Source organism: Blautia sp. DFI.6.71 (assembly GCF_020593585.1).
GTDB classification, from domain to species: Bacteria; Bacillota; Clostridia; order Lachnospirales; family Lachnospiraceae; genus Blautia_A; species Blautia_A wexlerae.
In genome coordinates this window covers 1-43,293 of sequence record NZ_JAJDMJ010000033.1, presented here as the reverse complement: position 1 = coordinate 43,293, position 43,293 = coordinate 1, and the positions used below count along the sequence as shown (strand labels likewise).

Sequence of the window (43,293 nt, the reverse complement as noted above, 5' to 3'; positions counted from 1 at the left end):
AGTTTTTTGCACTTAGGACCATTTCACTTCAGTTCTTCTGGTACCTGTGCTAATCCCACTCCAAATAAAAAACAGGAGTTGAATTTTTATGCCTAAAAGAAATCCAAGACGTACAGATAAAGAATGGCTGGATCTGATCCAGGAATGCCGGTCCAGTGGCCTTTCTGATAAATGCTGGTGCCAGGAACATCATATCCATATAAGCAACTTTTATTATCAGATACGAAGAAAATGAAAGGAGAGGCTATGCACATCACACGTGCATAGCCTCAATCCATTCTTTCTCCCTGAATCCGGTAAGTACAAAGTCATCCCCGATCACCAGTGGTCGTTTCACCAGCATTCCGTCTGTGGCAAGAAGCTTCAGCTGTTCATCTTCAGACATATCTTTTAATTTATCTTTCAATCCCATTTCCTTATAGAGCATCCCACTTGTATTAAAGAATTTCTTCAGTGGAAGACCACTTTTGGTGTACCATTCTTTTAATTCTTCATAGGTAGGATTTTCTTCTTTAATAGCCCGTTCTTCATAACTGATATTGTGTTCATCCAGCCATTTCAGAGCTTTCATGCAGGTACTGCATTTGCGGTAAACTAAAACTTTCATAGATATTCTCCTCGTATAGATTTATCGTAACTATTTACAGGTAATTATTTCCTCTATTATTGTTCCAGATAGATATATCATAAATTGTAAAGGGCGATTTTGCAAGAGAATGTTATGGAAGAATTGTAAGGTTCAGGTTTTCATGTTAATATGTCCATATACAAAAGAAAAACAGTCTCAGTTCCCCGGAGAGGAGAAATCATGCGTGATGAGACGAAGATGGACGTATATACGTCCGGAGTGACTGGCGCGGAGTATGATGCAGGAATGAAACAACTTATGAGCAATAAGGAGATTATCATTCCCATTTTGCAGATGACAGTGCCGGAGTTTAAAACGTGCTCACAGGAAGAAATTCTACAGTGCTTAGACATTTCTTCTATTACAAAAGATGATTTCGTAAGTGATATACCAAATGTAGAAAAGGATCTGAGATTAACAAAAGAAGACAGTGAACTCTCATCTCTTGTGGAGAAACTGGTGAGGTTTGATATTCGGTTTAAAATAATAAATCCAAAGTTATCTACAGAGAAAATAAGAGTGAATTTACATATTGATATGGAAGCGCAGAAAAGCTACCGTCCAAGTAATCCGTCATACCCTATATTAAAACGTGCAGTATATTATGTGGCCAGAGACCTTTCATCTCAGTTAAGTACTATTACGCAGACTACAGATTATTCAAAGTTGGAAAAATGTTATTCCATATGGATCTGTGCGGAGGATGTGCCAAAGAAACTGCAGAATACATTGACGGAATACTCTTTTTCGAAGAAGGATATTATAGGGGTAGCAGATGAACCTGAGGAGGATTATGATCTCTTAACAGTAATTATAATCCGACTGGGAAAAGAAACAGAAGAAAAAGGAATATTTGATTATCTGAAAGGGCTTTTTACTGGTGATATAAAGAGAATACAAAGATATTCACATATAGAATGGTCAGAACCATTTCAGGAGGAGGCGAGCAAAATGACAGGATTTGGAGATATGATTTATGAAAGAGGAATACAGCAAGGCCGTCATGAGGGAATGATTCTGGGGGCTCTCATGAGTGGAAAAACTCCAGAAGAAGTTTCGAAGATGTTGAACTTGCCTCTGGAAGAAATAAAAAAAGTTCAGGAACAGCAGATGACTGTGAACAAGTAGTGAAAGTAAATTACAGATATAAAATTAATTGGGAACTGGGAGCATTAATCAAGCTAATCATAAAAGAGGCTATGCACATTATACGTGCATAGCTCCTTTTGCGTTGGTATTTATGTATTGTGAATATCTGCTGAAATCAATTTTCTGATTTTAATGCGTCTTCCAGAAATTTCACCGCATCTCTGACACAGTCATCACAGGAGCGGATTACCTTTCCGGTTTCCACACCCTTTAAGTCTTTACATATTACAGTTCCGTTCTGCTGTTTAAACTGATTCATGACAGAGCGGACAGTCTGAGAGGTTCCGGCTTTATCCTGGTTAACAAGTCCGGCTATGACTGCAGCACCGGAGATTGCTCCGCATGTACCGGCCATGGTGCCAAGACCTGCACCGAATCCCTGTGTGATCTTTTTGAGTGTATCCTCATCCATAGATGCCTCTTTACAGAAAGAACAGGCCACAGCCTGTGCACAGTTATAGCCGTTATGTTTCTTTTCTATTGCTTTTTCACATCTTAAATTTTCCATATATAAAATCCTCCTGTGTATAAATTTTAACCGAATCAAGTAAGTCCCCTGCTTGACTTGCGAAAAGCAATAAGCAGTGGGTGGGGACTTGAAGATATAGTTTATGATAGCACCTTGAACCTGTTTTTACAACCTTCACAAAAATTTTCAATTTACAAAGATTTTACTTTAGCGTGGTTTTACATTTAACTTTGGATTTCTATAATAGCACTTGTAAATGAGGCAACAAGTTATAAAACATAAAGATATTAAAAAGGAAATGAGCCTTTCACTTTATATTAAAAACATGGCTCATGGGAAGAGGAGAAAATTATCATGAAGAAAAAAATCGCAACAATCCTTACAGCAGCAGTTATCGGAGCAACAGCTTTCACAACAATCGTAAGTGCAGCAAGCGGAGACATCACAGTTGTATCCCGTGAGGATGGTTCCGGTACACGTGGAGCATTCGTAGAACTGTTTGGAATTGAAGAAGAAAAAGACGGTGAGAAAGTAGATATGACTACAGATGAAGCAAGTGTAACAAACAGCACATCTGTTATGATGACAACTGTTGCAGGTGATGAAAATGCAATCGGTTATATCTCACTTGGTTCTCTGGATGATACAGTAAAGGCAGTTAAGATCGACGGCGTAGAAGCTACTGTAGATAATGTTTCCAATGATTCTTACAAGATCGCACGTCCATTCAACATCCTTACATCTGATAAAGAAAGCGATGCAGCAAAGGATTTCGTAAACTACATTATGAGCTCTGACGGACAGAAGATCGTAGAGGACAACGGATATATCAAAGAAGCAGCAGATGCTAAGGCTTATGAAGCAGCAGACGGAGTTTCCGGTAAAGTAGTAGTTGCAGGTTCTTCTTCAGTAACACCGGTTATGGAGAAACTTGCAGAAGGCTATGAAGCAGTAAACAAAGACGTAACTGTAGAAGTTCAGCAGAGTGATTCCACAACAGGTGTAAACATGGCAGCAGAAGGAACAGCAGATATTGGTATGGCATCCCGTGACCTGAAGGATGAAGAGAAAGACCTTGGTCTTACAGCTACAGTTATCGCAAGAGATGGTATCGCAGTTATCGTAAACAAAGACAATGATGTTGATGAACTTACAAGCGATCAGGTAAAGGCTGTATACACAGGCGAGACTACTACATGGGAAGACCTTGCTAAATAATGTAACAGATTTAGTTTCAGAGCAGTTCGCCTGTGAATGAAATAATACAGCAGGCGGGCTGTTTGCATGTTGAAAATCATATTCTGAGAATTATTGCAAAAGTGACAGGTTATGATTTTTGATACAGGGAAAGAAAGGTGTAATGAATGAACCACTTTAAAGAAAAAGCAATGAAATGTGTATTTCTGATCGCAGCCTGTACTTCAGTGCTGGCAGTATTTCTGATCTGTGCATTTCTGTTTGCAAATGGTGTCCCGGCTATCGGGAAAATCGGTCCGCTGAAGTTCCTGCTGGGAACAAAGTGGAAGCCGTCAAATGATATTTTTGGAATCCTTCCAATGATCGTAGCAAGTGTCTATGTAACTGCAGGTGCCATTCTTCTGGGTGTGCCGATTGCGTTGTTTACTTCTGTTTTTATGGCACGTTACTGCCCGAAGAAAATTTACAGACCATTGAAATCAGGAATTGAACTGATGGCAGGTGTACCTTCTATTGTATATGGTTTCTTTGGACTGATTCTTATTGTTCCTCTGATCAGACAACTTTTCGGCGGAACAGGAACCAGTATGCTGGCAGCCTGTGTTCTGCTTGGAATGATGATCCTGCCGACTATCATCGGAGTTACGGAATCTGCGATCCGCAGCGTGCCTGAGAGCTATTATGAAGGTTCTCTTGCACTGGGAGCAACCAAGGAGAGAAGTATCTTCTGTGTAATGCTTCCGGCAGCAAAGTCAGGTATTCTGGCAGCTGTAGTGCTTGGAATCGGTCGTGCGATTGGTGAGACAATGGCAGTTGTAATGGTTGCAGGTAACCAGCCGAGAATGCCACAGGGAATCCTGAAAGGTGTCCGTACAATGACTGCAAATATCGTCACTGAGATGGGTTATGCAACAGGTCTTCACAGAGAAGCTCTGATTGCAACAGCAGTTGTGTTATTTATCTTTATCCTTATCATTAACCTGAGTCTTTCTTTACTGAACAGGAGGGCAGAACATGCAAATTGATACAGCAGCGGCAATTGATTTGTCCAAAGAAAAAAAGCAGAATGAGTCTTCTTTCTCAGATCAGATGAAGGCATATATTAAGCATCCGGGATCAGGTATTCTTGCATTGCTTACCCTTTTAGGTGCGGTCCTGACATTTGCATTACTGTTCTTCCTGATCGGATATATTCTGGTCAAGGGCGTACCGTATCTGTCAACAGACTTGTTCAGTTTAACTTATAATTCAGAGAATCTTTCCTTACTTCCTTCTCTGATCAACACATTCATCCTGACGGTTGTTTCACTTGTAATCGCAGCACCGCTGGGAATCTTTGCAGCCATCTATCTGGTAGAATATGCGAAAAAAGGAAGTAAGCTTGTAAATGTGATCCGTATTACAGCAGAAACACTTTCAGGAATTCCTTCTATTGTATATGGCCTTTTCGGTATGCTGTTTTTCGTAACAGCACTGCATTGGGGACTTTCTCTTCTGTCCGGTGCTTTCACACTGGTAATCATGATTCTTCCTCTGATCATGCGTACTGCGGAAGAAGCCCTGAAATCTGTTCCTGATTCTTATCGTGAAGCCAGCTTTGGACTGGGAGCAGGGAAACTTCGTACCATCTTCACCATTGTTCTGCCATCAGCAGTACCTGGTATTCTGGCAGGTGTGATCCTGGCCATCGGACGTGTGATCGGCGAAACAGCAGCCCTGATTTATACAGCAGGTACAGTTGCAGAGGTACCGAAGAACCTGATGGGTTCCGGACGTACTCTGGCACTTCATATGTATGTGCTGTCAGGTGAGGGCCTTCATATGAATCAGGCATCTGCGACAGCAGTTGTTATTCTGGCATTTGTTCTTGTAATTAATTTCCTGTCCGGAGCAGTTGCCAAACGAATTGCGAAAGGATAAGAAAAATGAGTGGGAATGAAAAAATAACAGTTGAAAATATGAACTTGCATTACGGAAAATTCCATGCGCTAAAGAATATAAACATGGCAATTCCGGAGAAAGAAATCACAGCTTTTATCGGACCGAGTGGCTGCGGTAAATCTACACTTCTGAAATCTTTAAACCGTATGAATGACCTTGTTGAGGGATGTGTGATCACCGGTAAGGTACAGCTTGACGGTGAAGATATTTACGGAGATATGGATGTGAATCTCCTGAGAAAAAGAGTGGGAATGGTATTCCAGAAGCCTAATCCTTTCCCTATGAGCATTTATGATAACATTGCATATGGACCGAGAACCCATGGAATCCGTTCCAAGTCTAAGCTGGACGATATTGTAGAAAAATCTCTCCGCGATGCGGCAATCTGGGATGAAGTAAAAGACAGATTAAAGAAAAGCGCACTGGGTATGTCCGGTGGTCAGCAACAGAGACTTTGCATTGCCAGAGCACTGGCAGTTCAGCCGGAGGTACTTCTGATGGATGAGCCTACATCCGCACTTGACCCTATCTCAACTTCCAAGATTGAGGAGCTGGCGATGGAGTTAAAGAAGGATTATACCATTGTTATGGTAACTCATAATATGCAGCAGGCTACACGTATTTCTGATAAAACAGCTTTCTTCCTTCTGGGAGAAGTAGTTGAGTTTGATGATACTGATAAACTGTTCTCTATGCCTTCTGACAAGCGTACAGAGGATTACATTACAGGAAGGTTTGGTTGATTATGTCAAAGTATTTCGAAAGACAACTGGAGGAACTGCACGTTCAGCTTATCACACTGGGAAGCTATTGTGAGAAAGCAATTTCATTCTCTGCAAAAGCAATCCAGAAGGTACAGAATGAAGAGATTGCCCGCCAGGTTTTTGAGACGGACAGAGATATTGATGCCAAAGAAAGAGAGATTGAGAATCTGTGCCTGAGTCTTCTGCTTCATCAGCACCCGGTTGCAAGAGATTTAAGAGAGATATCTGCAGCATTGAAGATGGTTTCTGATATGGAACGTATCGGTGACCAGGCAGCAGATATTGCAGATCTGTCTTTATATGTTGCAAAGAATACCACTGCGATCCCGGAGACTATCACACAGATGGCGGAAGATACTGTGCGTATGGTAACTGAGAGCGTGGATGCTTTTGTAAAGAGTGATCTGGAGCTGTGCAGAAATGTCATTGACAGAGATGATGTGGTGGATGATGCGTTTAACGAGATTAAAGAGAAGCTTGCAGATATGATCTACGGAGGAAATCTGGATGCCAAGACCGGACTGGATCTTCTTATGACTGCCAAGTATTTTGAACGTATCGGAGATCATGCAGTGAATATTGCTGAATGGGTAGAATATTCCATCACAGGACAGCACAGAAATAATGAGCATCAGGATTATCTGAATAATTAATTGAATAGAGAAAGTCTCTGATTTTGAATATAATTATTTGGAAGCAGGGCTTTTTATATCCGCAGGCGGGAACCGTTTGCGGATATTTGAGTTATTATATATCTCAATCGGAGACCGATATCTGCCTGAGGTATTAAATAAAAAGGGGAAGTGAAGAGAAGTGACAAAAAAAATCTTTAAATCTATAATGTTTGTATGTGCATTGGTTCTGACTGTGGGACTGGCTGCTGTAATGGGAATCCTTTACAGCAATTTTGACGGACAGATGCGCAAAGAGCTGTCTAAGGAAGCTGCTTATCTGGCATATGGTGTGGAGCAGCAGGGAACAGATTATCTGAAGAATGTAAAGGATAAGAGCTCAAGGATTACTTATATTAATAAGGATGGAACTGTGCTTTTTGATAATAAGGCTGATGCAGATGAAATGCAAAATCATAAGAACAGAACTGAATTTCAGAAAGCAGAGAAATATGGTGCAGGAGAATGTTCCAGGTATTCGGATACACTTTCTGAGAAAACAATTTATTATGCACTGCGTCTGAAGGATGGAACTGTGCTGAGAGTTTCAGGCACTCAGGATTCTGTGCTGGCACTGGTTGAAAATCTTCTTCTTCCCTTATGTGGACTCTTATTTCTGATGCTGATTCTATCAGGAATCATGGCATCTGTGATATCAAAAAGGATCGTAAAACCTGTGAATGAGCTGGATCTGGAGCATCCGGAGGAGAATAAGATTTACGAGGAGCTTTCTCCGCTTTTAGGTAAAATCCATAAACAGAACCGGCAAATCCAGAAGCAGCTGGAACTGGCAAAACAGCAGCAGGAAGAATTCTCTCTTATTACAGAAAATATGCAGGAAGGTCTGATCGTGATTGATAGGTATACCATGATTCTTTCTGCCAATTCCAGTGCATGGAATCTGTTCCGGGTAGATAAAGTATGTCAGGGAGAAAGTGTTTACTGTCTGGATCGTGCGGAAGATTTCAGACATGCGATCGAGCAGGTTCTCAGCGGAGAACATGCGGAACTGATATTGAAATTAAATGGAAGCGATATCCAGTTGATTGCCAATCCTGTGGTACGTGGACAAAAAACAGAAGGTGCTGTGATCCTGCTTGTGAATGTGACAGAGAAGCTTGAGAGGGAGAATCTGCGGAGAGAGTTTTCGGCAAATGTCTCTCATGAGCTGAAGACTCCTCTGACTTCTATTTCAGGATTTGCGGAGATCATGCAGGGCGGTCTGGTGAAATGTGAGGATATTCCCAAGTTTGCAGGGCGTATTTATAAGGAATCCCAGAGACTGCTTCAGCTGGTTGAGGATGTGATCCAGATTTCCCAGCTTGACGAGGAAAAAACATCCTACACCTGGGAACTGGTGGATGTTTATCAGGTTTGTAAGAATGCCTTTGAAAGTCTGAAGGAGAAAGCACAGAGCATGAATGTGCATCTTTATATCTGTGGGGACAGTATGAAGATGGAAGCAGTTCGGACACTTCTGGAAGAGGCAGTTTATAATGTCTGCGATAATGCCATTAAGTATAACCGAAATGATGGAAGTGTAAGCATTTTTCTGACTCAGACTGCACATGAGATACAGATTGTAGTCAAGGATACAGGTGTGGGAATTCCAAAGGAAGATCAGGATAGAGTTTTTGAGAGATTTTACAGAGTGGATAAAAGTCATTCCAAAGAGATTGGAGGTACCGGACTGGGACTTTCTATTGTGAAGCATGCGGTCAGCACTTTGAATGGAAGTATTGTGCTGAGAAGTGAAGAAGGAAGTGGAACGGAAATTACTATGAAATTTCTGAAAGTGCATAAGGAATAAAATAGAATAGATACAGAGGGGATGTCAGTTTGACAGCCCCTCTAAATTATACCGTAGAAAGAACCTTTTTATTTTTTTCGATATTCATTGGGGGTGCAGCCGACCACATCTTTAAACAGTTTGGAAAAGTAGGAATAATTTCCATAGCCGACTTTCAAAGCAACTGTTCCAACCGGGATGTCAGGGTTGAGCAGAAGCTCTTTTGCTTTTTCTAACCGATAGGTGGTGATGTAATTGATGATAGAGGTCTGCGTTTGTTTTTTGAAAAGTCGTGCCAGATAATCTGGATTGAGATAAACCATATCAGCCAGCATGGTACGTGAGATATCTTCGGAGTAGTGCTGATGGATATAGTTGAGTACAATATCAACGACGGAGTCTTTTTCGTTGACGAAGCTATTGTATTCTACGGCGCGTTGTATCAGATAGCGCAGATAATTAAACATATATGGTACAGCGTCCAGAGATTTTGTGATCAGTTCGTCTCTTTCTTCTGAAGAAAATAGAGTGTGTGCTTCGATTCCGTTTTTATGTAGATAGGAAAAAACAATTTGTTCGATATCAAGTCTCAGATGCAGAAGAAAATTTTTGGTGATACCACTGGCCTGAATGTATTTGGACAGGTAATTTTCGATATTCTGTAAAGCTGCGTCTGCCTGTTTTTGTTCCAGAAAAGTATTGATTACTTCCAGTGATGGAGGGATGTAGGAAGTTGTGCTGGGAACAAAATCTTGCAGAAAAAGTGGTTTATTTACGGAGTTAAGGTTGGATTCTCTCATTTCACGTAGTCTGGTAAGAGTTTCAGGCAGTTCTGTCAGGGAAACCTCTGGTGCAATGCCGCATGCAATTTCACAGTGCAGAAAACTCTGAAGATTTTTGAACAGTGTTAGTAGATTTTCTGTAAATGGCTGACGGATTTGTTCCAGTTGCAATCCAGAAAGTATGACAACGTATTCAAAGGTGTTCAGTATCACTATAGACTCATAGAGAATGCAGGATTTCTGAAAGGTTTCGGCTGTAATATTCTGGAAAGAAAAATCTACCATGGAAGACTCCATGGGCATTATCTGGCCGGAGAGTGGATAAAGCCGGAACAAAACAGGAATGAAGAGGTCATCTGCTGTATAGGAAAGATCTTTTTTTCTTAATTCTGTTTCAAGAAGAGAAGGTTCACGAAACAGAGTGGTGGCAAAAAGTTCTTTCCAGAATAAATCTACAATATAGCGGTAATTATCTTTCCATTTCTGACTGTCTGCTTTTGTCTGGGTGAGCGCAGCATTCTTTCTGACTTTAGAAACTGCTTTTTCCAGAATATGGGATAAAGTATCAAAGTCTATAGGTTTTAGCTGGTAATCGAGGGAGGACAGTTCGATAGCTTTTTTTGCGTAATCAAAATCCGCATAGCTGGTCAGGAAAATAAATTGTATTTCTTTTCCTGATTCCCGGACCCAGGAAAGAAGATCAAGACCAGAACCGCCGGGCATTTCGATATCGCAAACACAGATATCGATGGAGTTTTTTTCTATGATTTTCTGAGCTTGACGGATATTGAAAGCAGTGAGTACTTCTGTGACTGTTAGTTGCTCCCAGTTTATTTTTTTCTCAAGGGCCGCTACAACAAAGCGGTCATCATCAACTAATAATACGTTCATAAAACTTTCCTTTCATAAATTAGGCAGAGAATTGGATCAGACTGCAGGGAGAAGGATGGTTACGCAGGCACCCCCAGATGGGAGGTTTGAGAAAGTAATGACCGCTTCTCCCTGACCGTACAGCAGATTCAGACGTTGGATGGCATTGGTAATTCCAATACGGTGACCATTTTGAGGTTCCAGAGGAATAGCAGAATTTAGGGATTGCAGGATGTCTTCCGAGAATCCGCATCCAGTGTCCATGACCTGAATCTGAATATTTTCATGTGAATTTCCGCCGGCAGTCATCCAGGCGATGTCTGTGCGTATGATTATGGGTTCATCAAAAGTATTGGAGTGTTTGATGGCGTTTTCTATAAAGGTCTGGATCAGAATTGGTGGGATTCGTATGTTTTCTGTACCTTCTTCTGCGTGAATTTCATAGGAGAACGTATCTCCGTAACGCATCTTTTGGATTTCCATATAATTTTTTATATGTTCCAGTTCATTTTTTACAGGAACAAGATCCTGGGTGTTCTGGAAAATATATCGAAAATAGTTGGAAGTAATCATAGACATTTTCATGATCTCTTCGTAAAGCTGCGTCTGTGCCATACTGTAAATGGTATTCAGACAGTTCAGAAAAAAGTGAGGACGTATCTGTAGCTGAAGATAATTCATCATTGTTTTTTGTTTTTCCAGTTCTTTTTCGTAAATGTCAATTTTCAGTTTTTTGATCTGGCGCATCAGATTTTTGAACTGGGAGTTCGCCTGCTCAAGTTCGAGAAGATTGGTGTCTTTTAAATTGATGGTTTCTGCAGAATCATCCAGATGTGCCAGATTTTCTAAAAAGAGTTTGATCGGAGTCAGAACGTGTTTCTTCATATAGAAAATGGAAGTAAACAGGATAACTGCGACCAGAAGGACTGCCAGTGCAAGAATAAACTGAAGCAGGATTATTTTTTCATAAGCCCTGAATTTGCTGAGAATAATCTGAGGATAAAAAGCACCCATAATCAGAGCACCGCTGATAATCAGATTATTTCCCTTATTATAGGTCTCGTAAGAATCGGAATTGCTTTTTCTTGAAAATTCAATATGGTGTTGCTTCAGCAGTTCTTTATTAGTAAGTACGGTTCCGTTTTGCGAGGTAAGAGAAATGAAACCGTCTTTTTCTTTAATTATGTTTTTTAGTGGCTGAATGATATTGTCAGCAGGAATAAAACAGCAGGCGTAGTGGGAGCCTGTATGAAAGGATTTGTAAAAATATACGTTCTTTCCGAGCATTAGTACTTCCCAGGCATCCGTGTAGAAACTTGTTTTGGGCGCAGTTATTTTTTGGATCAGATGCTTGTTCAGCAGTACGAGCTGATTCTGAGTAAGTGTCTGAAAAATTTCTGTAGGACGATACATCCGTTCATTCTCTGAATTATATAGAAAAATCTGATATCCCTTTTCAAAAGATTCCAGAAAAATATCAATATTATTATGAACTCGTTCTGCGGATGAAATGAATTCCAGTTTGTCCTGTGTTTCCAACAGAGTATCTGCATCGTCATTTTCAGTCAGGAGCCGGATTAAATAGCGATTGATGGAAATATGTGCGGTGTCGATTTGCGAAGCATAAAGGGATGTTGTATCTTGCAGGGACTGAATACTTTGGGAACGCATGGAAAAAATGACAAAACAGCTGATCATGATATCCAGGATTACAACCGGAACCAGCAGAAAAAACAAAAATTTTATGACATGATCAATGGAGTATCCGGCAACACGATGTCTGGAATACATATAAATACCTCCTGAAATATTATAAAATCATTATGATGAAAACAATTATAACAAAAATCCGATAAAAAGATAACAATATTCCGACCTTTTGATACAACAAAAGAGACAAGCTATGAAAAAAGAAATCGGATTTCGGAAAGTGTGAGGTCGTTATTTTACTATTAAAATACTGGAAAATCTGTATAATGAGAAACATCAGACAGAGAGATGTATACATCAAAAAAAATTAAAAAGGAAAAGAATTGAGGTAAAAGGATGAATAAGAAAGTGATTGCAGCGGGAATGGCTATGGTACTGGCTTCTATGGGGCTGACTGCCTGTGGTGATTCCGGTTCAAAAGAGGCTAAAGATTCTTCTGATGAGACTTATACAGTTACAATGGCTTATATTGGAGATAAGGAGGAAGATACAGATCGCATCGAGAAGAAAATCAATGAGATTATGAAGAAAGATATCAATATGGAACTCGATATCGAACCGATCAGCTGGGGTGCCTATGCGGAAACAATGAAGCTGATTCTATCCGGTGGAGAAAAGATGGACATTGTACCAATCCTGGTGGAACAGGTTAATTCCATGGTGAATGCGAAGCAGGTTATTGACATGTCTGAATATATCGACAAATATGGCAATAATATTAAAGAACTGCTTGGTGATACTGCGAAAGCAGCAAATATCGGAAATTATGTATACGGTGTGACAACAGGACGCGAATGGTTCTGCCAGTCATCTGTTATTATGCGAAAAGATATTCTGGATGAGTGTGGAATTGATGTATCTTCTATCACAGATTATAAAGATTTGACTGACGTTTATGCAACTGTGAAAGAAAAATATCCAGATATGGTCATGATGGCAAGCAATAACAGTGCAACACCGGATACCAAATATGAAATGAATGATACACTTACTGATGGATTTGGTGTATTGATGGATCATGGTCAGGACACGACAGTTGTAGATTATTATGAGACAGATGAATATAAAGAGTTTGTAGAAACAATGTATGACTGGCAGCAAAAAGGTTATTTGTCCAAAGATGCTGCAACCACAACAGAGAGTGCGGAGAATCAGGTAAAAGCAGGTGCCGCTTTTTCTTACCTTGCACCAAACAAACCAGGATATGATACCCGTGCCGCTTTACTTTGCGGAACAGAGATGGAGATTGCTCCGATTTCCGAACCATGGGCTGGCACTGCACAAATTTCTTACCTGACTTATGGCATCAGTTCAAGTTCTGCTGATAAAGATAAAACAATGCAGTGTCTGGATTATTTATATGGAAATGCAGATATTCTGAACCTGTTGAACTGGGGGGAAGAAGGTGTTGATTACGAAGTTGTAGATGCTGAAAATAATATCATTAACTATCCGGATGGAAAAGATGACAGCAACACGTATCATCTGGCAGAAGGATGGCAGTTATTTGACCAGTTTAAAATGCATATCTGGGAGGGTGATTCACCAGATATCTGGGATGAAACAAAGGCACTGAATGAGAGTGCAATCAAATCAAAAGCATTCGGATTTACCTATGATTCTACAAGTGTTGCAAACGAACTGGCTGCACTGAGTAATGTAAAAGCAAAATATGCAGCTGCTCTTGGTTCTGGTACAGTAGATCCTGAAGAAACACTTCCGAAATTTATTGAGGAACTGAAGAAAGCAGGAATTGAGAAAGTGATCAGCACCAAACAGGAACAGCTGGACAAGTGGCTGGAAGAGAATAAATAACACAGACAGGGGATGCCGCTATGCATCCCCTGTTATATTCCAGATAATTGAAAGGAAAATTTATGAAAAAAGCAAAATTTAAAAGATGGGCACCGCTTTATCTGATGATGGCACCGGGGCTGATTTATCTTTTTATCAATAATTATATGCCGATGGCAGGACTTGTGGTTGCTTTCAAAAATTACAACGTGGTAGATGGAATCTTTGGCAGCCCATGGGCCGGTCTCAGCAATTTTACTTATCTGTTTAATGATGCGTGGACGATTACAAGAAATACGTTGCTTTATAATATTGTATTTATTATCATCAACCTGATTCTGGGAATTGCATTTGCCATCTTTATCTGTGATATTCGGAGCAAGGCATGCAAAACAATTTATCAAAGTGCAATTTTACTGCCGTTTCTTATGTCTATTGTAATTGTAAGTTATATCACTTTTGCCTTTTTCAGTGGGGACAATGGAATGCTGAATAAGACAATTCTTCCGTTTTTCGGGAAAGAAGCAATTAATTGGTATTCAGAATCCAAATATTGGCCTGTGATCCTGGTTATCGTAAATACATGGAAAGGTGTAGGATATGGATGCCTGATTTATATTTCCAGTATTTCCGGAATTGATCCTTCTTTTTATGAGGCTGCAGAACTGGATGGAGCTTCAAAGTGGAAACAGATCCGATACATTACACTTCCATCGATCATGCCGTCTGTAATCACTTTGACACTGTTAAACATTGGAAGAATTTTCTATTCTGATTTTGGATTATTCTATCAGGTTACACAAAATTCCGGTCAGCTTTATGATACCACCAATGTAATCGATACTTATGTATACAGGGCACTGCTTCAGTCCGGAAATATCGGAATGGCTTCAGCGGCAGGCTTTTATCAGTCCATTGTCGGATTTGCCTGTGTACTGCTGGCAAATGTGGTTGTGCGCAAATTAAGCCCTGAAAATGCAATGTTCTAGGAGGTAAAAAATGGTTAGAAGCAAAAGTGCAAAAAGATTTGAACGATTGGCACATACGGTCATGATACTGGTTACAATCTGTATTGTATTGCCGTTTATCTTGTTATTTATGTCATCTATTACCTCTGAAAGTGCTCTGGTTAGAGATGGATATTCCTTTTTTCCAAAAGAGTTCAGTATTCATGCCTATAAGTTTATCTGGGATAATGCTGCAAATGTATTCAGGGCATATGGAATTACAATACTGGTCACTGTAATAGGAACCAGTATTAATGTGGCAATGTCTGCATTGTTGGCGTATCCGCTTTCCCTGAAAAATCTTCCAGGAAAAAGAATCCTGAATTTCTACATATTTTTTACAATGTTATTTAATGGTGGACTGGTTCCTACATATCTCATGTATACAGGAATTTTCCATATCAATAACACACTGCTTGCATATATTGTGCCGGGACTTCTGATGAGTGCCATGAATGTTATGCTGATTCGTACATTCTTTGCAACCAGTATTCCGGATGCACTTTTTGAAGCAGCTCAGATTGACGGTGCAAGTCAATTCCAGATTTTTTTCAAAATTGTATTGCCACTGGGTAAACCCATTCTTATTGCCATGGGTCTGCTTTCCGGATTAGGATACTGGAATGACTGGACAAATGGTCTGTACTATATTAGAGATACGAAGTTATATGGCATTCAGAACCTTCTGAATAAGATGATTTCAGATTTGACAGCACTGACACAGAATGCTTCTGGTGCGTCAACTGTTGCAATTGCAGATATTCCATCTGCATCTGTCAGAATGGCAATAGCGTTTGTTGCAATGCTACCGATTTTATGCCTGTATCCGTTTTTACAGAGATATTTTACCAAAGGTATCGCGCTTGGTGCCGTAAAAGGCTGAAGATGTTTTGAAGGAAAGGTGGATTATTTTCCTGTAAATATTTAGTGTTTTCAGCAAAGATTTTTTCTGATAAGATGGGGAATAGAAAGTATTGGGGAAAAACGGTCGGAACGATCATTGCATCGCTTGAGAGATGTTGTTCTCAGAAAGAAAGGATAAAACATGAACGATTATAAATTGGATTTAGAGAAATATGCAACACTGGCGAGACAGGCAGCCGCAGAGGGATGTGTACTTCTGGAGAATGAGAAGCAGGCACTTCCTTTGAGAGAGGGAGAGAGTGTGGCTGTTTTTGGCCGCATGGCATTTCATTATTATAAAAGCGGACTTGGTTCCGGCGGTCTGGTGAATACGAGATATGTAGTGGGAATTCTGGATGCGCTGAAGGAGTGTAAAGAGATTCAACTGGATGAGAAACTGCTGGGTATTTATGCAAACTGGATTAAAGAGAATCCTTATGATGAAGGTCAGGGATGGGGTCGTGTTCCATGGTCTCAGAAAGAGATGGAAGTTACAGAGGAAATGCTGGACTGCGCACGTAGCAACGATGTTTCGCTTATTATTATAGGAAGAACTGCAGGTGAAGATCAGGATAATAATACGAATCCGGGAAGCTATTGTCTGACGGAGACGGAGGAGGATTTGATCTGCCGGGTCTGTGAGGTGAGTAAGTGCACAGTTGTGGTGCTGAATGTTGGAAATATTATTGATATGAGTTGGGTGGAGAAATATCATCCTCAGGCTGTGCTGTATGCATGGCAGGGTGGTCAGGAAGGTGGCAATGGTGTGGCTGATGTGCTGACCGGTAAAGTGTGTGCATGTGGGAAGCTGACAGATACCATTGCTGAGAGGATTGAGTATTATCCGTCTACGGAGAATTTTGGTGATCCATATAAGAATTATTATAAGGAAGATATTTATGTGGGTTATCGTTATTTTGAGACATTTGCGAAGGATAAGGTGCTGTATCCGTTTGGATATGGTTTGTCCTATACGAATTTTGAGACAAAGGCGGAGATTTTTAAGAATACTGAGGATGAACTCACAGTGGCTGCGACGGTTACCAATATCGGTGATGTGAGGGGCAAAGAGGTTGTACAGGTTTATGTAAAAGCACCGCAGGGTAAACTTGGAAATCCGGCAAGAAAGCTGATCGGATTTGCAAAAACCCGGGAACTGGCACCGGGTGAAAAAGAAGAACTTGTTATCATCATTCCCAAATATGATATGGCCTCTTATGATGACAGTGGAGTGACAGGACACAAATCCTGTTATGTTCTGGAAGAGGGAACTTATGAAATTTTTGCAGGCAGTGATGTAAGAAGTGCGAAATCAGCAGGAATTTACAAAGAAGAATTACGTGTAATAGAACAGTTACAGGAGGCATATGCACCGATTGAGAAATTCCGGAGAATGAAAGCCGTTCTGAGAGCGGATGGAACTTATCAGGCAGTAACAGAAGAGGTTCCTGTCCGCACAGCAGATCCACATAAACGCAGAGAGGAAAGAATGCCGAAGACTCTGGAGTATACGGGAGATAAAGGCTATAAGCTGGCAGATGTACTGGATAAAAAAGTTTCTATGGATGAGTTTGTGGCACAGATCAGTGAGGCGGATCTGATTGCCATGTTCCGCGGTGAAGGAATGTGCAGTCCAAAGGTCACTGCTGGAACTGCAGCTGCATTTGGCGGTGTGACAGAGTCTTTGAAGGCTCTTGGAATCCCGGTGGGATGCTGCGCGGATGGGCCGTCAGGGATTCGTATGGATTGCGGTACGAAAGCGTTTTCTCTGCCAAATGGAACTTTGCTGGGCTGTACTTTTAATACGGAGCTTGTGGGTGAGCTGTATGAAATGACAGGGAGGGAACTTCGACTAAATAAGATTGATTCCCTGCTGGGACCAGGTATGAATATTCACAGGAATCCACTGAATGGTCGAAATTTTGAATATATTTCTGAGGATCCGCTTCTCACAGGAAGAATTTGTGCGGCTCAGGTGAAGGCAATGGCTAAATCCGGAATTGGAAGTACGATTAAGCATTTCTGTGGAAATAATCAGGAAGTGGGACGAAGTACTTCTGATTCTGTTATGTCTGAGAGATGTCTGAGAGAAATCTATCTGAAGGGATTTGAGATTGCAGTAAAGGAGGGGGGTGCACGTTCTGTAATGACTACTTATGGAAGTGTAAATGGGCTCTGGACTGCAGGTAGCTATGATCTGTGTACAACCATTCTGAGAAAAGAGTGGGGATTTCAGGGTATTGTCATGACTGACTGGTGGGCGAAGTCCAATTATGAGGGTCATCAGGCAGAGGTAACTGCGAAAGCTCCTATGGTAGCTGCCCAGAATGATATTTATATGGTAGTGAGTGATGCGAAGTCCAATCCGGAGAATGACGATGTGGAGGAAATGCTTCATGCAGGAAAAATTACTGTGGGAGAATTGCAGAGGAATGCAGCCAATATCCTGGGATTTCTGTTAAAAAGTCCTTCTGTTTTATTGTTGACAGACAGAATATGTAAAGAAGAACTGGAGGCTATGAATACAAAGGAAGAGGACGATGTGGATGCCGGAAGTCTGGTAAGTATTGAAAGTGATTCGGTGACACAGAAAATTGTAATTGACGGTGCATTATTACATCCTGCAAAGGGAAAGGCAGATGTGATTGCTGTGACTAACGAGTTCATGGGTGATTTCACAATGAAGTTTACTTTGAAATCTGATCTTGGTGAGCTGGCTCAGCTTCCGGTTTCTGTATTTTTGGACAATATTCATAAGATGACTGTTTCAGTACAGGGAACCAATGGAAAATGGGTAGAAGAAAGCCGCATCCTGAATACGGGATTTGGTCATAATCACTATATCAAATTTTATTATGGTGCGGATAATCTTGAAATTAAAGAAATTGTGCTGATTCCGAATAGGTAAGACCAATTTTAGGAACGCTTGCAAAACTATATCCTTTATGGCATAATTATGAAAATACTCAGAACCTGCGAAAGATGAGTGATAATTGCTTTATAAAAGTGGTTATCTGTGGACTTTTTTAATGCGGAGCGGGCTGTTCAGAGGAAAAGTGTTACTGATGATTAGAACAGTGTTAAGAGTGATGAGGAAAAGATAATATGTCAGGTTTTACAAAGGAAATTATTGCAAAGACTTTTACAGAATTGCTGGATGAAAAGTCCATGTCTAAGATTACGGTGAAGGATATCGTGGAACGATGTGGTGTAAACAGAAATACTTTTTATTATCATTTTAAGGATATTCCGGATGTAGTGGAGTTTATTTTGAAAAAGAAGTGGGATGAGATTCTGGAACACCCACAGGACAGAGCCTCTATTCTGGAATGTATGGAAGAAATGGCAGATCTGGTGAGAAATAACAGAAAGGTTATGCTTAATGTTTACAGATCAGTGAAAAAAGATACGTTCCTTTTTTATATGAATGAGATTTCTAACTATATTATTATGGAATATTTTCGGAAAAATGCAGATCAGTTTGATCTTGATGAGGGAGAAATCCGGATTCTGATTCAATATTATAAGTGTCTGTTTATGGGATTTCTGATGGAGTGGCTGGATAATAATCTGAAATCTGATTTTGGAGAAGAAATGCGTCAGGCTTCCCGGCTTTTTGAAAAGCACCCGGAGCTACATGCGGTATTGAACAGATCAGAATAGAGTGAAAATACCTGTTGTTCCTGATATTTATTATAGCAATTCTCTTAAATGTATTATCTGAGAGAAGCGTTATAGGTAATTCCTTTAATTTTCATATTATACAAAATTAAGCTTATGTCTGTTTTTTGGACATGGGCTTTTTTTTGTCTATTTATTGTTAAAAAAATCACAGCTATAATAGCAGCCATAAAGAGATGAAAACAAGAGCCTGACAGTCACAGGTTCGGGTATATTTCAGAAGGGAGGAGCAATAGGATGGATGCACTGAAGCAGTTAAAATTAGCCAAGAATGGTTATATTATTATGTCTGTATTATTTATGGTTCTGGGTGCCTGTCTGATTATCTGGCCGGATTGTTCGATGGCAGTTTTCTGTACAGCAGTAGGGATTATGCTTATTGTATACGGATTGATAAAGATTCTGGGATATTTTTCCAGAGATATCTATTGTCTGGCATTTCAGTTTGATCTTGCCTTTGGAGTGCTGCTGGCAGCAGTAGGAATTATTATTATAGTACGCAGGAATGTAGTGGTGAATCTGATCTTTGGAATCTTTGGACTTCTGATCCTTGCGGATGCATTATTTAAAATTCAGATGTCGATAGATGCAAAGAAATTCGGGCTGAATCTCTGGTGGAGGATTCTCCTGGTAGCGATTCTGACAGGTGTTCTGGGATTTTTACTTTTGATAAGGCCGTTTGAGGCAGCAGAGATCATGATGATCCTGGTTGGTGTTTCGGTTCTGTTTGAGGGAATTCTGAATCTTTGTGTGGCGATTTACACTGTAAAAATTATTAAAAACCAGAAACAGGATATCATAGATATGGATGAATATTGATAAAATAATAAAAATATACCTGATACACAGGTGTTTATATATATCACATTACAACAAGGAGGAGCAATAACATGAAGTTAATGGACAAAGCAAAACAGGCTGCACTTGCAGCAGCAGTTAAAACAGGTCTGAGTTATCTGGAGAAGGACCCGGAAGTAAATATACCGAAACTGATGGAACTTGTAGATAAATTTGTACCGGATGGCTGGTATGAGTCACAGAGAAATGCAATCCGTAATGCGATTCAGGATAAGGACAGCAACTGGTATAAACTGATCCTGAGGATTTATGAGCTGGATCCGGGAGTACGTGAAGCATTCTTTACAAACTTTATTATCAATGCCAGCTTAAAGGGAAGTGCACTTCAGGAAGAAACAGCAGAAGAGAACAACTGTAATGTTCCATGGGCAATCCTTCTTGATCCTACAAGTGCCTGTAATCTGCACTGTACAGGATGCTGGGCAGCAGAGTATGGTCACAAACTGAATCTTGATTTTGACACCATCTGTTCTATTGTAGAGCAGGGCAGAAAAATGGGAACTTATATGTACATATATACAGGTGGTGAACCGCTGGTACGTAAGAAAGACCTGATGCGTATCTGCGAGAAATATCCGGACTGCGAGTTCCTTTCCTTTACAAATGGTACACTGATCGACGAAGAATTCTGCCAGGAAATGCTTCGTGTTAAGAACTTTGTTCCGGCAATCAGCCTGGAAGGTTCTGAGGAAGCAAACGACGGACGTCGTGGAGAAGGTGTATATCAGAAAGTTATGCATGCAATGGAACTTCTGAAAGCTCATAAACTTCCGTTTGGTGTATCTACCTGTTATACTTCTGCAAATGTGGACAGTGTAAGCAGCGAGGAATTTTTTGATCACATTATTGACTGTGGTGCATTATTTGTATGGTTTTTCCATTATATGCCGACAGGTAATGACGCTGTAGTAGAATTAATGCCGAATCCACAGCAGCGTGAGAAGATGTATCACAAGATCAGAGAGTACCGTTCTACAAAAGCTATTTTTGGAATGGATTTCCAGAATGATGCGCAGTATGTAGGAGGATGTATTGCAGGAGGAAGACGTTACCTTCATATCAATGCGAATGGTGATGTAGACCCATGTGTATTTATCCATTATTCTAATGCAAATATTTATGAAAATACTCTGCTGGAAGCATTGAAGAGTCCGATCTTCATGGCATATCATGACGGTCAGCCGTTTAATGAAAATATGCTTCGTCCATGCCCGATGCTTGAGAATCCGCAGAAGCTTCGTAAGATGGTTGAAGAATCCGGTGCGAAGTCTACAGATTTGCAATCACCGGAGTCTGTGGAGCATCTCTGTGCGAAGTGTGATGCTTATGCAGAGCATTGGGCACCGAAAGCAGAGGAATTATTTCCTGTAAAAAATAAGTAACTTAATAATAAGAAAAAATATTAACTCAAAATTTAGCCAAAGTTATCAGAGAAAGTTCCCTGTCCGGTCATCCCCTGTCCGGATGGGGAACTTTCTCGTCTTTGAAAGGGGACGCGCGAAGCCGCATCTCTCTTCGGGTTCAGTTCCGGGGGATAAGTAACTCTAAGGCTGGGAAAATCTGCTAAGGGCATGAAGAAAAATGCAAAACTCGCTCCGCCTCCGACTTCGCTCAGACAAGTTGCTATTTTTCTTCATAACGCAAATTTCCCCAGTCTAAGAGTTACTAATCCCCCTTCAAATTCACCCGAAGAGAGATGCGGCTTCGCGCTGTTGATTGGCTGTGAAAGGAAGTGTGTGAAGCATTTTATTGTTAAAAATAACTTGCCTGATAATTCAACATGTATTAAAGTTATATCAGATTTAGATGGGAGTTATATGTGGCGGAGATTTACAGGAGGAGTGAAATGTTAAAAACTTTTTTAGTAGAGGATGAAGTTGTGATCAGGGAGATGATTAAGAAGATGATTCCCTGGGAGCAGTATGGGTTTGAACTGGCAGGAGAAGCATCTGATGGGGAGATGGCACTGCCGTTGATATTAAAGAGCAAACCGGATCTTCTGATCACTGATATTAAGATGCCGTTTATGGATGGTCTGACATTATGTAAATTGGTGAAGAAGGAGTTGCCGGACATTAAGATTGTGATTCTTAGTGGCTATGATGACTTTAACTATGCGAAGCAGGCGATCAATATTGGTGTGGAGGATTATCTGCTGAAGCCAATTACTAAGAATGCATTTATTGAGCGTCTGGAGGAGATTCATAATCGTTATGAACATGAGAAGACGCAGAAGGAATATTATGAGAAATTCAAACTGGAGATGCAGGAGTATGAGAGGAATGCGAGCCGTGATTTCTTTGAATCTCTGGTGAGAGCGGACTTTGATCTGGAAGAGATTTATCGGAGAGCAGATCGTTTGAATCTTGATATTGTGGCAGAGGCTTATAATATTCTGATTTTTACACCGGATGCTTCAGACAGCAGTTATAATTCGTCGGAAGGATATTCAGACTGGGAGGCAGAAGTACATAAGAAGATTGAGAATTATTTCCTAAGTCATCCGGTTGCGATGCTTTTCAGACATCAGGTGTTCAGTTATGCGATTCTGGTCAAGGGGCAGCGAGATACGATAAAGAAGAATACATGCGAATGTGTGGAAGCAATTCAGAAGATCATGGAAGAAACCAGAGCAAATGTGGACTGGTTTGTGGCAGTCGGCGAGGAGGCAGACCGTCTGAGCAGAATTAAGCAGAGTTATCACACGGCTGCAAGAACTTATGCATTCCGTTATCTGTATGACGGGCATATCCTTTATTACAATATGCTTGAGCAGGTAAAGGAGAATTCAGCAGACACTTCAAAAACAGAAGCTGTTCAGCTTAAGAATGTGAATATCAATGCCCTGAATCCGGAAATCCTTCAGAAATTTTTAAGCAGTGGTCTGGAAGATGAAGTAGACAGTTTTGTCCATGATTATTTCCATGCTATTGGCAGGGAACCGATGGAATCACTGGTGTTCCGTAATTATGTGGTTTTGAATGTGCGTTTTTCTGTACTGTCATTTCTTAAGAAAATTGGATATGATGATACGGAATTGTCCAGAGAAGAGACAGATGATGTTGTGAAGAAGACAAGCCAGTCTACAGAAGCTTCTGTTGCATATGCAGAGGAAGTCCTGAAACGGGCCATTGCAATCCGTGATGAAAATGCAGGCAGTCAGAACAGAAGTGTGTTGAAGCAGGCAATAGATTTTATAGATGGACATTATATGGATGAAGAGATTTCTCTGAATAGAGTGGCGCATGTGGCGAATGTGAGTGCCAATCATTTCAGCGCGCTTTTCAGTCAGAATATGGGACAGACATTTATTGAGTATCTGACTTCGCTTCGCATGGACAAGGCAAAGGAGCTGCTTCGCTGTACTTCCAAACGTTCCAGTGAGATTGCAGGGGAAGTGGGATATAAGGATGCGCATTACTTCAGCTATCTTTTTAAGAAAACTCAGGGAATGACTCCGAGTGAGTATCGTAAGACGAGAGGAGAAGTCTGATTCATGAAGCAGAAACAGGAGAAGCTGGAAACAAAGATGAAGTGGATGCTTCTGAGCACTATGATCCCTATGACAATTCTGATCATAGTGCTTCTTGTTTTTTTCTGGCATTATACAAATGAATATAATCAGTTGTCTAATAATCTGGCGGTGAGTTCGGAATATAATGCAAACTATAGAAATTCCAATAATGATATGAGCTTTAAAGATGAAGTGGATATGGATATCTATTATGTGACTATCGGGCGAAAAGGTAAGGACGGGCTGCCGACAGAGCAGGTAGACAAGGCAATCAGTACTGTGGAGAGTCTGAAGAAAACCACATCAAAGAAGGAAAGCCTGCGTTCTCTGAAATATCTGACTAACTATCTGGAGAATCTTAAGAAACGGATGAATCAGCTTCTTGAGATAAAGAATTATCAGGAACGACAGGAATTTGTGGCAAATAATACAGAAATCCTGACCACGCTCTTTGAGAAAGAAATGCAGAATTATATTTATCAGGAGGCGACGGAACTGGTGCAGATAGAGTCTCAACTGGCTGGAAATGTACGTCTGACGATCATCACTATGTGTGCGGCGATTTTGGTTGCTACGGCTATTCTGTTGCGGCGTTCTTTCCGTCTGACATACAGCATTACCAAACCGATTTCTGAAATTCTCCATAATATTAAGAAGGTTGGAAAAGGAGAGTACAAAACTATTAATGTAGTATCTGCCGACAGTGTTGAAATCCAGGAGCTTGATGCCGGTACCAGAAAGATGGCAGGAAGGATTGAAGGGCTTCTTGAGAATGTGCGTAAGGAGCAGGAGGTACAGCATATGACGGAGCTGCAGCTGATCCAGGCACAGGTAAATCCGCATTTTCTGTATAATACACTGGACACTATTGTGTGGCTGGTGGAGGGTGGTATGCAGCAGGATGCAGTGGATATGATCACAAGTCTGTCTGTTTTTTTCCGCACTTCGCTTTCGAAGGGGAAGGATATCATTCCGCTGTCGGAAGAGAAACGCCACACATTGAGTTATCTGGAGATTCAGCAGTCAAGATACAGGGATATTATGGAATTTGAGATTAATATTCCGCCGGAACTGGATGAAGTGATGGTGCCGAAGCTTACTTTGCAGCCGTTAGCGGAGAATGCTCTTTATCATGGAATTAAGAATAAGCGTGGAAAAGGTAAGATTCTTATTGAAGGATTCAATCTGGGAGATGATATGATGCTGAGAGTGACTGACAATGGTCAGGGAATGACACCGGAACGTCTTTATGAAGTACAGGAAGCTATCCGCACCGGTGAACGTGCCGGGTTCGGACTTGCTGCGGTGTCAGAGAGAATTGCACTTTATTATGGTCCGGGTTATGGACTGAAGATTTCTTCTACAGAGGGAGAAGGTACGGTTATGGAAGTGTATATGGCGAAAAAAATTAACCTGGATAACAATTCAAGATAAACAAAGAAAAAGCTGCATGAAGTTAAGAATCTTAACAGATATGCAGCTTTTGTTATGTATTCAGGTGGATAAAGTCAATTATTTTATTGCTTATTCATATCTAATAACAGTTTTATGGCCTGCTGATAGAGACTTACGAAGGTCTGCCAAATAATGGAATGTATGAATTATGTCGACTAATGCTGAATTGTGCAAAGTGAATATAAAAGAAAGCTGATAATTTATTTCTATATTTATAATGCACAATAAAAAATCCAACTTCCGCAATAAAAAAATAAACTTTGTATAAATTATGAACAAAATATGATAGAAGAATAAACTTTTTGCGGAAAATATTCTATGGAATTTTCCTGGATTTTTACTATAATAAAGACATCTTAAATGAATCGGGAGGATTTACAAAATGAAGAAAAAAATCGTGTCAGCTTTATTAACAGCAACAATGGTATGCGGTATGAGCGTTGTTCCGGCAGTGGGTGTAGCAGCAGCGGACGACACAATCACAGTTGGTTTCTCACAGGTAGGTGCTGAATCTGACTGGCGTACAGCTAATACAGAATCCATGAAATCCACATTCAGCGAAGAGAACGGATATGAATTAATCTTCGACGATGCACAGCAGAAACAGGAAAACCAGTTAACAGCAATCCGTAACTTCATCCAGCAGGAAGTTGATTACATTCTTTTAGCTCCTGTAACAGAGACAGGTTGGGATACAGTTCTCCAGGAAGCTAAAGATGCTGATATTCCTGTAATCATCGTAGACCGTATGGTTGATGTATCTGATGACAGCTTATATACAACATGGATCGGAACTGACTCCTTACTCGAAGGAAGAAAAGCAGCTGAATGGCTGAATGCATACACAACAGCTAAGGGAATCGATGCAAAAGATGTTAACATCGTTGATATCCAGGGTACAATCGGATCTACAGCTCAGATTGGACGTTCTAAAGGCCTTGAAGAAGGTGTTGACAACTATGGATGGAACTTACTTGCTCAGCAGTCCGGTGAATTCACACAGGCTAAAGGACAGGAAGTTATGGAGTCCATGCTGAAACAGTATGACAATATTAATGTTGTATACTGCGAGAACGATAACGAAGCATTCGGTGCTATCGATGCTATCGAAGCAGCTGGTAAAACAGTAGGATCTGATATCGCAAACGGTGAAATCATGGTTATGTCTTTTGATACAACAAATGCTGGTTTAACAGATACATTGGCCGGCAAGATCGCATGCGATGTTGAGTGTAACCCATTACACGGACCACGTGCAGAAGAACTGATCAAAGCTCTTGAAGCTGGTGAAGAAGTTGAAAAACTGAACTATGTAGATGAAGAAATCTTTGCTACAGATGATACAGTTGATAAAGTTAAAGCTGTAAACAGTCTTGATGAAGAGGGCGAATATGACGTAACACCTATCACACAGGAAATTATTGACGGACGTGCATACTAATTTTTGACAACATATAATAGACGTGTAATAGAAGAAATATAAACAATCCGGAGCGTGGTTCATAATTCGGAGAAACCCGGATTTATGAATCACGCTCTCTTTATGCCGAAATGATTTACAGATACCCGCTTTACTGAAGCTTTTCAGTAAATGAGGGGTAAACCAGTTTAGAAAGCAGGTGGAAAGAATATGGAACAAAATGTAGTATTGGAAATGCGTGATATCAGCAAAAACTTTACAGGAGTCCGTGCCCTTTCCCATGTGGACTTTACCCTTCGAAAGGGCGAAATCCACGCACTGATGGGGGAGAATGGTGCAGGTAAATCAACACTGATTAAGGTGCTGACCGGTGTACATGAATTTGAAAGTGGAACAATTCATATGGCTGGAAACAGTAATGCCATTATTAACCACTCGCCTCAGGAAGCGCAGGCAAATGGTATCAGTACAGTATATCAGGAGGTAAACCTTTGTCCCAACCTGACTGTAGCTGAGAACCTTTTTATTGGCAGAGAACCGAGAAAGATGGGAATGATTGATTGGAAGCAGATGAATGAGCGCTCAGGAAAACTTCTTGAGAGCCTGGACATTCATGTGCCGCCAACACAGATGCTGGAGGAATGTTCCATTGCGATTCAGCAGATGATCGCAATTGCCCGTGCAGTGGACATGAAGTGCCAGGTACTGATTCTCGATGAACCGACATCTTCACTGGATGATGATGAAGTTGAAAAGCTGTTTGTACTTATGAGAAGACTTCGTGACGAAGGTGTAGGTATTATCTTTGTTACGCATTTCCTTGAGCAGGTATATGCAGTCTGCGACAGGATTACAGTTCTTCGTAATGGTGAACTTGTTGGGGAATATGAGACGAAAGATCTTCCGAGAGTAATGCTGGTTGCCAAGATGATGGGTAAGGATTTTGATGATCTTGCGGATATTAAAGGCGATCATAAAGACAAGAGAATCACAGATGCAGAACCTGTAATCGAAGCAAAAGGATTATCTCATAAGGGAACGATCAAACCGTTTGATATTACCATCAATAAAGGTGAGGTTATTGGTCTTACCGGACTTCTGGGTTCCGGACGTTCTGAATTGGTTCGTGCAATTTATGGGGCGGATAAAGCTGATACAGGAACTTTAAAAGTAAAGGGAAAAGAAGTAAAGATCAATACTCCGCTGGATGCCATGAAACTTGGTATGGCATATCTTCCGGAAGACAGAAAGGCAGAAGGTATTATTGCAGATCTTTCTGTAAGAGAAAATATTATTATAGCGCTCCAGGCTAAACGCGGTATGTTCCATCCATTAAGCAAGAAAGAAATGGAGGATGCTGCTGATAAGTATATTAAATTACTGCAGATTAAGACAGCAAGTCGTGAAACCCCGATTAAGAGTCTGTCCGGTGGTAACCAGCAGAAGGTTATCCTTGGAAGATGGCTTCTGACTAATCCGGATTATCTGATTCTGGATGAGCCGACCAGAGGTATTGATATCGGTACTAAGACAGAGATTCAGAAACTGGTTCTTGATCTTGCGGATCAGGGAATGGCAGTTACATTTATCTCCTCAGAGGTTGAGGAAATGCTCCGTACCTGCTCCCGTATGGCAGTTCTTCGTGATGGCCAGAAGGTAGGGGAGCTGGAAGAGGATGAACTTTCCCAGAGCGGAGTTATGAAAGCTATTGCCGGAGGTGACGATAAATAATGAATAAGAGTAAATTAAAGAAAATAACAAGTGCACGTCTGTTTCTTCCTATTGTGTGTCTGATCGCAGTACTTTTGCTGAATGTGATCAGAACACCGGATTTCTTTAATGTATCAATCCGAAACGGTGTACTCTATGGTTACATTGTTGATGTTATTAACCGTGCTTCAGAGTTGGTTATCCTTGCAATCGGTATGACACTGGTAACAGCAGCTTCCGGTGGACAGGATATCAGTGTTGGTGCAATCATGGCAGTTGCAGCGGCTGTCTGCTGTCAGATTCTTTCCGGCGGACAGGTTTCTGTAAATGATTACCAGAATCCTGTGATCCTGGCTGTTATCGCAACACTTCTTGCATCTGCATTATGTGGTGCATTTAATGGATTTCTGGTTTCCAAGCTGAATATTCAGCCAATGGTTGCAACTCTGATCCTTTACACAGCCGGTCGTGGTATTGCTCAGCTGATCACAAACGGACAGATTACTTATATTCGTGTGGATTCCTTTAAGATGGCTGGTGGATATATTGGAAAATGCCCGATTCCTACACCTATTTTCTTTGCAATCATTACAGTTGTTATTGTGTACCTGATTTTGAAGAAGACTGCTCTTGGGCTTTACATTGAAAGTGTTGGTATCAATGGAAAGGCAGCTCGTCTTGTGGGATTAAATTCTACGATGATTAAATTCCTTACCTATGTTATCTGTGGTGTACTGGCTGGTATTGCCGGTATTGTGGCATCCAGCCGTATCTACTCTGCAGATGCAAACAACATTGGTCTTAACCTGGAAATGGATGCCATCCTTGCAGTTGCGCTTGGCGGAAACTTCCTTGGTGGTGGTAAATTCAGCCTGATCGGTTCCGTAATCGGTGCCTACACTATTCAGGCTCTGACCACAACACTCTATGCGATGAACGTAAAAGCAGACCAGCTTCCTGTTTATAAGGCAATCGTAGTTGTTATCATCGTTACACTGCAGAGTGATGTATTTAAGAAATATATTGCCAACTTAAAGGCTAAAAGAAGTGTGGCAGCAGAAGGAGGTCAGAAGTAATGAAAGCAAATGTACAGAAAAAGAAAATAACGGGAAATGGCTTCCTGCTTCTGATCACAATCGCATTATTTGTAGTAATGTATGTTGCAGGTATGATTGTTTTTGCTGATAAAGGTTTTGCAAAACCTCAGATGTTTCTGAACCTGTTTGTATCTAATGCGGGTCTTCTGGTTATTGCGTGTGGTCTTACAATCGTTATGATCACCGGTGGTATTGATATTTCCGTAGGTTCTGTTACTGCACTTGTATGTATGGTTCTTGCAGACCTTATGGAGAACAAAGGTGTGAACGCATATGCAGCAGTTTTAGTTGCACTGCTTATTGGTGTTGCTTTTGGTATTGTTCAGGGATTCCTGGTAGCTTATCTGGATATCCAGCCATTCATCGTTACTCTGGCAGGTATGTTCTTCGGACGTGGTCTGACAGCTATCATCAGTACTGATATGATTTCTATCAAGAATGAGTTATTCCTGAAATGGGCAAATTACCGTTTCTATATGCCTTTTGGTTCAACCAGTAAGAAGGGTAAATTTATTCCGGCTTATATTCCGCCGACAGTTGTGATTGCTCTGATTGTTGTAATTCTGATCGCGGTTCTTCTGAAATATCGTAAGTTTGGACGTAAGCTTTATGCGATCGGCGGTAGCCGTCAGAGTGCATTAATGATGGGTCTGAATGTTAAGAAAACTATTTTTAATGCTTATGTTCTGGATGGTTTTCTTGCAGGCCTTGGTGGCTTCCTGTTCTGTTTGAACAGTTGTGCAGGTTTCGTTGAGCAGGCAAAGGGTCTTGAGATGGATGCAATTTCATCAGCGGTTATTGGTGGTACGCTTCTTTCAGGTGGTGTTGGTACTCCGATTGGTACTTTGTTTGGTGTGTTGATTAAGGGTACGATTTCCAGTTTGATTACTACTCAGGGTACTTTGTCAAGCTGGTGGACAAGAATTATTCTTTCTGCGTTGCTTTGTTTCTTTATTGTTATTCAGTCTGTTGTGGCTTCTATGAAGAAGAAAGCGAAATAAGTGGTTGTATTATGAAACAAGCTGAGACTTTTGGGAGTCTTGGCTTGTTTTTTTTGTAGAGGGACGCGCGAAACAGCATCTCTCTGTGGGTTCAGTTCCGGGGGCTAAGTAACTCTAAGGTGGAGGAAATCCGCTAAAAGCATGAAGAAAAACGCAAAACTCGCTCCGTTGCAAACTTCGCTCAGACAGGTTGCTGTTTTTCTTCATAACGCGGATTTTCTCCGCCTAAGAGTTACTTAGCCCCCTCCAGATTCACCCACAGAGAGATGCTGTTTCGCGCTGGGTACTGGCAACGATTTAGAGCGAAGCAAGTAAATTTCTGATAAACTGTGGAGAAGATATTGGGGTATGGGCAGGTTGCGAAGAGGATGATGTTATTAACTTGAACGTGAGTATCGATACTTTATTATTATTGTTCGCTAGTAATATCCTGCGAAGCGTGTTATTGAGAACGGAGTGAACAGTAATGCTTTATTTGTTTATAACTGTGAATTATGATGGTTTGCTTGCCATGGGGGGAGTTTTATTTTATACTTTAAGCAATGAATGATGTTAAGGTTAAAGGGGATTTTGATCTTGATATTATTGAAATTATGTGAGAAATGTGGCTTTACTAATGGTTGGATATGTAGTACAATCGTAACTTATTATGCGTTTATTTTAGGAGGATTATTATACAATGTGGATTGCAGATGGATGGAAAGATTATGAGGTTATTGATACTTCCTGTGGGGAGAAGCTGGAGCGTTGGGGGGATTATCTTCTGGTGAGGCCGGATCCGCAGGTTATATGGGATACGCCGAAGGTGAATAAGGGCTGGAAGCATATGAACGGGCATTATCACAGAAGTAAGAAGGGCGGCGGTGAATGGGAGTTTTTTGATCTGCCCGAGCAGTGGGATATTCATTATAAGGGACTTACCTTTAATTTGAAACCTTTTAGTTTTAAGCATACCGGGCTTTTTCCGGAGCAGGCGGTGAATTGGGACTGGTTTGGCAATAAGATCCGCAATGCGGGACGTCCGGTGAAGGTGTTGAATCTTTTTGCATATACAGGTGGTGCGACTCTGGCGGCAGCGGCTGCGGGAGCTTCTGTTACTCATGTGGATGCTTCTAAGGGTATGGTTACCTGGGCAAAGGAGAATGCGGTTGCTTCCGGTCTGGGAGATGCTCCGATCCGCTGGCTGGTGGATGACTGTGTGAAGTTTGTTGAGCGTGAGATTCGCAGAGGGAATCATTATGATGCGATCATTATGGATCCGCCTTCTTATGGACGTGGACCGAAGGGGGAGATCTGGAAGATTGAGGATTGTATCCATGACCTGATTAAGTTGTGTACAAAGATTCTCAGTGATGAGCCTTTGTTTTTCCTGATAAATTCTTATACAACAGGTCTGGCACCGGCAGTTCTTACTTATATGTTGTCTACTGAATTGAAAAAGTTCGGCGGGCATGTGGACTCTCAGGAGATCGGGCTTCCGGTAAGCTCTAACGGACTGGTTCTTCCATGTGGTGCTTCTGGAAGATGGGAGGCGTAGAAAGGTTTCCTTTTGTTTGTCATTGACGGAAAACTGCTTTTTAGCCGAATCAGTTAAGTCTCCTGCAAAGATTGTGAAAAGCAATTTCACATGAGTTCAATTTGAACTGTTTGGCGAGATGGGAGGAAACGTGATTATGAAGGAACTTAATTTAAAACATGAAGCCAAGCGTTACGGCTGTGCGGTTCTGGCTGCAACGATCATGGCGTTGAATATTAAGACATTTGTTCGTGCAGGCGGTCTTTTTCCGGGAGGATTTACAGGACTTACTCTGCTGATCCAGAACATTTTTCAGACATTTATGGGGATTGCAGTTCCATATACGCTGATTAATGTACTGCTGAACTCTATTCCTGTATTTATTGGTCTGAAATTTATCGGAAAGAAATTTACGATAAGTTCTGTCTGTGTGATCGTGCTTTCTGGTCTGCTTACGGATATTATTCCCAGTCAGCCGATCACTTATGATACATTGCTGATCAGTATCTTTGGCGGTTTGATCAATGGCTTCTGTATCAGTCTCTGTCTGATCGGTAATACCAGTACAGGTGGAACGGACTTTATTGCGATTTATTTTTCCGAGAAAAATGGCAGGGATATCTGGAATTATATCCTGTGTGGAAATGCAGTGATCCTGACAGTGGCAGGTTTGCTTTTTGGATGGGACAGGGCACTTTACTCTATTATCTTTCAGTTTACCTCTACTCAGGTGATTCAGATGCTGCATCAGAGATATAAGAAGCATACGCTGTTTATTATCACGAAGGAGCCGTATCAGATTTATGAGGAGATTTTCAAACTTACCAATCATACGGCGACACGTTTTGAAGGTACCGGATGTTACACAGACGAGAAGACCAGTATGATCTATTCTGTAGTCTCTACAGAAGAAGCAAAATATCTGGTAAAGAAGGTACATGAGATCGATCCGAAGGCTTTTGTAAATATTATCAAAACCGATTACATAAATGGAAGATTTTACCAGAAAACAGATTATTAATTACTTGTATTCCCTTTCTGTGAGCGTATAATACAAGGTACAGGGAATTCTGTTCGTTCACGGGACTTTACTTAAGATTGGATGAACAGTAACCGGCACACAAGGAGGGTGATATATATGGGTAATGCAACAGAAAGCACACTTCCTCACGGCAATACCTCAGGCTATGACCGCAAAGCCTGCAGGACATGCGCCTGTTCCACCTGTTATGAGCAGGAGTTCTGCGACAGATGCAGTTCCTGTCAGAATCAGTCACGGAAATTAAACAGGTGCAATGCTTACGAGGGGGCATATAACTATTAACCTCAACATATCCCTATCTGCTGCAAAATAATAAACAGTGGATGGGGATTTCTTTATAAAAAACAGTTATTATATTATAAGTATAAGCAATGTTTTTCTATAGCAAGCCTCTTAATCAATATGCATTATTTACGAGGGTTGCTATAAGTTTACAGATTCATAAGATGTATCTGATATAATAATTCTGTTACTTACTGATATAAACTTTCCGTAAGTTCTTTTGCTGATGAACTTTGCTATAGAATTTTTTTGGGGATGGCAGAATGTTGAATGGTTACAAAAGAACAATTATTTACAGGAGAAGAAAAAATATGATCGTATATCACTATTGCAGTTTAGAATCATTGAATTCTATTTTGAAAAATCGTTCCCTCCGTCTGACAAATATCCTGAAATCCAATGATTCCATGGAGATCAGCTGGATCTGCAGGTATTATGACGCAGAATTTAAAAGAGCTTATGAAAATGCTTCAGATTTATTCAGATCAAAGATTTCATCAGAGAGATTGATGGGATATGTGAAACTGTTTACAGATGAATTTTTCAATGAAAATCATGCAGACTTCAGATATTATGTAACCTGTTTTTCGTATCAGAATGATCTGCTTAGTCAGTGGCGGGGATATGCGGATGACGGGCGCGGAGCTGCCATCGGATTTGACCTGGATGTATTAGAAGAAGTTGTAACGGTTTCTCCGGAGATTTCAAAGCCGTCAATTGTGTCATTACATAAGATCAGTTATTCTGAAACAGAGCAGAGAGAAGTTGTACATCAGATAGTGCATGAATTGGTTGATGAAATCGAGAAGATATTACAGAAAGAAGAACAATGTCGGGAAAGCATTGAGGAGAAGCAGGATTATGAGATAGAAGTACTGGATAAAGTCATGAACTGTTTTGAGAAAAAGTTTTTGAAATTATTTCAGGAATCTGTTTACATGAAAAATCCGTTTTTCAGAGAGGAAAGCGAAATCCGATTGTGCGAGTTTTCGCCGAAACAGTTTCTGATGGGAAGAGAAGTTGAACTTTCTCTCGGTGCACGTTTATATAACTATTCCTACTATGTAAAAGAAAGTCAGCTGATATCTTATGTGGATTTTGATTTTTCAGATTGCCTTGACCAGCTGATAAAGGAACTCGTTATAGGGCCAAAGTGTCTGATGTCAGAGAGAGACATGGAATATTATCTGACAACGCTCGGTCTGTCGAATTGTCGGGTAAAGAAATCGCATGGGACATATCGGTAATATATTTATAGCAATTCCCTTATATGGGCATATCAGACATCATGGAAAGGCAGATGAAAGACATGAAAAGAAAATTACCATTCAGAAAAGTGGCGGTATTTCTGATACTGGCATTATTTCTGACAGCAGGCATCAGTATGCGTGCAGTTACCGTAAATGCAGCTACATATGTGAAACAGGACAGAACCTCCGTCAGCATCACATCGAAGAAAACGGGATGGCAGAAAATAAACGGAGATTACTATTTTTATAATTCAAAGGGGCGTCTGATCTGCGGTTCTTTTAAGTATAAAGGTTATTATTACTACAGTATTGCCAACGGCAAACGTTTCACCGGGTGGATGAAGCGTTCCGGTAATAAATACTATTACAATCGTAAAAATGGTGCCATGTTCCGCAATCGCTGGGCAACAGGTGATAAATATACCTATTATTTCAATGAATCCGGCGTGGCAATTGCCAGGCAGTGGCTTACTCAGGATGGAAAAAAATACTATTTCCTCAGCAATTCCACCATGGCAAAGGGCTGGCAGAAGATAGGAAAATATTATTACTATTTCAGCAAGAAAACAGGAGTGATGGCAAAAAATACCTGGATAGGTAAATATTATGTAAACAGCAAAGGGCAGCGTGTAAAATCTTCAGATACTAAACTGACAAATACTAAACCAACAGTTACTCAAAGCGGCAATACTTACGAATACAAAAGCAGCACTCTTAATATTAAACTTAAACGCAAATCAGTCCATGGAATTTCCTACTGGGTAGCGCATATAAAGACATCCAATGCCAAACAGCTGAAATCCGCCCTCTCCAACGGAACTTATGGCGGATCCCGACAGACAACCTCTGATGCAGTATCCTCAAATGGAGGCATTATCGGAGTAAACGGCAGTGCTTTCGACTATGGTACAGGAAAACCATCCCCCCTTGGCATGTGCATCAAAAACGGGATTATCTATGGTGATTACATGACCAGTTATTCAGTCATGGCAGTAAAGAAAGACGGAACCATCTATACTCCGGCACAGGGACTTATGGGAAAAAATCTTCTTGCAGCCGGTGTAAAAGATACATATAATTTTGGTCCGGTTCTTATTAAAGATGGCGAAGCCCAGCTTCCATGGGCTGAAACAGAAAAATATTATCCACGTACAGCGGTAGGAATGGTAAAGCCCAACGATTATGTACTCCTTGTAACAGATACCGGCAGATATAATGGCCTTAATCACTGGGATATGGTGAATATTTTCAAATCCTACGGCTGTACTTATGCTTACAACCTGGATGGAGGCGGTTCTGCAACCCTGTACTTTAATGGAAAAGTAATGAATAAACTTATCGGCAATACTCAGCGTCCATGCGCAGACTTCCTTTATTTCACCCGATAATCCTTTTCCAGATAAGAATCCCGTCTGCTTGCACATGCTGCCAAAGCCCAGCACACAAGAATCAGCAGCCCGATCCCCATAGCCAGCACAGCAAGCAGGATTACGATAATTGCGTGGATAAACATAGACATGGATGACCTCCTTTCACAGTCATTCGGTTATGAACTGAGCAGCGAAGCAGATGATTTTATCCGCCTGACTTGTCTCATTCACTGACTTGGATAAAAATGGATGTTGTATAAGGAGTAATAAAAAGATATCAGGATGACCTGACAAGAACAATTAAGACAGTTAAAAGATCTGTTAACTGATTTAAATATACGCTGTCACACTCAAAAAAGCAAGCCGAAACTTTCGAGGGATTTCGACTTGCTTTTTGGCTGATTATTTACGAGGCTTGCTATAAGTATCAGAGAAAGATGCTACGGCAATCCAGAATGAATTTGGGTTACGTTACTGAGAACAGAGGGAACAGTAACGATTGTTTTGGTAAAATATTAACAATTCCATAAAAACACTTGACAACCCTACTTTACCATACTAAAATGTAAAAAGCAAAAAAACTGTTGCCGTAGGAAAAACAAATGATTGCCCTATACGGAAAAAGGGACATCCTTCCATGGCAGAACAAGGAGGAATATTATGAAAAAATACAGCGACATGAGCAAAGAAGAACTGCTTACACTCAAAGCACAGCTGGATAAAGAATACGCAGATATCAAAGCAAAGGGCTTAGCTCTCGATATGTCACGTGGAAAACCGTCAGCAGACCAGCTCGATCTCTCAATGGGATTAATGAACGTATTAAGCAGCGATTCAGACCTCAAGTGCGAAACAGGAGTAGACTGCCGTAACTACGGTGTTATCGACGGAATCCCGGAAGCTAAACGCCTCCTTGGAGAAATGTCCGAGGTAGATCCGGACCACATCATCATCTATGGAAACTCAAGCTTAAACGTTATGTTTGACAGCATTGCACGTTCTATGACACAGGGTGTAATGGGAAATACCCCATGGTGCAAACTTGATAAGGTAAAATTCCTCTGTCCTGTACCGGGATATGACCGCCATTTCAAGATCACAGAATTTTTCGGAATCGAAATGATCAACGTGCCAATGACACCACAGGGACCGGACATGGATATGGTAGAGAAGCTTGTCAGTGAAGACGCATCCATCAAAGGAATCTGGTGTGTGCCGAAATACTCCAACCCACAGGGATATACTTATTCAGCAGAAACAGTAGAGCGCTTTGCGCATCTGAAACCGGCAGCACCTGATTTCCGTATCTACTGGGATAACGCATACAGCATTCATCATCTCTATGATGACAATCAGGACTTCCTTGTAGAAATCCTTGAAGCATGTGCAAAAGCAGGAAATCCTGATCTTGTATATAAATTTACATCAACATCAAAAGTCAGCTTCCCGGGTTCCGGTATTGCAGCAGTTGCAGCTTCCAAAGCAAACCTGGAAGATTTCCGCAGCTACATGCAGATCCAGACAATCGGACATGACAAATTAAACCAGTTACGTCATGTAAAATTCTTCAAAAATATCGACGGTCTTCATGAACACATGAGAAAACATGCGGCAATTCTCCGTCCGAAATTTGAAATGGTCCTTAACACACTGGACAGAGAACTTGGCGGTCTTGGAATCGGCGAGTGGACAAAACCACATGGTGGATACTTCATTTCCTTTGATTCAATGGAAGGATGTGCAAAAGCTATTGTTGCCAAGGCAAAAGAAGCAGGTGTTGTACTTACAGGAGCAGGCGCAACTTATCCATATGGAAAAGATCCGAAAGACTCCAATATCCGTATTGCGCCAAGCTTCCCGACTCCTGAGGATCTTGGAAAAGCAGCAGAAGTGTTCGTACTCTGTGTTAAACTTACAAGTGTAGAGAAACTACTGGCTACTGTTCGCTGATAATATCCCGCGAGGTGTTTTTTGTGAGCGAAGATCACAGAAAACCCGAGACATACCGCGCGAATTTATGCAATTAGCATAAATTCTGTGCATCGCGAAGCGTGTTACTGTGAACGGAGTGAACAGTAACACTACTGGAAAACGCATAAAAGAGAATAATCGTATTTACTTTCTGGATAAATAATGTGATAATAAAACTGCCCGGCATAATTTCTTGCCGGGCGGTTGCTGTTTATAAAAAAGAAAGGAGAGGATGTCGTGAGCAGCAGAAAGAAAATCATGATCACCCTGATCATAATCTTGCTCCTGCTGACTGCCGGAGTATATGGATATGGTGTATACTATTTCACAGAGCATTTCTTACCGGGATCAATGGTAAACGGATTCAACTGTTCCTATATGACAGTATCCCAGTCAGAAGAATTGCTTACGCAGAAGGTGGGAGCATATGTTCTTACTATTGACACCAGAAATAACGGACAGGAAAGTATCACAGCAAAACAGGCGGGACTTTCCTATGACTCAGATGGAAGTGTTGATAAACTGATCAGAAATCAGGATCGTTTTACATGGTTTCTTGCTTTTAACCAGCACAGGAATTATGAGGTGTCCTCCTCCATTAAATATGATGAGCAGAAGACAGAGGCTGCCATTTCCGAACTGAAATGTATGCAACAGGAGAATATGACAGAGCCTTCGGATGCTCATATAGAAGAGAAAGATGATAAGTTTGTAATTGTTCCTGAGCAGGAGGGAACTGCACTGAAACCAGAAAAAACAAGTCAGGATATTATAGATGCTCTTGTCACAGGACGAACGCCGGTTGATCTGGAAGCAGATGGATGCTACAAAGAACCGAAAGTTTATCAGAGTGATGAAACTCTGATGAAGAATTGTGAACTGATAAACAAACTTACGGATGTAGTGATAACCTATGATTTTGACGATTGCACAGAGACAGTAGACAGAGATATGATCAAAAACTGGCTCACAACAGATGAAAACGGTCTTTATACACTTGACAAAAAACAGATAGAAGCATATATCAGTGAACTGGCGGCTAAATATGATACGGTTGGAACAGAGAGAACATTTAATACATATGATGGTCGTGAGATTACTGTCAGCGGAGGGAATTATGGCTGGCAGATCGATCAGAAAGCGGAGCTGAAAGAACTTACAGAACTGATAAAAAACGGAGAAACCCAGGTCAGAGAACCTGTTTATTCCCATGAAGGTCTGGTCAGGAAAACAAATGATATCGGATATACGTATATAGAGATTGACCTGACGGCCCAGAGAATGGTATTCTATAAAGATGGAACGCCGACTGCGGATGCGCAGATCGTATCCGGAAATCCATTCGTGCCCAACTGTGCAACTCCTGTGGGATGTTATACAACAGGTGAAATGAAGAGCGGATGTACAGTGAACGGAGAGGACTATCCTTCTGCTGTAAATTACTGGATCCCATTCGATGGAAATCTGGGGATCAGTGATGCTCCATGGAGAATGGATTTCGGAGGACAGCTTTATGAATTTGAAGGCACACATGGAAGCATCTGTGCACCATCCGATCAGGTGCAGATCATTTTCAGCAATGTTGAGAAGAACACACCGATTGTTATTTATGAATAAAGGAGAAAAATGATGAAGATTGTAGTATTAGCGGGGGGAACAAGTACAGAACGTACTGTCTCCATTACATCAGGAACAGGAATATGTAAGGCATTACGACAGAAAGGACATCAGGCGATTCTTGTGGATATTTTTTGCGGCATTGAGAATGTGGACCGGGAGAATCCGTTTCCGTCAGAGTATGATGTGGACGCAGCATCAGAATATATGTCAGCATTTAACGACAGGATTGAACAGATGAAAAAAGAGAGAAGAAGCTTTTTCGGACCAAACGTGCTGAAACTCTGCGAGGCGGCTGACATTGTTTTCCTGGGACTTCATGGTGCGAACGGAGAAGATGGAAAAGTACAGGCAACATTTGACCTGATGGGAATCAAATATACAGGAACCGGATATTTAAGCAGTGCCCTGGCAATGGATAAGGGAATCACCAAGCAGATGTTCCTGATGAATAATGTACCAACACCGCGGGGAGTGTCTATGGTAAAAGAAGAAATGACCACAGATCTGAAAGCACTTGGAATGGAATTTCCTGTAGTTGTAAAAACCTGCTGTGGCGGTTCCAGTGTAGGTGTTTATATTGTGAATGATCAGGCCGAATATGAGCAGGCTCTCAAAGACGCTTATTCTTATGAAAATGAAGTTGTGGTCGAAGAATATATAAAAGGACGTGAATTTTCAGTAGCGGTTGTGGACGGAAAAGCTTATCCGATCATCGAAATTGCTCCGCTTCAGGGATTCTATGATTATAAGAATAAATATCAGGCCGGCTCTACGATTGAGACCTGTCCTGCCGAAATTTCACCGGAACTCACAGAGAAAATGCAGCATTATGCGGAAGCAGGAGCCAAAGCTCTGTTTATGGAAGGATACTGCCGTCTTGATTTCATGATGAAGGAGAATGGAGATATGTATTGTCTGGAAGCAAATACTCTTCCCGGAATGACACCAACCAGTCTGATTCCGCAGGAGGCAAAAGTTCTGGGAATCGACTATCCGACTTTATGTGAGAAACTGATTGAAGTTTCCATGAAAAAATATCCGACGCAGGATTTCACACTATAGAGCGTGTCTGCAGTAATTTATAGAATTGTTATAGATGCATTATTAAGAGAATTGCTATAACAGGAAAGAAGATATAAAAAATATTATGAAAAACTTAACTCTTGAAAATATCGCCCGCGTATGCGGCGGTACTTATTATGGTCCGGCTGATAAATTACAGGAAGAAGTAATGTCTGTTATCACAGACAGCAGAAAAGCAGAAGAAGGATGTCTGTTTGTACCTATTGTGGGGGAACGTGTAGATGCCCATAAATTTATCCCACAGGTAATGGAAGCAGGGGCACTGGCAACCTTGTCGGAACGGGTGCTTGATAACGCTGATTTTCCTTATATCGCAGTAGAATCTTCTCTTCAGGCAGTGAAAGATATTGCAGAGTTTTATTTAAAGCAGCTTCAGATCCCGGTTGTGGGAATTACAGGAAGTGTTGGTAAGACAAGTACAAAAGAAGTGATCGCATCTGTTCTGGAACAGAAATACCATACTCTGAAAACACAGGGCAACTTTAACAATGAACTTGGTCTGCCTCTCACAGTTTTCCGTCTGCGTGATGGAGATGAAATTGCAGTTCTGGAAATGGGGATCAGTGATTTCGGTGAGATGACCAGACTTGCGCAGATTGCAAGACCGGACACCTGCGTGATCACGAATATCGGTACCTGCCATCTGGAGAATCTGGGAGACAGAAATGGTGTTCTGAAAGCAAAGACAGAGATTTTTAAATTCCTCAGACCGGATGGACATATTGTATTAAATGGCGATGATGACAAGCTTATCACAGTAAAAGAATATGAAAAGATAAAACCTGTATTTTTCGGAATGAGTAATGAATGTCAGGTTTACGGTGATAAGATTGTAAGCAGAGGTTTAAAGGGAATGACCTGCACCATTCATCTGGGGGATACTGCATTTACAGTTGATATCCCGATGCCGGGGCGCCATATGGTATATAATGCGCTGGCAGCAGCTGCAGTTGGAAATATTTATGGACTTACAACTGAGCAGATCAAAGCCGGAATCGAGAGCCTGGAGCCGATCAGCGGTCGTTTCAGAATGATTGAAACAGATAAATTTCTGATCGTAGATGACTGCTATAATGCAAATCCTATGTCCATGAAAGCCTCTCTGGATGTTCTGCAGGATGGTGCAGGACGCAGAATAGCAGTCCTTGGCGATATGGGTGAACTTGGGGAGAATGAAGTTCAGCTTCATGAGGAGGTAGGAGAGCATGCCGGAAAATGTGATATCGATGTTCTTATCTGTACAGGTAAACTGTGCAGAAATATGGCAGAGAGAGCACAGCGGACAAATCCGGACCTGAAAGTAATCTATGAGCCGGACAGAGAAAGTCTGCTGGAGCATCTGGAAGGTTATGTACAGGATGGTGACACTATTCTTGTGAAAGCTTCCCATTTTATGAAGTTTGAAGAGGTAGTTACGAAACTGGAAAATATGTAAACACTTTTGTCTTTTTATGAGAGAATTTGATGAGCGATTTTAGTTCCATGATACCGGAAACAGCAGTATAATAATCCTGTCAGTTTATGAGCAGGCAGCGAAGCAGATAGTCTTATCTGTTCAAGTGAGGAGGATGTTATGCTGGAGAAAGTTATGGAACTGCATTTCCTGCTGTATGCCATGATGTTAATGGGCGGACTGGGAGCACTGGGGATGCTGACCACACATCTTACCTACCGAAGAATGATCAGAAAAAATACAGAGGTTAAATCAAATCTCAAAGAGAAATGGACAAATCTTTGGAAAACAAGAGACAGGCTGTTAAACCGTATGAACCGGTTTGTTTGGTATCCGTCACTTTTCTGTATCGCTTTTCTTGGACTGGCTTTTTTTCTGTATTCCAAAGATGCACGATGGGACGGAATGCCGCTGGCATATCTTTATGTGGCTGCGATCATTCCGACAGCATTGCTTTTGCTGAGACAGGCGCTGGATTTTACATACAGAGAAGAACTTCTGATGAATTCTTTTTCTGATTATGTGGAACATGCCCGCACATGGGTAGAAGAAGTGCCGGTGCCGGAGAAGGCTGACGAAGCTGTAAAAGAGGAAATCGTTGAACATATTGCGGACAGTATCCGCCAGACTGCAGCAGCAGGAAGCCATTTCAGCGGAATGCTTACACCCGAGGAAGATGAGATTATGAGAGAAATCATAAGAGAATTTATGAAATAAAGACATGAAAATTCACTGCAAATGAGACACACAGGATCAGAAACAATATGGCAATGTAAAGTTTCTGATCCTGTACACATTTTAAGACAGAATAATTTATTATTCGTCATCCTCTTCAATTACCTGGATCTCCAGATAATCAAAATCAATCTGCTCTATAAAATTATCCTGATAAAATCTGGCTTTTCCATGTTTCTTAAAATGTCTGACTGTAGATTCCAGCCAGATTGGGTTTCCCAGATCCATTTCATAACAGATACTTTCCAGACCACGAAAAATCTTGTGGGTCCGCGTATCTTCGGAGTCATCGCAGATTACAGTATCTTTCAGTAAATGATTATCTTTCCATATTTTTCCCCATAAACGGAACATATCGGTAATACCTCCCTGTCAGAACTGCCACAGGCGGCAGAAATCTCATTTTCTAAGTGATTCCCAGTATAGCGGATTTTTGCGGGAAAGTAAAGAAAGTAAAAAAATGCTACTGCTTGTAGTAACTAAAATGTTACTGTTCACTCCGTTCTCAGTAACATAGCCAAAATTCATTCCAGATTGCCTGCGGCAATGGAATTTTGGCTT

Annotated in this window: 37 protein-coding genes; 31 read left to right on the top strand and 6 right to left on the bottom strand. The window is 41.0% G+C overall.

Going from position 1 to position 43,293, the window contains the following annotated elements; all coding sequences use genetic code 11:
- Positions 1 to 88 precede the first annotated feature (88 nt).
- A complete protein-coding gene (gene tnpA, locus LJE12_RS13480; RefSeq protein ID WP_173681315.1) occupies positions 89 to 235 on the top strand; it encodes an IS66 family insertion sequence element accessory protein TnpA in 147 nt (48 codons plus the stop codon).
- A gap of 18 nt (positions 236 to 253) precedes the next feature.
- On the opposite strand, the gene LJE12_RS13475 is transcribed toward tnpA, so the two are convergent.
- Positions 254 to 607 (bottom strand): arsenate reductase family protein, encoded by a 354-nt coding sequence (locus tag LJE12_RS13475; RefSeq protein WP_118419931.1) that lies wholly within the window; start codon positions 605 to 607, stop codon positions 254 to 256.
- Between the two features lie 201 nt (positions 608 to 808).
- Between LJE12_RS13475 and LJE12_RS13470 the strand changes: the two genes are divergently transcribed.
- Positions 809 to 1,756 carry an Rpn family recombination-promoting nuclease/putative transposase gene (locus tag LJE12_RS13470; protein ID WP_227227095.1) on the top strand — a complete coding sequence of 316 codons (948 nt, stop codon included), beginning with the start codon at positions 809 to 811 and terminating at the stop codon, positions 1,754 to 1,756.
- Between the two features lie 136 nt (positions 1,757 to 1,892).
- Here LJE12_RS13470 and LJE12_RS13465 read toward each other — a convergent pair whose 3' ends face one another.
- Positions 1,893 to 2,285: a C-GCAxxG-C-C family protein gene (locus tag LJE12_RS13465; protein ID WP_227227094.1), complete on the bottom strand. Its 393-nt coding sequence runs from the start codon at positions 2,283 to 2,285 to the stop codon at positions 1,893 to 1,895.
- A 315-nt stretch (positions 2,286 to 2,600) separates the two neighbouring features.
- On the opposite strand from LJE12_RS13465, the gene LJE12_RS13460 reads away from it, so the two are divergent.
- From LJE12_RS13460 to LJE12_RS13435, 6 genes are all read left to right on the top strand, one after another.
- Positions 2,601 to 3,464, top strand: a complete 864-nt coding sequence (locus LJE12_RS13460; RefSeq protein WP_008705068.1) for a substrate-binding domain-containing protein — start codon at positions 2,601 to 2,603, stop codon at positions 3,462 to 3,464.
- 146 nt (positions 3,465 to 3,610) lie between these two features.
- Positions 3,611 to 4,468, top strand: a complete 858-nt coding sequence (pstC, locus tag LJE12_RS13455; protein WP_173704169.1) for a phosphate ABC transporter permease subunit PstC — start codon at positions 3,611 to 3,613, stop codon at positions 4,466 to 4,468.
- On the top strand, positions 4,458 to 5,363 hold the full coding sequence (pstA, locus tag LJE12_RS13450; RefSeq protein ID WP_118633562.1) for a phosphate ABC transporter permease PstA: 906 nt from the start codon (positions 4,458 to 4,460) through the stop codon (positions 5,361 to 5,363). The genes pstC and pstA overlap by 11 nt, the downstream gene beginning before the upstream one ends.
- 5 nt (positions 5,364 to 5,368) lie before the next feature.
- Positions 5,369 to 6,127, top strand: a complete 759-nt coding sequence (gene pstB, locus LJE12_RS13445; RefSeq protein WP_022381180.1) for a phosphate ABC transporter ATP-binding protein PstB — start codon at positions 5,369 to 5,371, stop codon at positions 6,125 to 6,127.
- A gap of 2 nt (positions 6,128 to 6,129) precedes the next feature.
- Positions 6,130 to 6,801, top strand: a complete 672-nt coding sequence (gene phoU / locus LJE12_RS13440) for a phosphate signaling complex protein PhoU (protein ID WP_008705061.1) — start codon at positions 6,130 to 6,132, stop codon at positions 6,799 to 6,801.
- 160 nt (positions 6,802 to 6,961) lie between these two features.
- The gene (locus tag LJE12_RS13435) at positions 6,962 to 8,629 is read left to right on the top strand and encodes a sensor histidine kinase (protein WP_025577749.1); all 1,668 of its coding nucleotides are present in this window, start codon (positions 6,962 to 6,964) and stop codon (positions 8,627 to 8,629) included.
- 68 nt (positions 8,630 to 8,697) lie between these two features.
- On the opposite strand, the gene LJE12_RS13430 is transcribed toward LJE12_RS13435, so the two are convergent.
- Positions 8,698 to 10,281: a response regulator transcription factor gene (locus tag LJE12_RS13430; RefSeq protein WP_025577751.1), complete on the bottom strand. Its 1,584-nt coding sequence runs from the start codon at positions 10,279 to 10,281 to the stop codon at positions 8,698 to 8,700.
- Between the two features lie 36 nt (positions 10,282 to 10,317).
- The gene (locus tag LJE12_RS13425; protein ID WP_025577753.1) at positions 10,318 to 12,051 is read right to left on the bottom strand and encodes a sensor histidine kinase; all 1,734 of its coding nucleotides are present in this window, start codon (positions 12,049 to 12,051) and stop codon (positions 10,318 to 10,320) included.
- A gap of 255 nt (positions 12,052 to 12,306) precedes the next feature.
- Here LJE12_RS13425 and LJE12_RS13420 point away from each other — a divergent pair, with 255 nt between their 5' ends.
- From LJE12_RS13420 to LJE12_RS13335, 18 genes are all read left to right on the top strand, one after another.
- The gene (locus LJE12_RS13420) at positions 12,307 to 13,785 is read left to right on the top strand and encodes an ABC transporter substrate-binding protein (RefSeq protein WP_008705054.1); all 1,479 of its coding nucleotides are present in this window, start codon (positions 12,307 to 12,309) and stop codon (positions 13,783 to 13,785) included.
- 62 nt (positions 13,786 to 13,847) lie between these two features.
- A complete protein-coding gene (locus LJE12_RS13415; RefSeq protein WP_025577755.1) occupies positions 13,848 to 14,753 on the top strand; it encodes an ABC transporter permease in 906 nt (301 codons plus the stop codon).
- A 10-nt stretch (positions 14,754 to 14,763) separates the two neighbouring features.
- Positions 14,764 to 15,654 carry a carbohydrate ABC transporter permease gene (locus LJE12_RS13410; protein ID WP_008705044.1) on the top strand — a complete coding sequence of 297 codons (891 nt, stop codon included), beginning with the start codon at positions 14,764 to 14,766 and terminating at the stop codon, positions 15,652 to 15,654.
- A 162-nt stretch (positions 15,655 to 15,816) separates the two neighbouring features.
- Positions 15,817 to 18,582 carry a glycoside hydrolase family 3 protein gene (locus LJE12_RS13405; protein ID WP_161233777.1) on the top strand — a complete coding sequence of 922 codons (2,766 nt, stop codon included), beginning with the start codon at positions 15,817 to 15,819 and terminating at the stop codon, positions 18,580 to 18,582.
- Between the two features lie 197 nt (positions 18,583 to 18,779).
- The gene (locus tag LJE12_RS13400) at positions 18,780 to 19,337 is read left to right on the top strand and encodes a TetR/AcrR family transcriptional regulator C-terminal domain-containing protein (protein WP_055201070.1); all 558 of its coding nucleotides are present in this window, start codon (positions 18,780 to 18,782) and stop codon (positions 19,335 to 19,337) included.
- Between the two features lie 255 nt (positions 19,338 to 19,592).
- A complete protein-coding gene (locus LJE12_RS13395; protein ID WP_008705039.1) occupies positions 19,593 to 20,174 on the top strand; it encodes an HdeD family acid-resistance protein in 582 nt (193 codons plus the stop codon).
- A 71-nt stretch (positions 20,175 to 20,245) separates the two neighbouring features.
- A complete protein-coding gene (locus LJE12_RS13390; protein ID WP_118331569.1) occupies positions 20,246 to 21,595 on the top strand; it encodes a radical SAM protein in 1,350 nt (449 codons plus the stop codon).
- Positions 21,596 to 22,059: 464 nt separating this feature from the next.
- Positions 22,060 to 23,706: a response regulator gene (locus LJE12_RS13385; RefSeq protein ID WP_055201071.1), complete on the top strand. Its 1,647-nt coding sequence runs from the start codon at positions 22,060 to 22,062 to the stop codon at positions 23,704 to 23,706.
- A gap of 3 nt (positions 23,707 to 23,709) precedes the next feature.
- Complete coding sequence (locus tag LJE12_RS13380; protein ID WP_025577762.1) at positions 23,710 to 25,161, top strand: sensor histidine kinase; 1,452 nt, start codon at positions 23,710 to 23,712, stop codon at positions 25,159 to 25,161.
- A 403-nt stretch (positions 25,162 to 25,564) separates the two neighbouring features.
- Positions 25,565 to 26,623 carry an ABC transporter substrate-binding protein gene (locus LJE12_RS13375; protein WP_008705032.1) on the top strand — a complete coding sequence of 353 codons (1,059 nt, stop codon included), beginning with the start codon at positions 25,565 to 25,567 and terminating at the stop codon, positions 26,621 to 26,623.
- 189 nt (positions 26,624 to 26,812) lie between these two features.
- Positions 26,813 to 28,333, top strand: coding sequence for a sugar ABC transporter ATP-binding protein (locus tag LJE12_RS13370; RefSeq protein ID WP_055058572.1), 1,521 nt, complete (start codon positions 26,813 to 26,815; stop codon positions 28,331 to 28,333).
- Positions 28,333 to 29,388: an ABC transporter permease gene (locus LJE12_RS13365; RefSeq protein ID WP_055058571.1), complete on the top strand. Its 1,056-nt coding sequence runs from the start codon at positions 28,333 to 28,335 to the stop codon at positions 29,386 to 29,388. The genes LJE12_RS13370 and LJE12_RS13365 overlap by 1 nt, the downstream gene beginning before the upstream one ends.
- Positions 29,388 to 30,410, top strand: a complete 1,023-nt coding sequence (locus LJE12_RS13360) for an ABC transporter permease subunit (RefSeq protein ID WP_008705029.1) — start codon at positions 29,388 to 29,390, stop codon at positions 30,408 to 30,410. The genes LJE12_RS13365 and LJE12_RS13360 overlap by 1 nt, the downstream gene beginning before the upstream one ends.
- 679 nt (positions 30,411 to 31,089) lie before the next feature.
- Complete coding sequence (locus LJE12_RS13355) at positions 31,090 to 31,947, top strand: class I SAM-dependent methyltransferase (RefSeq protein WP_008705027.1); 858 nt, start codon at positions 31,090 to 31,092, stop codon at positions 31,945 to 31,947.
- A 136-nt stretch (positions 31,948 to 32,083) separates the two neighbouring features.
- Positions 32,084 to 32,947, top strand: coding sequence for a YitT family protein (locus LJE12_RS13350; RefSeq protein ID WP_020993175.1), 864 nt, complete (start codon positions 32,084 to 32,086; stop codon positions 32,945 to 32,947).
- Positions 32,948 to 33,064: 117 nt separating this feature from the next.
- Positions 33,065 to 33,250, top strand: a complete 186-nt coding sequence (locus LJE12_RS13345) for a hypothetical protein (RefSeq protein WP_025577771.1) — start codon at positions 33,065 to 33,067, stop codon at positions 33,248 to 33,250.
- A gap of 311 nt (positions 33,251 to 33,561) precedes the next feature.
- Positions 33,562 to 34,497, top strand: coding sequence for a DUF2971 domain-containing protein (locus tag LJE12_RS13340; protein ID WP_227226581.1), 936 nt, complete (start codon positions 33,562 to 33,564; stop codon positions 34,495 to 34,497).
- Between the two features lie 62 nt (positions 34,498 to 34,559).
- Positions 34,560 to 35,888, top strand: coding sequence for a phosphodiester glycosidase family protein (locus tag LJE12_RS13335; protein WP_227226582.1), 1,329 nt, complete (start codon positions 34,560 to 34,562; stop codon positions 35,886 to 35,888).
- Here LJE12_RS13335 and LJE12_RS13330 read toward each other — a convergent pair.
- Entirely contained in the window at positions 35,873 to 36,019 is a 147-nt protein-coding gene (locus tag LJE12_RS13330; protein ID WP_008705017.1) for a hypothetical protein, read from the bottom strand. The two genes, LJE12_RS13335 and LJE12_RS13330, sit on opposite strands and share 16 nt — an antisense overlap.
- 511 nt (positions 36,020 to 36,530) lie before the next feature.
- On the opposite strand from LJE12_RS13330, the gene LJE12_RS13325 reads away from it, so the two are divergent.
- From LJE12_RS13325 to LJE12_RS13305, 5 genes are all read left to right on the top strand, one after another.
- Positions 36,531 to 37,820, top strand: a complete 1,290-nt coding sequence (locus LJE12_RS13325) for a hypothetical protein (protein WP_022380885.1) — start codon at positions 36,531 to 36,533, stop codon at positions 37,818 to 37,820.
- 258 nt (positions 37,821 to 38,078) lie between these two features.
- A complete protein-coding gene (locus tag LJE12_RS13320; protein WP_118759289.1) occupies positions 38,079 to 39,458 on the top strand; it encodes a L,D-transpeptidase family protein in 1,380 nt (459 codons plus the stop codon).
- Between the two features lie 12 nt (positions 39,459 to 39,470).
- Positions 39,471 to 40,523: a D-alanine--D-alanine ligase family protein gene (locus tag LJE12_RS13315; protein WP_008705012.1), complete on the top strand. Its 1,053-nt coding sequence runs from the start codon at positions 39,471 to 39,473 to the stop codon at positions 40,521 to 40,523.
- Between the two features lie 85 nt (positions 40,524 to 40,608).
- Positions 40,609 to 41,979, top strand: a complete 1,371-nt coding sequence (locus LJE12_RS13310) for a UDP-N-acetylmuramoyl-tripeptide--D-alanyl-D-alanine ligase (RefSeq protein ID WP_227226583.1) — start codon at positions 40,609 to 40,611, stop codon at positions 41,977 to 41,979.
- Between the two features lie 138 nt (positions 41,980 to 42,117).
- On the top strand, positions 42,118 to 42,714 hold the full coding sequence (locus LJE12_RS13305) for a hypothetical protein (RefSeq protein ID WP_025577784.1): 597 nt from the start codon (positions 42,118 to 42,120) through the stop codon (positions 42,712 to 42,714).
- A 99-nt stretch (positions 42,715 to 42,813) separates the two neighbouring features.
- On the opposite strand, the gene LJE12_RS13300 is transcribed toward LJE12_RS13305, so the two are convergent.
- Positions 42,814 to 43,086, bottom strand: a complete 273-nt coding sequence (locus LJE12_RS13300; protein ID WP_022380881.1) for a hypothetical protein — start codon at positions 43,084 to 43,086, stop codon at positions 42,814 to 42,816.
- Between the last annotated feature and the right edge of the window lie 207 nt (positions 43,087 to 43,293).

Bases quoted from the DNA above. Each gene is read 5' to 3' on its own strand.
- LJE12_RS13400 (WP_055201070.1), top strand. From the start codon at position 18,780: ATGTCAGGTTTTACAAAGGAAATTATTGCAAAGACTTTTACAGAATTG.
- LJE12_RS13335 (WP_227226582.1), top strand. From the start codon at position 34,560: ATGAAAAGAAAATTACCATTCAGAAAAGTGGCGGTATTTCTGATACTG.
- LJE12_RS13410 (WP_008705044.1), top strand. From the start codon at position 14,764: ATGGTTAGAAGCAAAAGTGCAAAAAGATTTGAACGATTGGCACATACG.
- LJE12_RS13430 (WP_025577751.1), bottom strand. From the start codon at position 10,281: ATGAACGTATTATTAGTTGATGATGACCGCTTTGTTGTAGCGGCCCTT.
- LJE12_RS13390 (WP_118331569.1), top strand. From the start codon at position 20,246: ATGAAGTTAATGGACAAAGCAAAACAGGCTGCACTTGCAGCAGCAGTT.
- pstC (WP_173704169.1), top strand. From the start codon at position 3,611: ATGAACCACTTTAAAGAAAAAGCAATGAAATGTGTATTTCTGATCGCA.
- LJE12_RS13330 (WP_008705017.1), bottom strand. From the start codon at position 36,019: ATGTCTATGTTTATCCACGCAATTATCGTAATCCTGCTTGCTGTGCTG.
- LJE12_RS13365 (WP_055058571.1), top strand. From the start codon at position 28,333: ATGAATAAGAGTAAATTAAAGAAAATAACAAGTGCACGTCTGTTTCTT.
- LJE12_RS13310 (WP_227226583.1), top strand. From the start codon at position 40,609: ATGAAAAACTTAACTCTTGAAAATATCGCCCGCGTATGCGGCGGTACT.
- LJE12_RS13375 (WP_008705032.1), top strand. From the start codon at position 25,565: ATGAAGAAAAAAATCGTGTCAGCTTTATTAACAGCAACAATGGTATGC.
- pstA (WP_118633562.1), top strand. From the start codon at position 4,458: ATGCAAATTGATACAGCAGCGGCAATTGATTTGTCCAAAGAAAAAAAG.
- LJE12_RS13415 (WP_025577755.1), top strand. From the start codon at position 13,848: ATGAAAAAAGCAAAATTTAAAAGATGGGCACCGCTTTATCTGATGATG.
- LJE12_RS13340 (WP_227226581.1), top strand. From the start codon at position 33,562: ATGATCGTATATCACTATTGCAGTTTAGAATCATTGAATTCTATTTTG.
- LJE12_RS13350 (WP_020993175.1), top strand. From the start codon at position 32,084: ATGAAGGAACTTAATTTAAAACATGAAGCCAAGCGTTACGGCTGTGCG.
- LJE12_RS13460 (WP_008705068.1), top strand. From the start codon at position 2,601: ATGAAGAAAAAAATCGCAACAATCCTTACAGCAGCAGTTATCGGAGCA.
- LJE12_RS13425 (WP_025577753.1), bottom strand. From the start codon at position 12,051: ATGTATTCCAGACATCGTGTTGCCGGATACTCCATTGATCATGTCATA.
- LJE12_RS13405 (WP_161233777.1), top strand. From the start codon at position 15,817: ATGAACGATTATAAATTGGATTTAGAGAAATATGCAACACTGGCGAGA.
- LJE12_RS13420 (WP_008705054.1), top strand. From the start codon at position 12,307: ATGAATAAGAAAGTGATTGCAGCGGGAATGGCTATGGTACTGGCTTCT.
- LJE12_RS13325 (WP_022380885.1), top strand. From the start codon at position 36,531: ATGAAAAAATACAGCGACATGAGCAAAGAAGAACTGCTTACACTCAAA.
- tnpA (WP_173681315.1), top strand. From the start codon at position 89: ATGCCTAAAAGAAATCCAAGACGTACAGATAAAGAATGGCTGGATCTG.
- LJE12_RS13305 (WP_025577784.1), top strand. From the start codon at position 42,118: ATGCTGGAGAAAGTTATGGAACTGCATTTCCTGCTGTATGCCATGATG.
- LJE12_RS13345 (WP_025577771.1), top strand. From the start codon at position 33,065: ATGGGTAATGCAACAGAAAGCACACTTCCTCACGGCAATACCTCAGGC.
- LJE12_RS13370 (WP_055058572.1), top strand. From the start codon at position 26,813: ATGGAACAAAATGTAGTATTGGAAATGCGTGATATCAGCAAAAACTTT.
- phoU (WP_008705061.1), top strand. From the start codon at position 6,130: ATGTCAAAGTATTTCGAAAGACAACTGGAGGAACTGCACGTTCAGCTT.
- LJE12_RS13395 (WP_008705039.1), top strand. From the start codon at position 19,593: ATGGATGCACTGAAGCAGTTAAAATTAGCCAAGAATGGTTATATTATT.
- LJE12_RS13465 (WP_227227094.1), bottom strand. From the start codon at position 2,285: ATGGAAAATTTAAGATGTGAAAAAGCAATAGAAAAGAAACATAACGGC.
- pstB (WP_022381180.1), top strand. From the start codon at position 5,369: ATGAGTGGGAATGAAAAAATAACAGTTGAAAATATGAACTTGCATTAC.
- LJE12_RS13380 (WP_025577762.1), top strand. From the start codon at position 23,710: ATGAAGCAGAAACAGGAGAAGCTGGAAACAAAGATGAAGTGGATGCTT.
- LJE12_RS13355 (WP_008705027.1), top strand. From the start codon at position 31,090: ATGTGGATTGCAGATGGATGGAAAGATTATGAGGTTATTGATACTTCC.
- LJE12_RS13300 (WP_022380881.1), bottom strand. From the start codon at position 43,086: ATGTTCCGTTTATGGGGAAAAATATGGAAAGATAATCATTTACTGAAA.
- LJE12_RS13360 (WP_008705029.1), top strand. From the start codon at position 29,388: ATGAAAGCAAATGTACAGAAAAAGAAAATAACGGGAAATGGCTTCCTG.
- LJE12_RS13385 (WP_055201071.1), top strand. From the start codon at position 22,060: ATGTTAAAAACTTTTTTAGTAGAGGATGAAGTTGTGATCAGGGAGATG.
- LJE12_RS13315 (WP_008705012.1), top strand. From the start codon at position 39,471: ATGAAGATTGTAGTATTAGCGGGGGGAACAAGTACAGAACGTACTGTC.
- LJE12_RS13475 (WP_118419931.1), bottom strand. From the start codon at position 607: ATGAAAGTTTTAGTTTACCGCAAATGCAGTACCTGCATGAAAGCTCTG.
- LJE12_RS13470 (WP_227227095.1), top strand. From the start codon at position 809: ATGCGTGATGAGACGAAGATGGACGTATATACGTCCGGAGTGACTGGC.